Annotated in this window: 48 protein-coding genes and 3 pseudogenes (1 of these 51 running past the window's edge); 36 read left to right on the forward strand and 15 right to left on the reverse strand. The window is 71.9% G+C overall.

The features are described from left to right. The 3 genes from AC0ZLC_RS28805 to AC0ZLC_RS28815 form a co-directional block, all read right to left on the reverse strand. Nucleotides 1-621 carry the 5' portion of an acyl-ACP desaturase gene (locus tag AC0ZLC_RS28805; RefSeq protein WP_476754880.1) on the reverse strand. Its footprint begins 357 nt before the window's first position, so only the first 621 of its 978 coding nucleotides appear in the window; its start codon is at nt 619-621; its stop codon lies off the left edge, out of view. A 188-nt stretch (nt 622-809) separates the two neighbouring features. Beyond that, entirely contained in the window at nt 810-1586 is a 777-nt protein-coding gene (gene ddaH / locus AC0ZLC_RS28810) for a dimethylargininase (RefSeq protein ID WP_476754881.1), read from the reverse strand. A gap of 132 nt (nt 1587-1718) precedes the next feature. Further along, nucleotides 1719-3353, reverse strand: coding sequence for an ABC-F family ATP-binding cassette domain-containing protein (locus AC0ZLC_RS28815; RefSeq protein WP_476754882.1), 1635 nt, complete (start codon nt 3351-3353; stop codon nt 1719-1721). 355 nt (nt 3354-3708) lie between these two features. Between AC0ZLC_RS28815 and AC0ZLC_RS28820 the strand changes: the two genes are divergently transcribed. Next, nucleotides 3709-4389, forward strand: coding sequence for a GOLPH3/VPS74 family protein (locus AC0ZLC_RS28820; protein WP_476754883.1), 681 nt, complete (start codon nt 3709-3711; stop codon nt 4387-4389). 155 nt (nt 4390-4544) lie between these two features. Beyond that, nucleotides 4545-5213: pseudogene (locus AC0ZLC_RS28825) on the forward strand (isocitrate lyase/PEP mutase family protein); the annotation flags it as partial. Nucleotides 5214-5300: 87 nt separating this feature from the next. On the opposite strand, the gene ssgD reads toward AC0ZLC_RS28825, so the two are convergent. Further along, a complete protein-coding gene (gene ssgD / locus AC0ZLC_RS28830) occupies nt 5301-5717 on the reverse strand; it encodes a spore wall synthesis regulator SsgD (RefSeq protein WP_476754921.1) in 417 nt (138 codons plus the stop codon). A gap of 264 nt (nt 5718-5981) precedes the next feature. On the opposite strand from ssgD, the gene AC0ZLC_RS28835 reads away from it, so the two are divergent. From AC0ZLC_RS28835 to mmpA, 4 genes are all read left to right on the forward strand, one after another. Continuing rightward, nucleotides 5982-7091, forward strand: a complete 1110-nt coding sequence (locus AC0ZLC_RS28835; protein WP_476754884.1) for a WD40/YVTN/BNR-like repeat-containing protein — start codon at nt 5982-5984, stop codon at nt 7089-7091. Nucleotides 7092-7200: 109 nt separating this feature from the next. Further along, complete coding sequence (locus AC0ZLC_RS28840) at nt 7201-7524, forward strand: plasmid stabilization protein (RefSeq protein WP_476754885.1); 324 nt, start codon at nt 7201-7203, stop codon at nt 7522-7524. A gap of 186 nt (nt 7525-7710) precedes the next feature. Next, nucleotides 7711-8403: an endonuclease V gene (locus tag AC0ZLC_RS28845; RefSeq protein ID WP_476754886.1), complete on the forward strand. Its 693-nt coding sequence runs from the start codon at nt 7711-7713 to the stop codon at nt 8401-8403. A gap of 129 nt (nt 8404-8532) precedes the next feature. Next, nucleotides 8533-8688: a morphogenic membrane protein MmpA gene (gene mmpA / locus AC0ZLC_RS28850; protein ID WP_476754887.1), complete on the forward strand. Its 156-nt coding sequence runs from the start codon at nt 8533-8535 to the stop codon at nt 8686-8688. Between the two features lie 16 nt (nt 8689-8704). Here mmpA and AC0ZLC_RS28855 read toward each other — a convergent pair whose 3' ends face one another. Next, complete coding sequence (locus AC0ZLC_RS28855; protein ID WP_476754888.1) at nt 8705-9883, reverse strand: saccharopine dehydrogenase family protein; 1179 nt, start codon at nt 9881-9883, stop codon at nt 8705-8707. Between the two features lie 194 nt (nt 9884-10077). Here AC0ZLC_RS28855 and AC0ZLC_RS28860 point away from each other — a divergent pair, with 194 nt between their 5' ends. From AC0ZLC_RS28860 to AC0ZLC_RS28880, 5 genes are read left to right on the forward strand one after another with little or no spacing between them, the layout of a single operon-like run. Next, a complete protein-coding gene (locus AC0ZLC_RS28860; RefSeq protein ID WP_476754889.1) occupies nt 10078-11244 on the forward strand; it encodes a CaiB/BaiF CoA transferase family protein in 1167 nt (388 codons plus the stop codon). Further along, the gene (locus tag AC0ZLC_RS28865; RefSeq protein ID WP_476754890.1) at nt 11244-12257 is read left to right on the forward strand and encodes an LLM class F420-dependent oxidoreductase; all 1014 of its coding nucleotides are present in this window, start codon (nt 11244-11246) and stop codon (nt 12255-12257) included. The genes AC0ZLC_RS28860 and AC0ZLC_RS28865 overlap by 1 nt, the downstream gene beginning before the upstream one ends. A 12-nt stretch (nt 12258-12269) precedes the next feature. Further along, a complete protein-coding gene (locus AC0ZLC_RS28870) occupies nt 12270-13412 on the forward strand; it encodes an acyl-CoA dehydrogenase family protein (protein ID WP_476754891.1) in 1143 nt (380 codons plus the stop codon). A 29-nt stretch (nt 13413-13441) separates the two neighbouring features. Next, entirely contained in the window at nt 13442-14656 is a 1215-nt protein-coding gene (locus tag AC0ZLC_RS28875; protein ID WP_476754892.1) for an acetyl-CoA C-acetyltransferase, read from the forward strand. A gap of 40 nt (nt 14657-14696) precedes the next feature. Further along, entirely contained in the window at nt 14697-16871 is a 2175-nt protein-coding gene (locus AC0ZLC_RS28880; RefSeq protein WP_476754893.1) for a 3-hydroxyacyl-CoA dehydrogenase NAD-binding domain-containing protein, read from the forward strand. Nucleotides 16872-17006: 135 nt separating this feature from the next. On the opposite strand, the pseudogene AC0ZLC_RS28885 reads toward AC0ZLC_RS28880, so the two are convergent. Next, a pseudogene (locus AC0ZLC_RS28885) lies at nt 17007-17859 on the reverse strand (MerR family transcriptional regulator). 158 nt (nt 17860-18017) lie between these two features. Here AC0ZLC_RS28885 and AC0ZLC_RS28890 point away from each other — a divergent pair. Together AC0ZLC_RS28890 and AC0ZLC_RS28895 are read left to right on the forward strand one after the other, a co-directional pair. Then, nucleotides 18018-19484: an amino acid permease gene (locus AC0ZLC_RS28890; protein ID WP_476754894.1), complete on the forward strand. Its 1467-nt coding sequence runs from the start codon at nt 18018-18020 to the stop codon at nt 19482-19484. A gap of 121 nt (nt 19485-19605) precedes the next feature. Further along, nucleotides 19606-20214 carry a hypothetical protein gene (locus AC0ZLC_RS28895; protein ID WP_476754895.1) on the forward strand — a complete coding sequence of 203 codons (609 nt, stop codon included), beginning with the start codon at nt 19606-19608 and terminating at the stop codon, nt 20212-20214. Between the two features lie 78 nt (nt 20215-20292). Here the strand turns inward: AC0ZLC_RS28895 and AC0ZLC_RS28900 are convergent, their stop codons facing one another. Further along, entirely contained in the window at nt 20293-21795 is a 1503-nt protein-coding gene (locus tag AC0ZLC_RS28900) for a M1 family metallopeptidase (RefSeq protein WP_476754896.1), read from the reverse strand. A 180-nt stretch (nt 21796-21975) separates the two neighbouring features. Here AC0ZLC_RS28900 and AC0ZLC_RS28905 point away from each other — a divergent pair, with 180 nt between their 5' ends. The 3 genes from AC0ZLC_RS28905 (at nt 21976) to AC0ZLC_RS28915 (ending at nt 27913) form a co-directional block, all read left to right on the forward strand. Next, entirely contained in the window at nt 21976-23940 is a 1965-nt protein-coding gene (locus AC0ZLC_RS28905) for a Xaa-Pro dipeptidyl-peptidase (protein WP_476754897.1), read from the forward strand. Between the two features lie 485 nt (nt 23941-24425). Beyond that, nucleotides 24426-25970, forward strand: a complete 1545-nt coding sequence (locus AC0ZLC_RS28910; RefSeq protein ID WP_476754898.1) for a pectate lyase family protein — start codon at nt 24426-24428, stop codon at nt 25968-25970. Nucleotides 25971-26203: 233 nt separating this feature from the next. Then, entirely contained in the window at nt 26204-27913 is a 1710-nt protein-coding gene (locus tag AC0ZLC_RS28915; RefSeq protein WP_476754899.1) for a BCCT family transporter, read from the forward strand. 4 nt (nt 27914-27917) lie between these two features. On the opposite strand, the gene AC0ZLC_RS28920 is transcribed toward AC0ZLC_RS28915, so the two are convergent. Continuing rightward, nucleotides 27918-28868 (reverse strand): FAD-dependent oxidoreductase, encoded by a 951-nt coding sequence (locus AC0ZLC_RS28920; protein WP_476754900.1) that lies wholly within the window; start codon nt 28866-28868, stop codon nt 27918-27920. A gap of 140 nt (nt 28869-29008) precedes the next feature. On the opposite strand from AC0ZLC_RS28920, the pseudogene AC0ZLC_RS28925 reads away from it, so the two are divergent. Beyond that, nucleotides 29009-29424 (forward strand): annotated as a pseudogene (locus tag AC0ZLC_RS28925) (hypothetical protein); the annotation flags it as partial. A 115-nt stretch (nt 29425-29539) separates the two neighbouring features. After that, nucleotides 29540-31183, forward strand: a complete 1644-nt coding sequence (locus AC0ZLC_RS28930) for an ABC-F family ATP-binding cassette domain-containing protein (protein WP_476754901.1) — start codon at nt 29540-29542, stop codon at nt 31181-31183. Between the two features lie 280 nt (nt 31184-31463). Here AC0ZLC_RS28930 and AC0ZLC_RS28935 read toward each other — a convergent pair whose 3' ends face one another. The 3 genes from AC0ZLC_RS28935 to AC0ZLC_RS28945 form a co-directional block, all read right to left on the reverse strand. Continuing rightward, a complete protein-coding gene (locus tag AC0ZLC_RS28935; RefSeq protein WP_476754902.1) occupies nt 31464-33851 on the reverse strand; it encodes a Tex family protein in 2388 nt (795 codons plus the stop codon). 165 nt (nt 33852-34016) lie between these two features. Continuing rightward, complete coding sequence (locus AC0ZLC_RS28940) at nt 34017-34142, reverse strand: LPFR motif small protein (protein WP_358851902.1); 126 nt, start codon at nt 34140-34142, stop codon at nt 34017-34019. A gap of 71 nt (nt 34143-34213) precedes the next feature. Continuing rightward, nucleotides 34214-35080 carry an SCO6745 family protein gene (locus AC0ZLC_RS28945; RefSeq protein ID WP_476754903.1) on the reverse strand — a complete coding sequence of 289 codons (867 nt, stop codon included), beginning with the start codon at nt 35078-35080 and terminating at the stop codon, nt 34214-34216. Nucleotides 35081-35192: 112 nt separating this feature from the next. Between AC0ZLC_RS28945 and AC0ZLC_RS28950 the strand changes: the two genes are divergently transcribed. Then, on the forward strand, nt 35193-36134 hold the full coding sequence (locus tag AC0ZLC_RS28950; RefSeq protein WP_476754904.1) for a GlxA family transcriptional regulator: 942 nt from the start codon (nt 35193-35195) through the stop codon (nt 36132-36134). Nucleotides 36135-36169: 35 nt separating this feature from the next. Here AC0ZLC_RS28950 and AC0ZLC_RS28955 read toward each other — a convergent pair whose 3' ends face one another. After that, nucleotides 36170-36940, reverse strand: a complete 771-nt coding sequence (locus AC0ZLC_RS28955) for an enoyl-CoA hydratase/isomerase family protein (protein WP_476754905.1) — start codon at nt 36938-36940, stop codon at nt 36170-36172. Between the two features lie 281 nt (nt 36941-37221). On the opposite strand from AC0ZLC_RS28955, the gene AC0ZLC_RS28960 reads away from it, so the two are divergent. After that, on the forward strand, nt 37222-37728 hold the full coding sequence (locus AC0ZLC_RS28960) for an ATP-binding protein (protein WP_476754922.1): 507 nt from the start codon (nt 37222-37224) through the stop codon (nt 37726-37728). Between the two features lie 6 nt (nt 37729-37734). On the opposite strand, the gene idi is transcribed toward AC0ZLC_RS28960, so the two are convergent. The 3 genes from idi to galE all read right to left on the reverse strand — a co-directional run bounded on the left by idi (nt 37735) and on the right by galE (nt 40531). Then, nucleotides 37735-38328: an isopentenyl-diphosphate Delta-isomerase gene (gene idi / locus AC0ZLC_RS28965; protein ID WP_476754906.1), complete on the reverse strand. Its 594-nt coding sequence runs from the start codon at nt 38326-38328 to the stop codon at nt 37735-37737. Between the two features lie 149 nt (nt 38329-38477). Next, entirely contained in the window at nt 38478-39416 is a 939-nt protein-coding gene (locus AC0ZLC_RS28970; RefSeq protein ID WP_476754907.1) for a cation diffusion facilitator family transporter, read from the reverse strand. Between the two features lie 134 nt (nt 39417-39550). Beyond that, nucleotides 39551-40531: a UDP-glucose 4-epimerase GalE gene (galE, locus tag AC0ZLC_RS28975; RefSeq protein ID WP_476754908.1), complete on the reverse strand. Its 981-nt coding sequence runs from the start codon at nt 40529-40531 to the stop codon at nt 39551-39553. Nucleotides 40532-40871: 340 nt separating this feature from the next. Between galE and AC0ZLC_RS28980 the strand changes: the two genes are divergently transcribed. The 16 genes from AC0ZLC_RS28980 to AC0ZLC_RS29055 all read left to right on the forward strand — a co-directional run. After that, complete coding sequence (locus tag AC0ZLC_RS28980) at nt 40872-42671, forward strand: DUF5941 domain-containing protein (RefSeq protein WP_476754923.1); 1800 nt, start codon at nt 40872-40874, stop codon at nt 42669-42671. Further along, nucleotides 42668-43420, forward strand: a complete 753-nt coding sequence (locus AC0ZLC_RS28985; RefSeq protein WP_046913553.1) for a phosphocholine cytidylyltransferase family protein — start codon at nt 42668-42670, stop codon at nt 43418-43420. Before AC0ZLC_RS28980 ends, AC0ZLC_RS28985 begins: the two co-directional genes overlap by 4 nt. Continuing rightward, a complete protein-coding gene (locus tag AC0ZLC_RS28990; RefSeq protein WP_358851894.1) occupies nt 43408-44469 on the forward strand; it encodes an iron-containing alcohol dehydrogenase family protein in 1062 nt (353 codons plus the stop codon). The genes AC0ZLC_RS28985 and AC0ZLC_RS28990 overlap by 13 nt, the downstream gene beginning before the upstream one ends. After that, complete coding sequence (locus AC0ZLC_RS28995) at nt 44447-45226, forward strand: CDP-alcohol phosphatidyltransferase family protein (RefSeq protein ID WP_476754909.1); 780 nt, start codon at nt 44447-44449, stop codon at nt 45224-45226. Before AC0ZLC_RS28990 ends, AC0ZLC_RS28995 begins: the two co-directional genes overlap by 23 nt. Then, nucleotides 45223-46107, forward strand: coding sequence for a glycosyltransferase family 2 protein (locus AC0ZLC_RS29000; protein ID WP_476754910.1), 885 nt, complete (start codon nt 45223-45225; stop codon nt 46105-46107). Before AC0ZLC_RS28995 ends, AC0ZLC_RS29000 begins: the two co-directional genes overlap by 4 nt. A gap of 102 nt (nt 46108-46209) precedes the next feature. Next, nucleotides 46210-47139 carry an ABC transporter permease gene (locus AC0ZLC_RS29005; protein ID WP_358851891.1) on the forward strand — a complete coding sequence of 310 codons (930 nt, stop codon included), beginning with the start codon at nt 46210-46212 and terminating at the stop codon, nt 47137-47139. Continuing rightward, entirely contained in the window at nt 47132-47914 is a 783-nt protein-coding gene (locus tag AC0ZLC_RS29010) for an ABC transporter ATP-binding protein (protein ID WP_358851890.1), read from the forward strand. Before AC0ZLC_RS29005 ends, AC0ZLC_RS29010 begins: the two co-directional genes overlap by 8 nt. Nucleotides 47915-48336: 422 nt before the next feature. Then, a complete protein-coding gene (gene hpnC / locus AC0ZLC_RS29015; protein ID WP_476754911.1) occupies nt 48337-49269 on the forward strand; it encodes a squalene synthase HpnC in 933 nt (310 codons plus the stop codon). Further along, nucleotides 49266-50216, forward strand: a complete 951-nt coding sequence (gene hpnD / locus AC0ZLC_RS29020; RefSeq protein ID WP_476754912.1) for a presqualene diphosphate synthase HpnD — start codon at nt 49266-49268, stop codon at nt 50214-50216. Before hpnC ends, hpnD begins: the two co-directional genes overlap by 4 nt. Beyond that, complete coding sequence (locus AC0ZLC_RS29025; protein WP_476754913.1) at nt 50216-50356, forward strand: DUF6380 family protein; 141 nt, start codon at nt 50216-50218, stop codon at nt 50354-50356. Before hpnD ends, AC0ZLC_RS29025 begins: the two co-directional genes overlap by 1 nt. Beyond that, a complete protein-coding gene (gene hpnE, locus AC0ZLC_RS29030; RefSeq protein WP_476754914.1) occupies nt 50353-51783 on the forward strand; it encodes a hydroxysqualene dehydroxylase HpnE in 1431 nt (476 codons plus the stop codon). Before AC0ZLC_RS29025 ends, hpnE begins: the two co-directional genes overlap by 4 nt. Next, nucleotides 51780-52910, forward strand: coding sequence for a polyprenyl synthetase family protein (locus AC0ZLC_RS29035; RefSeq protein ID WP_476754915.1), 1131 nt, complete (start codon nt 51780-51782; stop codon nt 52908-52910). The genes hpnE and AC0ZLC_RS29035 overlap by 4 nt, the downstream gene beginning before the upstream one ends. 112 nt (nt 52911-53022) lie before the next feature. Beyond that, complete coding sequence (gene shc, locus AC0ZLC_RS29040; RefSeq protein ID WP_476754916.1) at nt 53023-55017, forward strand: squalene--hopene cyclase; 1995 nt, start codon at nt 53023-53025, stop codon at nt 55015-55017. After that, nucleotides 55014-55655 carry a phosphorylase family protein gene (locus AC0ZLC_RS29045; protein WP_476754917.1) on the forward strand — a complete coding sequence of 214 codons (642 nt, stop codon included), beginning with the start codon at nt 55014-55016 and terminating at the stop codon, nt 55653-55655. Before shc ends, AC0ZLC_RS29045 begins: the two co-directional genes overlap by 4 nt. A gap of 6 nt (nt 55656-55661) precedes the next feature. Then, nucleotides 55662-56684 carry an adenosyl-hopene transferase HpnH gene (hpnH, locus tag AC0ZLC_RS29050; RefSeq protein WP_476754918.1) on the forward strand — a complete coding sequence of 341 codons (1023 nt, stop codon included), beginning with the start codon at nt 55662-55664 and terminating at the stop codon, nt 56682-56684. A gap of 4 nt (nt 56685-56688) precedes the next feature. Then, on the forward strand, nt 56689-56919 hold a 231-nt coding region (locus AC0ZLC_RS29055), incomplete at its 3' end, for a flavodoxin-dependent (E)-4-hydroxy-3-methylbut-2-enyl-diphosphate synthase (protein ID WP_476754919.1).

Below are 56919 nucleotides of genomic sequence, written 5' to 3' on the forward strand. Positions count from 1 at the left end.
GACCATGTGCAGGTTCTCGTCGGTGGCGATGCGCGCCAGCATGCGGTCGCAGACCGGGTCGCCCGACTGGTGGCCGGTGTTGCGGTGGGAGATGCGGGTGGCCAGCTCCTGGAACGCGACGTACGCCACCGAGTGGAGCATCGAGTGGCGGTTGTCCGACTCGAAGCCCTCGCTCATGTGGGCCATGCGGAAGGCTTCCAGCTTGTCCGGGTCCACGGCGCGCGACGCCAGCAGGTAGTCGCGCATCACGATGCCGTGCCGGCCCTCCTCCGCGGTCCAGCGGTGCACCCAGGTGCCCCACGCGCCGTCACGTCCGAAGAGGGAGGCGATCTCGTGGTGGTAGCTGGGGAGGTTGTCCTCGGTCAGCAGGTTCACGACGAGCGCGATCCGGCCGATCTCGGTGACCTTGGACTGCTCCTTGTCCCAGGCCTCGCCGTCCTCGAACTGACCGGGGAAGTTGCGGCCGTCGCTCCACGGCACGTACTCGTGGGGCATCCAGTCCTTCGCCACCTTGAGGTGGCGGTTGAGTTCCGTCTCGACCACTTCCTCCAGGGCGTACAGCAGTCGAGCGTCGGTCCAGACGGTGGACGGGCTGCCGAGAGAGGGAGTGGTGGTCGTCACAAGAACTCCAGGGGGACGTACGAGCGAAGAGCGGGGATAACCTACGGCATCGTAGGCTACGTACCCGTAGGTTACGAGACCGTAGGTTAAGAATGCCGTAAGGGACGCAGTTCAGCGGGTTCCCATTGTGGGCATGATCACGCACGGACTGGCAGTCGGGCAGGGTGCACGGGCGGCTTCCGGCCGGTTCAGACGTACAGCTCCCGCAGTCGCACCGAGAGGCACGTCACACAGCCTTCCAATTTCTCGAACTCACTGATGTCGACGACCACCGGCTCGTGCCCGAGGTCCGCGAGCAGCTCGGCGGTCCGCGGCGCGCTCGCCGCCATCAGCAGCTTCCCGCCGCCGAGCAGGACCACGTGGGCCCCGGACTCCTCCGGCACCGGCAGGAAGCGCGGGAAGAGCGACGGCGCGTCGACCTGCGGGAGGTGGCCGAGGACCGTCCCGTCGGGCAGCGCGGTGACCGCCGACTTCAGATGCAGCACCCTGGCCACGGGAACGGCGACGACACGGGCCCCCAGCGGCTCGAACACGGCGCGCAGCTGCTGGACGCCCGCCGCGTCGGTCCGCCCGCCCCGACCGACGTAGAGGGTGTCGCCGACCTTGAGGACGTCTCCGCCTTCGAGGGTGCCCGGCTCCCGGATCCGGTTCACCGAGCAGCCGAGGCGGGCCACGGCCTCCTCCACGCCTGCGGTCTCCCCGCGCCGGGACTCGGCCCCGGGGCGGGTGATCAGCGCGACGTTGCGGAAGACGACCACGGTGTCCTCGACGAACACCGCGTCGGGGAAGTCGTCGGCGCGGTCCACCTCCACGGTGTCCCAGCCGTGCGTGCGCAGCGCCTCCGTGTACGCCTCCCACTGCTCGACGGCCAGGCCGACGTCGACCGCCGTGCGTCCGATGTGGGTGACCAGCCCCTCCGCGAGGCGAGGGCCTGGGCGGCGGACGAGGGCCTTCTTGGTGGGCACGTGCGGGTCTCCGAATCGGCAGGGGTCTGGGCCCACATCATGCAGGGTGGTCCGCGCGGACAGAAGCCCCCCACGACCGCACGCGCGGTCGTGGGGGCCCCGGCGCTCCCGGCAGGTGCGGACGAGCAGGGCCTAGGCGGGGCCGCCGACCGCCTCCGCCGTGGTCTCGGTGAGTTCGCCCCCTTCCAGCAGCAGCCAGCGCGTGATGCCGACGGACTCCAGGAACGGCACGTCGTGGGAGGCCACGACCAGTGCCCCCTCGTACGACTCCAGGGCCGCGGTGAGCTGCCGGACGCTCGCCGTGTCGAGGTTGTTCGTGGGTTCGTCGAGCAGCAGGAGCTGGGGCGCGGGCTCCGCCAGCATCAGGGCGGCGAGCGCGGCCCGGAAGCGTTCGCCGCCGGACAGCGTGTCCGCGCGCTGGTCGGCCCGCGCGCCCCTGAACAGGAAGCGGGCCAGCCGCGCGCGGATCCGGTTGTTCGTGGCGCCGGGCGCGAAGCGGGCCACGTTCTCGGCGACCGTCAGCCGGCCGTCGAGGACGTCGAGCCGCTGCGGCAGGAAACGCATCGGCACCTGGGCGCGCGCCTCGCCGGACACCGGCGCCAGCTCCCCGGCGATCGTGCGCAGCAGCGTCGTCTTGCCCGCGCCGTTGCGCCCGATCAGCGCGACCCGCTCCGGCCCCCGCAGTTCGAACGTGCCGTCCACCCGGGCGCCGTACCTCAGCTCCAGGTCCTCCAGGCCGAGAACCGTGCGGCCCGGTGGTACGGCCGTGTGCGGCAGGTCGACGCGGATCTCGTCGTCGTCCCGCACGGCCGTCGCCGCCTCGTCGAGGCGCTCCCTGGCCTCGGCGAGTCTCTCCTCGTGCATGATGCGGTGTTTGCCGGCGGACTCCTGCGCCGCCCGCCTGCGCGCGCCCATGACGATCTTCGGCTCGCGCTTCTGCTCGTACATCTTCTGCCCGTACCGCTTGCGGCGGGCCAGCTTGACCTGGGCGTCGGCCAGTTCACGCTTCTGTTTGCGCAGGTCGGACTCGGCGACGCGCATCATGCGCTCCGCCGCCTCCTGTTCGACGGCGAGTGCCTCCTCGTACGCGGAGAAGTTGCCGCCGTACCAGGAGACCTCCCCGGAGTGGAGCTCGGCGATCTGGTCGACGAGGTCGAGGAGTTCACGGTCGTGGCTGACCACCACCATGACACCGGACCAGGCCTCGACGGCCGCGTACAGCCGGCGGCGGGCGTACAGGTCGAGGTTGTTCGTCGGTTCGTCGAGCAGCAGGACGCCGGGGCGTCGCAGCAGCAGTGCGGCCAGCCGCAGCAGGACCGACTCGCCGCCCGACAGCTCGCCGGCGGTGCGGTCCAGGCCGATGTGGCCGAGCCCGAGTTCGCCGAGCATCGCCTCGGCCCGCTCCTCGACGTCCCAGTCGTCGCCGACGGCCGTGAAGTGCTCCTCGGCCACGTCGCCCGCCTCGATGGCGTGCAGCGCGGCGCGGACCGACGCGATGCCGAGCGCCTCGTCGACGCGCAGCGTGGTGTCGAGCGTGACGTTCTGCGGGAGGTGGCCGACCTCGCCCGCGACGCGGACGGTCCCGTCGGCCGGGGTGAGGTCACCCGCGATCAGCCTCAGCAGAGTGGATTTTCCCGTGCCGTTGGCACCGACGAGCCCGGTCCTGCCCGGGCCGAAGGCGGCCTGGAGGTCGTCGAACACGGTGGTGCCGTCGGGCCAGGCGAAGGACAGGGCGGTACAGGTGACGGACGTGGGGAAGGCGGACATGAAACCTCGCGGTTGCCTGGTGCGGTCGGGGGAACGCGTTCGGGACACCGCGAGGTGACGACAGTCCGGAAGGGGGCAGGAGAAGAAGGGCCCGTGCCGGAAGGACGGCTCAGATGCCGAGGTCGCACGCTGCGCACCCGGGGGCCGGACAGGCCGGCTGCGAGTGACGCGGTGTCTCAGGACCTCAGACGAGCAACGTCCTTCTCCATTCGACGACAACAGGACCCCTCCACCGTAGGAAGGGGCCCAGGGACTGTCAACGGAATAACGAGGGGCCCGCCGGGCCTGGCCGACGCGGCGCGCGTGCCCCGCCGCCTACGGTGGGCTCCGCCCCCGACCACGTGAAGGAGACTCCGTGCCCGACGGCTCGCTCTCGCTGCCCGCCCGGCTCTATCTGCTGGCCTGGGACACCACGAAACTCAAGGTCAGCGGCGCGACCCACCTCCATCACCTGGTCCGGGCCGGCGCCCTCACGGAACTGGCCCAGCGTGGAATCCTCACCGATGTGGACGGCATCGCCTGCCCCGCCGACACGGACCGCCGCACCGGTGACCTCGTCCTCGACGGCCTGCTGGAACTCGTCGAGGAGTCCCGTCCGCGCAAGTGGAAGACGTGGGTGACGCTGCGGGCCCGGGTCACCCTGGACGCCCTGCGCGCGCAACTCGCCGCCGAGGGGTACCTGCTGGCGAGGAAGAAGCGGGTGCTCGGACTCTTCCCGTCCGTGGAGTACGAGCTCGCGCGGGTGCCGGTCGTGACGGCCCTGCGCGAGGAGGCGCGGCAGGTGCTGGAGGGACCCCGGCCCGTGGCCGAGATCTCCGACCGGGACGCGGCCCTCGTCGCGCTGGCCGCGGCGGCCGAGTTGCGCACGTTCGTGCCGGGCAAGGACCGCAAGCAGCACAAGGCCCGCATCGACGAACTCACCGAGCGCAGCGGCGCGGCGGCGCCCGCCCTGAAGAAGGTCATCCAGGAGGTGCGGACGGCGATGATCGTCGCGGTCACGGCCGCGTCGACCGCGGGGGCGGGAGCGGGGAGCTGACCGACGGCGCCCCGCGCCGACCGACGTGCCCCGCAGTGGACGTACGCCGGCTACGTCGTTTTGACCGGCGCCGGCCCACTCCAGGCCCCGCCCCCTCGCACGTACACGTCGGGTTTCCGCCAGCCAGGCCTCGGGCCCGGTGGTTGGCTCGCCCCATGACCGGTCCCAGTCCCCTCCGCGCATCCGCCGTCGCCTTCCGGGCCCCGCACGTACCCGGCCGCCCGCTCGTCCTGCCCAACGCCTGGGACACGGTGAGCGCCCTGCTCATCCGAGGAGGCCGGCGCCGCCGCGCTGGCGACCACGAGCGCGGTGCTCGCCGCAGGAGCCGTGGGCGTGAACATCGAGGACGCGCTGCACGACGGCAGTGGGGTGCTTCGTCCCGTCGAGGAGCAGGCCGAGCGCATCACCGCGGCCCGCGCGGCGGCCGACGCGGCCGGAGTGCCGCTGTTCGTCAACGCCCGCATCGACACGTTTCTCATGGGTGGCGGGTCGGTCGGGGAGATCCTGGAGCGGGCTGCCGCCTTCGTCGCCGCCGGTGCGACGGCGTCTTCGTCCCCGGAGCCGCGGATCCGGGCGTCGTCAGGGCGCTCGCCGACGGCACCGACGCTCCGCTGAACGTGATGGTCGGCCACGGGACACCGGCCACCGTCCCTGAACTGGCCGCGCTGGGTGTCGCCCGGATCAGCGTCGGCTCGGGCCTCGCGCAGGCGGCACACGCCCTGGTCCGCCGGGCGGCGCGGGAGCTGCTGGACGGGGGAACGTACGGCGCGCCGGCCGACGGCCTCGACCGCGGCGAGCTGAACGGCCTGCTCGGCACGGGGCGCCAGGAGCGGACCCCGTCCTGGGGCCGCCGGTCGATGCCAGGCCCGGCCCGGAAGGTCACGGGTGCGGCGGGCCGCCGCCAGGGACGCTCAGCACGCGTCCCGTATCAGCTCCGCCAGATCGTGGTCCAGGTCGAGCTGGAGGTGTTCGAGACCGAAGGGCACCAGCTCCGTCGTACGCTCCAGGAAGCCGCGCACCTCGCCCGAACGGACGTGCACCACGGCGGTGCCCTCCGGGGCGTGGAACTCCAGCACGGTGCGGTCGTACCCGTAGGGCCGCACCCGTACGTCGCCGTGCCCCTCCGGGCCCTCGAGGCCGGACACGAGCAGCTCGCGGGCGAAGGTCCAGCACACCTCCACGCCTTCGAGCGTGGCCGGGGCCGGGAAGGTCATCCGGACGGCGAAGGGGTCGCGCCGGTCGTAGTGGAGCGTGGCGGGAATGCTCGGCATCCGCGGCGCGGCGGCGACGAGGCGGGCCTCTACGGGCTGCTCGATGACGGTGGACAACGCCTTGCTCCCTTGTGACGGCTGGACGGACTCCGGACGGACGAGATCTGGCACTTGAGGAGACGATGGAATGAGCCAATCCGTGCACATGAAACTCAAGTGACCTCTGTCACCGAGTTCATTCGGAGGGGCGGACGTTCCGTAAGGTGATCCATTTCTCACCCTGTCGGCTGCGGACGTCCTGGAGAACACCCGGACGCGGCTCCGGGGTTCCGCCGGACGCCATCTGGACGGCACCGGGGGAGTGGGCTAGCTTCGCCCGCCATGAGGCGCTTGGGAAAGACGCGACGCACGAGCCGGACGGTCACCGTGGGACTCTGCGCGGCGGCGCTCGCCGCCGCGCTGGCGGCACCGGCGCAGGCACGGCAGGCTCCGGCGCGACAGGCGCAGGGACGCGGCCCCCAGCCGCACTGGGCCCTCAAGGACAGCGGCACGGACGTGCGCTTCCGCGGGCTGTCCGCCGTGGGCCGGGACACCGCCTGGGTGGCCGGGTCCAAGGGCACCGTGCTGCGTACCACCGACGGGGGCGCGCACTGGCGGAACGTCTCGCCGCCGGGCGCGGCCGGCCTGGAACTGCGTGACGTCGAGGCGTTCGACGCGCGCCGCGCCGTGGTCCTGGCGATCGGCGAGGGCGAGGCGTCCCGGGTACTGCGCACCGACGACGGGGGCGCGACCTGGACCGAGTCCTTCCGCAACACCGACGCCAAGGCGTTCTACGACTGCGTCACGTTCTTCGACCGCCGCCACGGTCTGGCGATGAGTGACCCCGTGGACGGAAGGTTCCGCATCCTGTCGACCGCCGACGGCGGCCGCTCCTGGAAAGTGCTGCTCAGCGCGGGAATGCCCCCGGCGCTGGAGGGCGAGGCGGGGTTCGCGGCCGGCGGACAGTGCCTGGTGGCCTCGGGCCCGCGTGACGTGTGGCTGGCCACCGGCGGGGCCGCACACGCGCGCGTGCTGCACTCCGCCGACCGCGGACTGACCTGGACGGCCGCGGACAGCCCGGTCCCGGCCGGCGACCCCGCGCGCGGCGTCTTCGCCCTCGCCTTCCGGGACCGCACCCACGGTCTCGCCGTCGGCGGCGACTACCGCGCCGACCAGCCGTCACCGCGCGCGGCGGCGGTCACCCGCGACGCCGGACGCAGCTGGACACCCGCCGCCCAGCCCCCGCCCGCCTACCGCTCCGGAGTCACCTGGCTCCCGCACAGCCGCTCCGCCGCGCTCGCGGTCGGTCCCACGGGCACCGACCTGACCACGGACGGCGGCCGCACCTGGCGCACCGTCGACGCGGGCTCGTACGACACCGTGGACTGCGCACCGGACCGGGGCTGCTGGGCCTCGGGCGAGAAGGGCCGCGTGGCACGGCTGGAGGGCTGATCCCCGCTCGCCCCGCGGCAGGGGGCGGCCGTGTGTGCGTGGGCACCCGGGGTACCCGCCCGGTCGGCGAGGGCGGTACCCGTCCCACGACGAAAGGAAGTGAGCCGGCATGCCCCGTGGCTCCAGTCCCAAGCGGGAACGCCAGTACGAGCACATCAAGGAGAGCGCCCGCGACCGCGGCGAGAGCGAGGACCGCGCCGAGGAGATCGCCGCACGCACCGTCAACAAGGAACGCGCCCGCTCCGGCGAGTCGAAGACCGCGAGCCGCACGTCCACGAAGGACATGTCGTCCGGCGAGCGCGGCGGCCGGCGCTCGCACCAGGGCGCCCAGGGCCCCACGTACGACCAGCTGTACGAGGAGGCCAAGCGGCGCGGCATCCACGGCCGCTCGGACATGAACAAGCAGCAGTTGCAGCGCGCACTCGACAAGTAGCGGCCCCCGCCGGCGGATTCGCGCGCGCAACCCGCCGCACCCGGGCACGGTCCCGCGCGACGGCGGGACGGTGTCGCCGTCGCGGCCGCGGGGACCTTCCGTGCGGTACGCGATCGGCGCCCGTACCGGGGCGACGACGCCGGCCGGCGAAGGCGGTCCCGGAGGCCCCGTACCCTCGGCACCACCATGACGACGACCGTAGGAATTCCGGCGGGCTGGCCCGCCACCGAGGCGCAGGCGCGCGCCGTGCAGGACGAGTTGCGGGCGCGGGTGGTGCTCGACGAGCCCGGACCGCAGCCCGGGAACGGCCACGTGACCGGCGTCGACGTGGCGTACGACGACGAGCGGGACGTCGTCGTGGCCGCGGCCGTCGTGCTGGACGCGGCGACCCTCGGCGTCGTCGCGGAGGCCACCGCCGTCGGACAGGTCTCCTTCCCGTATGTGCCAGGTCTGCTCGCCTTCCGCGAGATCCCGACGGTCCTGGCCGCGCTCGACGCCCTGCCCTGCGCCCCCGGCCTCGTCGTCTGCGACGGCTACGGACTCGCCCACCCGCGCCGCTTCGGTCTCGCCAGTCACCTCGGCGTCCTCACCGGGCTGCCCACCATCGGCGTCGCCAAGAACCCGTTCACCTTCTCCTACGAGGAGCCGGGCCCCCGGCGCGGCAGCGCGTCCCCGCTGCTCGCGGACGAGGAGGAGGTGGGCCGCGCCCTGCGCACCCGCGACGGCACGAAGCCGGTGTTCGTCTCCGTCGGCCACCGGGTCGGCCTGGACACCGCGTGCGCGCACACGCTCGCGCTCACGCCGAAGTACCGGCTCCCGGAATCGACCCGCGCGGCGGACGCCCTGTGCCGGCGTGCACTGAAGGAGGCGACGGGCTGACACGCCGGCCCGTCGCCGCCGCCCGCCGAATGAGCCTGCGGGTGTCCACTCCCGGCCCGGTCCTTGAGTACGTGCTCTGAGTAGCTGTACGGATGCGGTGGCCGCCGTGTCATCGGCAGGCTGTACCCCATGACGACGCACCGGTCCCACAGAGCCCCCGTCCCCCCGGTCCACCCCGCCCGGCCCGCCGAGCGCGCCATGACCGCAGCCCTCGTCCTCGCCGTGATCGCCGGACTGGGCTGGATCGGCGGCATGCTCTGCACGGTCCTGGGATGGCCGCTGTAGGTCCGGTGCCACGCGGTCACCTGGTGGCCGCCACCCGGAAGACGATCCCCGCCCGGCGGAGGCGCTCCGTCAGGGCGTCACCCATGGCCGTCACCGTCGTGACCTGCCCGGCGGTCTTCGGGAGTTCGTCGAACGCGAGGGACAGCGCCCCCTCGGCGAGGATCTTCGCGGTCTCACCGTAGCCCGGGTCGCCGCCCGCGACCTCCGTGAAGACCCGGCGCCCGCCACCCTCACCGACGAACCGCACCGAGAACCAGCTCTTCGCCCGCCTGGCCTCGCTCGGCCCCTCGCCGGGCCTGACCCGGCCCGACAACCAGCGCCGGGCGGGCGGCAGTTGGGCCGCCGCGAAGAGTGCGCTCAACGCGGCGACCCCGCCCACGGCGACCGGCAGGTGCTCGACGGCCGCGTAGTGCCGGTAGCGGAAGTCGGGTCCGTACCGTTCCACGGCCCGGGCGGAGCGCTGGACCACCTGGGGGTCGATCGTGGGCAGCGGGAGCGCCCACGCCCCGACCTCCTTGGCGAACCGCGGTGCGCCCTGCGGCGCGTACGCCCGCCGTCCCACCAGACGCGGCTCGTGCCGCCTGCGGTCCCGCGCCGCGGCCAGCACCTGCCGGCCGCGCGCGAACTGGTTGAGCGCCGAGGCGAACGTGCCGCCGGAGAACATCCCCTGGGCGCGGACGAACCCGTCGACGGTCAACGGCACGCCCTCGGGAAGCTGTCGCACCGTGAAGTAGGCGCCCAGGTCGTGCGGGACCGAGTCGAAACCGCAGGCGTGCACGAGCCGCGCCCCGGTCTCCCTGGCGCGCGCGTCGTACCGGACGTACATCAGGTCCACGAACTCCGGCTCACCGGTGAGATCGACGTAGTCGGTGCCGGCGTCCGCGCAGGCGGCCACCAGTTCCTCGCCGTAGGTGAGGTACGGGCCCACCGTCGTGGCGACCACGCGGGCGCTGCGGGCGAGTTCGCGCAGCGACGCCGGATCGGACACGTCGGCCCGCAGCACCCCGATCTCCGAGGTGCCCGCCAGCCGCTTCCGCAGCCGCTCCAGTCTCTCCGTGCTGCGCCCCGCGATCGCCCACCGCAGCCCGTCGGGCGCGTGCGCCGCGAGGTACTCCGCGGTGAGCGCGCCCACGAAGCCGGTCGCTCCGAAGAGCACGATGTCGTACGCCCGATCCGCCCTGTCCTGCATGGTCATGACACCTTTCGTCGCACGTCCCGCGCCGTTCCCGGTGGCTGAGGCTAGCGTGAGGTGCGGTGGGCCGAACGCGGCGGGCTCACAACGGCCGGAATTTGACTAAGCGCTTGCTCGTTCAGGTCTTGTCCGAAGTGGAACGCGTTCTTTAACATCGCCGATGTCACATCGGTGGTGTCACAGTGCTGGGAGCCCGGATGGCAGCGGCAGGAACGGCAGGGCACGGTCCGCTCGCCGGGGTGCGCGTGGTCGAGCTGGCGGGCATCGGGCCCGGCCCGTTCGCCGGGATGCTCCTCGCCGACCTCGGGGCCGATGTCGTCCGCGTCGACCGGCCGCACGGTACGGGCCTCGCGATCGACCCCGCGTACGACGTCACCAACCGGAACAAGCGCTCCGTGGTCGTCGACCTGAAGGCCCAGGACGGGCCGGACCGCGTCCTCGACCTCGTGGAGCGCGCCGACGTGCTCATCGAGGGGTACCGCCCCGGCGTCGCCGAACGGCTGGGCGTGGGCCCCGACATCTGCCACGCCCGCAACCGCAGGCTCGTCTACGGACGCATGACCGGCTGGGGCCAGGAAGGACCGCTCGCCCCGCGCGCCGGGCACGACATCGCCTACATCGCCCTGACCGGCACTCTTGGCATGATCGGCAGCCCGGAGAAGGCGCCCGTGGTCCCCGCGAACCTCCTCGGGGACTACGCGGGCGGCTCGCTCTATCTCGTCGTCGGCATCCTCGCCGCCCTGCACCACGCGCGCGAGAGCGGCAGCGGCCAGGTCGTGGACGCGGCCGTCGTCGACGGCACCGCGCATCTGTCCGCGATGATCCACGGCATGCTGGCCGCCGGCCGCTGGCAGGACCGGCGCGGCGCCAACCTGCTCGACGGGGGCGCTCCCTTCTACGGGACGTACGAGACGGCCGACGGGCGGTACATGGCCGTCGGTGCTCTGGAGGAACGGTTCTACGACGAGTTCGTGGAGCTGCTCGGCATCGCGGACGACGCCCCCGCCCGCACGGACCCGGCGCGCTGGGACGACCTGCGCGCGGCGGTCGCGGCCCGCTTCAGGGCCCGTACCAGGGACGAGTGGACCGCGGTCTTCGAAGGCTCCGACGCGTGCGTGGCGCCGGTCCTGTCGCTGCGCGAGGCCCCCGCCCACCCGCACCTCGCCGCCCGCGGCACCTTCACCGACCACGGCGGCATCACCCAGCCCGCCCCCGCCCCCCGCTTCTCCGCCACCCCCACCTCCGTGCGCCGTGGGCCCGCCCGGCCCGGCGCCGACACCGCAGAGGTGGCCCGCGACTGGGACCTGCCCCAATTGATGGAGGACGGCGACATGCCGCGCCGCGACAGCAAGGACCGCACCTGATGGAGCTCTCCCTCCCGCTCGACTACGCGGGCGACCCCCGCCAGGCCGCCGACGACGTGGCCGCCCTCGAATCCGCCGGGCTGGACGCCGTCTGGGTCGCCGAGGCCTACGGCTTCGACTCGCCCACGGTCATGGGCTACCTGGCCGCCCGCACCGAGCGCGTCAAGATCGGCGCCGCGATCCTGAACGTCTACTCCCGCACGCCCGCCCTCATCGCCCAGACCGCCGCGGGACTCGACGCGGTCTCCGGCGGCCGCGCGCTCATCGGCCTCGGCGCCTCCGGCCCGCAGGTCGTCGAGGGCTGGCACGGAAAGGCGTACGACAAGCCGCTCGGCCGTACCCGCGAGGCCGTCGAACTGACCCGCCGCATCCTGCGCCGCGAGATCATCGACCACCACGGCATCACGGACATGCCCCGCCCCGGCGGCCTCGGCAAGCCCCTGAAGATCCTCACCAGGCCCGTGCGCCCCGAAGTGCCCCTGTACGTGGCCTCCCTGGGCCCCGCCAACGTGCGCATGACCGCCGAGATCGCCGACGGCTGGCTGCCCACCCTCTTCATCCCGGAGAAGGCGCACCAGGTGTGGGGCACGCCCCTCGCGGAGGGCGCCGCACGCCGGGACCCGTCCCTCGGTCCGTTGCAGATCGCCGCCGGCGGACCGCTCGCCATCGGGGAGGACGCGTCGGCGCTGCGCGACCTCGCGCGTCCCAGGATCGCCCTGTATGTCGGCGGGATGGGCGCGCCCGGCAAGAACTTCTACAACGACCTCGCCGTGGCCTACGGCTACGAGCAGGAGGCAGCCCTCATCCAGGAGCTGTACCTCTCCGGGAAGAAGCGGGAAGCCGAGGCGGCCGTACCGGAAGAGTTCTGCGAGCTCATGTCGCTCTGCGGACCGGAGAGTTACGTCCGCGAGCGTGTCGAGGCCTTCCGCGAGGCCGGCGTCACAATGCTGAACGTGACACCCGTCGGCGAGGACCCGGCGAAGTTGGTCGAGACCGTCAAGAACTGGCTCTAGGGGGCTTGGGCAATGAAGCGGCAGATCTTCTCCGCCGAGCACGACGCGTTCCGCGAGACCGTCCGCACGTTCCTCGCCAAGGAGGTCCTGCCGCACTACGAGCAGTGGGAGCAGGACGGCATCGTCTCGCGCGAGGCCTGGCGAGCGGCCGGGAAGCAGGGACTTCTCGGCCTCGCCGTCCCGCAGGAGTACGGGGGCGGCGGCACCGCCGACTTCCGCTACAGCGCCGTACTGGCCGAGGAGTTCACGCGCGCCGGGGCCGCCGGACTCGCCCTCGGCCTGCACAACGACATCATCGGGCCGTATCTGACGGACCTGGCCACCGAGGAGCAGAAGCGGCGCTGGCTGCCCGGGTTCTGCGACGGCTCGCTGATCACGGCCATCGCCATGACCGAACCGGGCGCGGGCTCCGACCTCCAGGGCATCAGGACGCACGCCGAGGACCGGGGCGACCACTGGCTGCTCAACGGCTCCAAGACCTTCATCTCGAACGGCATCCTCGCCGACCTGGTGATCGTGGTCGCGAGGACGACTCCCGAGGGCGGTGCCAAGGGCCTGTCCCTGCTGGTCGTCGAGCGCGGCACGGAAGGATTCGAGCGCGGCCGCAACCTGGACAAGATCGGCCAGAAGGCGCAGGACACCGCCGAGCTGTTCTTCCACGACGTCCGCGTGCCCAAGGAGAACCTGCTCGGCGAGCCGAACGGCGCCTTCCTGCACCTGATGACGAACCTCGCGCAGGAGCGCATGGGCATCGCCGTCGCCGGGATCGCCGCGGCCGAGCACCTGCTGGAGATCACCACCGCGTACGTCAAGGAGCGCGAGGCGTTCGGACGGCCGCTGTCCAAGCTCCAGCACATCCGCTTCGAGATAGCCGAGATGGCGACCGAGTGCGCCGTCACCCGCACGTTCCTCGACCGCTGCATCGTCGACCACGCGAACGGCGAACTCGACGCCGTGCACGCCTCGATGGCCAAGTGGTGGGCCACCGAACTCCAGAAGCGGGTCGCCGACCGATGCCTCCAACTGCACGGAGGCTACGGCTACATGACGGAGTACCGCGTCGCCAGGGCCTTCACCGACGGACGCATCCAGACCATCTACGGCGGAACCACCGAGATCATGAAGGAGATCATCGGCCGTTCCCTGCTCGGCTAACCCCCTGGCCCTCCCCGAAAGGCTTTTCAGTGAGCACCGAAGCGTACGTGTACGACGCGATCCGCACCCCGCGCGGCCGCGGCAAGGCGAACGGCGCCCTGCACGGCACCAAGCCCATCGACCTCGTCGTCGGGCTCATCCACGAGATCCGCGACCGCTTCCCGGGCCTCGACCCGGCCGCGATCGACGACATCGTGCTCGGCGTGGTGGGCCCGGTCGGCGACCAGGGCTCCGACATCGCGCGCATCGCCGCGATCGCCGCGGGACTGCCCGACACCGTCGCCGGCGTCCAGGAGAACCGCTTCTGTGCCTCCGGTCTCGAAGCCGTCAACCTGGCCGCCATGAAGGTCCGTTCGGGCTGGGAGGACCTGGTCCTCGCGGGCGGCGTCGAGTCGATGTCGCGGGTGCCGATGGCCTCGGACGGCGGCGCCTGGTTCGCCGACCCGATGACGAACCTGGACACCAACTTCGTGCCGCAGGGCATCGGCGCCGACCTCATCGCCACCATCGAGGGCTTCACGCGCCGCGACGTCGACGAGTACGCCGCCCTCTCCCAGGAACGCGCCGCCGCGGCCTGGAAGGACGGCCGCTTCGGCCGGTCCGTCGTGCCGGTCAGGGACCGCAGCGGCCTTATCGTCCTCGACCACGACGAGCACCTGCGCCCGGGCACCACCGCCGACTCGCTCGCCGGGCTCAAGCCCTCCTTCGCCGACATCGGCGAACTGGGCGGTTTCGACGCCGTGGCCCTGCAGAAGTACCACTGGGTCGAGGAGATCGACCACGTCCACCACGCCGGCAACTCGTCCGGCATCGTCGACGGCGCCTCCCTCGTGGCGGTCGGCTCGCGCGAGGTCGGCGAGCGCTACGGCCTCACCCCGCGCGCCCGCATCGTCTCCGCCGCCGTCTCCGGTTCCGAGCCGACCATCATGCTCACCGGCCCCGCGCCCGCCACCCGCAAGGCACTCGCCAAGGCCGGTCTGACCATCGACGACATCGACCTCGTCGAGATCAACGAGGCCTTCGCCGCGGTCGTGCTGCGCTTCGTCAAGGACATGGGCCTGTCCCTGGACAAGGTCAACGTCAACGGCGGCGCCATCGCACTCGGCCACCCGCTCGGCGCGACCGGCGCGATGATCCTCGGCACCCTCGTCGACGAACTGGAGCGCCAGGACAAGCGCTACGGCCTCGCCACCCTCTGCGTCGGCGGCGGCATGGGCATCGCCACGATCATCGAGCGCCTGTAACTCCCCAGCGGCCCACGAGACCTACACGGAGACCCTCCTCATGACCGAGAGCACCACCATCCGCTGGGAACAGGACGAGACCGGCGTCGTCACCCTCGTCCTCGACGACCCGAACCAGTCCGCCAACACGATGAACCAGGCCTTCAGGACCTCGATCGCGGCGGTCGCCGAACGCGCCGAGGCGGAGAAGGACTCCATCCGCGGCATCATCTACACCTCCGCCAAGAAGACCTTCTTCGCGGGCGGCGACCTCAAGGACATGATGAAGGCCGGACCCGAGGACGCCCAGCGCGTGTTCGAGGCCGGCGTCGCCCTCAAGTCCTCCCTGCGCCGCATCGAGACACTGGGCAAGCCCGTCGTCGCCGCCGTCAACGGCGCGGCACTCGGCGGCGGTTACGAGATCGCCCTCGCCTCCCACCACCGCATCGCCCTGGACGCCCCCGGCTCCAGGATCGGCCTGCCCGAGGTCACCCTCGGCCTGCTGCCCGGGAGCGGCGGAGTCACCCGCACCGTACGCCTCATGGGCATCGCGGACGCGCTGCTGAAGGTGCTGCTCCAGGGCACCCAGTACTCCCCGCGGCGCGCCCTGGAGAACGGCCTCGTCCACGAAGTGGCCACCACCCACGAGGAGATGCTCGCCAAGGCGCGCGCCTTCATCGACGCCAACCCCGAGTCGCAGCAGCCCTGGGACGAGCCGGGACACAAGATCCCCGGCGGCACGCCGTCGAACCCCAGGTTCGCCGCGAACCTGCCCGCCTTCCCGGCGAGCCTGAAGAAGCAGCTGAACGGCGCCCCCTACCCGGCCCCGCGCAACATCCTCGCGGCCGCCGTCGAGGGCTCCCAGGTCGACTTCGAGACGGCGCTGACCATCGAGGCGCGCTACTTCACCGAGCTGGTCACCGGGCAGACCGCCAAGAACATGATCCAGGCGTTCTTCTTCGACCTCCAGGCCGTCAACTCCGGTGCCAGCCGGCCCGACGGCATCGCACCGCGCCAGGTCCGCCGGGTCGCCGTGCTCGGCGCCGGCATGATGGGCGCGGGCATCGCCTACTCGTGCGCCCGCGCCGGCATCGACGTCGTCCTCAAGGACGTCTCGGCCGAGGCCGCGGCGAGGGGGAAGGACTACTCCGGGAAGCTGTGCGCCAAGGCCGTCTCGCGGGGCCGTACCACCCAGGAGAAGGCGGACGCGCTGCTCGCCCGCATCACGCCCACGGCGGACCCGCAGGACCTCGCCGGCTGCGACGCCGTGATCGAGGCCGTCTTCGAGGACCCGGCACTCAAGCACAAGGTGTTCCAGGAGATCCAGCACGTCGTCGAGCCCGACGCCCTGCTCTGCTCCAACACCTCCACCCTGCCCATCACCGTCCTCGCCGAGGGCGTGGAGCGGCAGGGCGACTTCATCGGGCTGCACTTCTTCTCGCCGGTCGACAAGATGCCGCTCGTCGAGATCATCAGGGGCGAGCGCACCGGTGACGAGGCGCTGGCCCGCGCCTTCGACCTGGTCCGCCAGATCAACAAGACCCCGATCGTCGTGAACGACTCGCGCGGCTTCTTCACCTCGCGCGTCATCGGGCACTTCATCAACGAGGGCGTCGCGATGGTCGGCGAGGGCATCGAGCCCGCGTCCGTCGAGCAGGCGGCGGCCCAGGCTGGTTACCCGGCGAAGGTGCTCTCGCTCATGGACGAGCTGACCCTCACCCTGCCGCGCAGGATCCGCGAGGAGTCCCGGCGCGCCGTCGAGGAGGCGGGGGGCACCTGGGCGACCCACCCGGCAGAGGCGGTCATCGACCGCATGGTCGACGAGTTCGGCCGCACGGGACGCAGCGGGGGAGCGGGCTTCTACGAGTACGGGGAGGACGGCAGCCGCGGCAGGCTGTGGCCGGGACTGCGCGAGCACTTCACGAAGCCGGGGCACCGCATCCCGTTCGAGGACATGCGGGAGCGCATGCTCTTCTCCGAGGCGCTCGACACGGTCCGGCTCCTCGAAGAAGGGGTCCTGACGTCCGTGGCCGACGCCAACATCGGATCCGTCCTCGGGATCGGCTTCCCGGGCTGGACGGGCGGCGTGCTCCAGTACATCAACGGGTACGAGGGCGGACCGGCCGGCTTCGTGACGCGCGCACGCGCACTCGCCGAGCGCTACGGCGAGCGGTTCACGCCGCCCGCGCTCCTCGTCGAGAAGGCGGAGAACGGCGAGACGTTCAGCGACAAGTAGCAGCGGCAGCCGGCACGCGTGGCGCACGGCACGCATCGCGCAGCCGCATCGCAACGCGTAGCCGGCATGCGTCGCGCAGCCGCCACACATCGCGCAGCCGCCGCGCGTGGCGGCTGCGCGTGGCGGCAAGGTGGCTCAGGACTCCCTGAGCCACTCCCGCAGTTCCTCCTTGAGGGAGCGCTGGAAGGTCGTCAGCAGGGCCTGCACCACGAGCGGCTGCATGTGCGCGGACAGGGACTTCACGGCGGCCACGGACTCCCGTCCGCCCACCGCTTCCCGCAGCAGGGTGGACAGCTCGTGCGCGGCCGCCCGCGAGTGCTCCAGCAGGACGGTCCGCGCCGCGAGGATCGCCTCGGGCGCGATCGGCACGTCGAGGAGCTGGACGCCGAGCCGCAGCAGTCCCGGATCCGCACGGAACCCGCCGGGGACGGGGACGATCAGGTCCATCGCGGTGAGCCGGTCCAGGTCCGCCGCGTCGAGCGGCCGGCCCGCCCGCCGCTCCAGTTCCTCCCGCGACATCTCCTCCGCCGTGTCCGGCGCCCACGAGGCGACCACGGCGCGGTGGACGGCGAGGTCCTCGGCGCTCAGGCCCGGCGGCAGCCGCTGGAGGTGACGCTCGATCGCGGCCAGCGTCATGCCCTGGTGCCGCAACTCCTCGATGAGCGCGAGCCGGCCCAGGTGCTCCCCGCTGTAGTGGCCCACGCGGCGGGGGCCGATCACGGGCGGCGGCAGCAGACCCCTGGTGCTGTAGAAGCGGACCGTACGGACCGTGACGCCGGCCCGCGCGGCCAGTTCGTCGACCGTGAGCGTCGGCTCCCCGGTGTCCGTCGTCATGGCAGCCCCTCGCCTCTTCGGGTGGTGCGGTGGTCCGGTGCAACAGTATTGCTGTCTCACCAGAGTGGTGAAAGCACGCCGGAGCCGGCCGGCACCCGGACCGGAGGGTGCCGGATGCACGTCCCGGGACATCTGTACAGGCCCTGATCAGCATGTGAGATGTGCCGCTATGTGACATCGGCCACCGCATGCGGGGTGATCTCTGAGGGAAGGTGGCGCCTTGGTCTGTGCCAGGAGTGGGACGGTGCGGGCCGGACACATCCCGACACCCGCGTACGCCGTGCGCCGGGGCATTAGAGAGTTGATCCACCCGTGAGCAAGGACGCCGTAGACACGGCCAGGGCCGTATCCCGCCCGGAAGCCGCCGGTACCCCCGCGGACGCGGGCGACGCCGGGTACAGCAAGGACCTCAAGGCCCGCCACGTCAACATGATCGCCATCGGCGGAGCGATCGGCACCGGACTCTTCCTGGGTGCCGGCGGCCGGCTCCACGACGCGGGCCCCGCGCTGGCCCTGGCCTATCTCGTCTGCGGCGTCTTCGCCTTCTTCGTCGTGCGGGCCCTGGGCGAGCTGGTCCTCTACCGGCCCTCCTCCGGGTCCTTCGTGTCGTACGCGCGCGAGTTCCTCGGCGAGAAGGGCGCCTACGTCGCCGGCTGGATGTACTTCCTCAACTGGTCCACGACCGGCATCGCGGACATCACCGCGATCGCGCTCTACACGCACTACTGGAGCCTGTTCACCGACATCCCGCAGTGGGTGCTCGCCCTCGTCGCGCTCGCGGTGGTCCTGGCCGTCAACCTGATCTCCGTCAAGATCTTCGGCGAGATGGAGTTCTGGTTCGCGATCGTGAAGGTCGCCACCCTCGTCGCGTTCATGCTGGTCGGCATCTTCCTGCTGGCGACGCGGCACGAGGTCGGCGGCACCACCCCGGGCGTGGGCGTCATCACCGACCACGGCGGCATCCTGCCGCACGGAGCCATGCCCGTCGTCCTGGTGATGCAGGGCGTGATCTTCGCGTACGCCGCCCTGGAACTGGTCGGTGTCGCCGCGGGCGAGACCGCCGAGCCGGAGAAGGTCGTCCCGCGCGCGGTGAACTCGATCATGTGGCGGGTCGCGCTCTTCTACGTCGGCTCGGTCGTCCTCCTCGCCCTGCTGCTGCCCGGCTCGGTCTACTCGGCCGGCCAGAGCCCCTTCGTCACGGTGCTGTCGAAGATCGGCGTCCCGGCGGCCGGTGACGTGATGAACCTGGTGGTCCTCACCGCGGCCATGTCCTCGCTGAACTCCGGCCTGTACTCCACCGGCCGCATCCTGCGCTCCATGGCCATGGCGGGCTCCGCGCCGAAGTTCACCGCGAGGATGAACCGCAGCCAGGTCCCCTACGGCGGCATCCTGCTGACCTGCGCGGTGTGCGTGCTCGGTGTCGTCCTGAACTACCTCGTGCCGAGCCAGGCCTTCGAGATCGTCCTGAACGTGGCGTCCCTGGGCATCATCAGCACCTGGGTGATCATCATGATCTGCCACCTGGTGTTCGTCCGCCGCGCCAAGGAGGGCCTGCTGACCCGCCCCTCGTTCCGCCTGTGGGGCAGCCCGGTCACCGAGATCGTCACGATCGCCTTCCTCGTCGCCGTGCTGGGCCTGATGGGCAAGGACCCGGAGGTCGGCCGCAAGACGCTGCTCCTCATCCCGCTCGTCGCGGTGCTGCTGGCCGGCGGCTGGTTCGCCGTCCGGCGCCGCGTCGCGCAGTCCGCGGACCAGGAGCTGACCCGGATCGCCGGGTAGGTTGCTCGAGGCACGGGTGCGGCGGCATCCCGCGGTCCGGTACGGCCACAACGGTGAATTTCGGTCAACTATGGCGCAGATGCGCGTTGGTTTCGCACATGTGAGCGGGTAGGTCCCGGACATGGATTTCCTTCCGCACCCGGCGCGTCCGGCCGGCCCGAGGGCCGCAGACCTCCTCCTCGCGCTGCCGCTGTTCGCCGTGGTGTACCTGTGCCTCGCCCGCGCGCTGCCGCCGCTGCACCGGACCCTCGGGACCCGGCGCGAGGCGGCCGGGGGCGCCGCGGAGCGGGCGGACGCGGTGCGGGCCGCCGCCGCGGCCGAACGGTCCCGGACGCACAGGCTCCTGGCCGCCGCGGAGCACGACGCGGCCCGCACCGGGCGGCGGGCTGACGACGCGGCCCGCATCCGGCTTCGCGCTGACGACGCTGCCCGCACTCGGCTTCGGGCTGACGACGCCGCCGGCACCGGGCTTCGGATTGACTACGCGGCCCGCACCGGGCGGCGGGCCCCCGAGGAGGGTGCCGTACCGCTCGCCGTGCCGCCAGCCGCGTCCCGCGAGGACGGCCGCCGCGAGCGGGACGCCCGCGCCGCGCGGGCACGGGCCCGCGGCGCGGCCGAGCGGCGCGCCGCCGACACCGAGCTCCGGATGTCGGTGTCCGAGCTGGCCTCGGAGCTGGCGGGCCGCATCGCGGGCGGGCCGGGACCCGTCCGGGCCGAACCCGGGCGCTGACCGGCGGCGCCACGCAGAGAACCGTCCGCCCGCCCGGAAGAGGGCGGACGGACGGGGGAAACCCTGGCCGGGGCGGTGTCAGTGCACGGAGTCGGTCGCGGCGATCTTCTTCCAGGACCTGGGCCGTGCGGGCGCACCTTCCGCGCCCTTCGTTCCCGCGTCCCGCGCGATCGCCGCGTCCCGCGCCGCGGGCGCGCCCGGCTTCGACGGCTGGTACAGCCAGGCGTCGAAGAGCGAGCCGAGCGAGGTGCCGGACACCTTCTCCGCGTACTTCCGGAAGTCGTCGACGGACGCGTTCCCGTACGCGTGCTCCTTCGGCCAGCCCTTCAGAACGGCGAAGAACGCGTCGTCCCCCACCTCGTTGCGCAGCGCCTGCACCGCCAGCGCGCCCCGGTCGTAGACCGCGATGTCGAACTGGTGCTCAGGACCCGGGTCACCGGGCGCCACCGTCCAGAACGCGTCGCCCGCCGGGTGCGACGCGTACACGTAGTCCGCGAGTTCCTGCGCCGTGCCCTCGCCCTCGTGCTCCGACCACAGCCACTGCGCGTACCGCGCGAAGCCCTCGTTGATCCAGATGTCCTTCCAGCCGGCGAGGGACACGCTGTCGCCGTACCACTGGTGGGCCAGCTCGTGCACGACGACGGACGTGTTCGACCCGCCCGCGAACTGGCGGGGGCTGTAGAACACCCGGGTCTGGGTCTCCAGCGCGTACCCGGTGGTGGTGTTCGGGACGTACCCGCCGACCGAGTTGAAGGGGTACGGGCCGAAGTAGCCGGTCAGCCAGTCGGTGATCTCCGCGGTCCGTTCGACGCTCGCCCGGGCGGCCCCGTCGTTGTCCCCGAGGTCCTTGCTGTACGCGTTGACGACGGGCACGCCGTCGGACGTCGTCCCCGTGGTGAGGTCGAACCTCCCGACCGCGAGCGTGGTCAGGTAGGTGGCCTGCGGCTTGTTGGAGCGCCAGTTGTAGCGGGTCCAGCCGAGCCGTGAACTCGTCGACTGCAGCGTTCCGTTGGAGATCGCCTGCGTCCCGTCGGGCACCGACACGGAGACGTCGTACGTCGCCTTGTCCCGCGGGTGGTCGTTGCTCGGGTACCACCACCAGGCCGCCTCCGGCTCGTCCGCCGCGACGGCGCCGTCCGGGGTGCGGTGCCAGGTCGAGAAGCCGTACGCGGTCTTCGTGGACGGCACTGAGCTGTAGCGGACGACGACCGTGACCGGCGTGCCCTTGGCGAGGGGCCGGGCCGGCGTGATCTCCAGCTCGTGCTGTCCCGACGTGGCGAACGACGCCTTCGCGCCGTTGACCCGCACCTCGCTGACGTCGAGCAGGAAGTCCAGGTCGAACCGCGACAGGTCCTGCGTCGTCGTCGCCAGGAGGGTCGCCGTGCCTTCCAGCTCGTCCGTCTTCGGCTGGTACTTCAGCCGCAGGTCGTAGTGCGAGACGTCGTACCCGCCGTTGCCGTAGGCCGGGTAGTAGGGGTCGCCGATACCCGGGGCGCCGGGGGAGGCGCCGGCCGCCGATGCCGGGATCGCCAGCAGGAGGGAGGCCGCGAGCGCGCCCGGGGCGATGAGTCTGCGGTGCACAGGAGCTCCAAGTCGTAGGGTCACGGAGTCTGTTCGGAGACTATTCAGCCGCCGCGGCCACGGTCATGTCCACGGCCCCACCCGTCACACGATCGCCATTCGGCCGACATGAGCCATCACGCCGTACGCACCCGCAAGAGTCCCCTTTTGCACGGGAGTTGACCGGGGTACCTTCCGCGCATGCCGATACGTGCGCGCCATTGGCGCCTCACCACCTGGAGATCGCTCGCGACGGCGGCCACCACCGCCCTGCTGGCCGCCTTCGTGTCCCCCGCCGTCGCCCACAGCGCGCCCCGGGAGAGCACACCGGTCTACTCCTACGAGAACGCCATCCGCGAATCCGTATGGGTCGACACCGGACTGGACGGCGACGGCGACGGGAAGCGGGACCGCGTCGCCGTCGACATCGTCCGCCCCCGCGAACCCGCCCAGCGGGGCCGCAAAGTGCCCGTGATCATGGATGCCAGCCCGTACTACTCCTGCTGCGGGCGCGGCAACGAGAGCCAGAAGAAGACGTACGACGCGAACGGCCATGTCGTCCGGATGCCGCTGTTCTACGACAACTACTTCGTGCCGCGCGGGTACGCCTTCGTCGGTGTCGACCTGGCCGGCACCAACCGCTCCGACGGCTGCGTCGACGTCGGCGGCCGCTCCGACGTCCAGTCGGCGAAGGCCGTCGTCGACTGGCTGAACGGCCGGGCCAGGGGCTACACGACCCGCACCGGAGCCGACCGGGCAGGGGCCGGCTGGACCAACGGCAGAACCGGCATGATCGGCAAGAGCTACGACGGCACGATCGCCAACGGCGTGGCCGCCACCGGGGTCGAGGGCCTGAAGACGATCGTCCCCATCAGCGCCATCTCCTCCTGGTACGACTACTACTTCGCCAAGGGCGCCCCCCTCTACGACTCCGGCCCCGAGTGGCTGTCCGACTACGTGGAGAGCCCGGACGCCCGCGCCCGGTGCGCCGCCGTCCAGCGGAAACTCGTCGACGAGGCACCGCGCACCGGCGACCGGACCTCGCTGTGGACCGAGCGCGACTACGTGCGCCACGCCGACCGGGTGCGGGCCAGCGTCTTCCTCGTCCACGGCATGCAGGACCTCAACGTCCGCACCCAGCACGTCGGACGGTGGTGGAGCGCCCTGGCCAGGAACGGCGTCGAGCGCAAGATCTGGCTCTCCCAGACCGGCCACGTCGACCCCTTCGACTTCCGCCGCGCCGCCTGGGTCGACACGCTGCACCGCTGGTTCGACCACGAACTCCTCGGCTACGACAACGGCATCGACGACGAGCCGGTGGCCGACATCGAGCGCGCCCCCGACACCTGGGTCACCTCCGGCGTCTGGCCGCCGCGGGGGACCGACGGGGTGCGCCTGCATCCCGGGAAGGGTGCCAGGCCGGGCGTCGGCACCCTCGGACTCCGTACGAGGTCCGGGACCGAGACCTTCACCGACGACCCGCGACTGAGCGAGAGCGACTGGGCCGCCCACATCGACGGCCCGACCCCCGAGAAGGCCGGGTTCACCACCCCGACGCTGACCCGCGAACTGCGACTGTCCGGCTCGTCCCAGGTCATCGTCACCGCCACCCCGACCACGTCGACCGCGCACCTCTCCGCGGTCCTGGTCGACCTCGGCCCGGACACCATCCGTGACTACGCCGCCGCCGGGGAGGGCATCACGACGCTCACGGAACGCACCTGCTGGGGCCCGAGCACCGCTGGGGACAGCTCCTGCTTCAAGGAGACCGCGGCGAAGAACGCGGACGTCGACTACACGGTGGTCAGCCGCGGCTGGGCCGACCTCGGCAACCACGCGTCCGCCGCGAAGGGAGTCCCGCTCACCCCGGGCAAGGCCTACACCATCACCCTGGACCTGGCCGCCACCGACCACGTCGTGCCGGAGGGTCACCGCCTCGCGCTCATCGTCGCCGGCACCGACAAGGACCTCATCGACCCGCCGTCGAGCACGCCCACGCTGACGCTCGACCTGTCCCGCACCTCGGCCCGGATACCGCTGGTCGGCGGTGCCGGCGCCTTCCGCTCCGCGACGGTGGACTCCACGGTCACGCCGCGTCCGTCGGTCCTCGACGGCGTACGCGACCCGAGCGCCCCCCGCCGCGTCCCGGGCGACGGCGCCCGGTAACGCCCCTCCCTCGTGCCCCGGCCGTGGCGGTCACCGCCACGGCCGGGGCCGTCCTGCGAGCTGATGCACTGCGTGGCGGGTCGGCTCCGCAGAGTTCATGAATGTGAACTTCGTTCAGTGTTCAGGTTCTCCACGAGCCGCGGACCGTGACGGCGCACCCTTCGTCACGTGCCGGTATGCCCCCCGCATCCCCGTGTCAGCGGCACTGAGGCGTCACCTGGCGGCGAGGGTGACGTCTTGCCGGTGACCCATCGCTCGCGGAGCGATGTTCGAGCATGTGAATCCGATTCGGTCAGGACCCTTGCCACTCCATGGGGGCCCACTTATCGTCTGCGGCTGGAGAAAGCGCTTTCCAAGGTAGGGGGAAAGCTGGAAGGCGGCCTTCGCGGAGGCCGCCGCACGCGTCGGTCCTCGGTCAACCGCACCGGCTCCAACTGTTCGCAGGGCACGACGAATGAGCAGACCACGGTGAACCAGGAGTGAGAATGAGACGACCACTCGCACTGAGACTCTCCGCCGCGTCGGCCGCCATGGCCGCAGCGGCCGCGGTCGGTGTGGCGCTGACGATGCCCGAGGCGTCGGCGGCGACCGGCAGCGCCACCGGCTACGCGACCCAGAACGGCGGCACCACCGGCGGGGCGGGCGGGCAGACCGTGCGGGCCACCACCGGAACCGCTATCAACGCGGCTCTGTGCGCCCGCGCCGGCAGCAGCACGCCCATCACCATCCAGGTCGAGGGGACCATCAACCACGCCAACACCGCGAAGGTGTCCGGCGACAGCTGCAACACGGCCGCCGGAGTGATCGAGCTGAAGCAGGTCAGCAACGTCACCATCGTCGGCGCCGGCGGCGGAGCCGTCTTCGACCAGCTCGGCATCCACATCCGGGAAGCGAGCAACATCATCATCCAGGACGTGACGGTCCGGAACGTGAAGAAGTCCGGCTCGCCCACCTCCAACGGCGGGGACGCCATCGGCATGGAGGGCAATGTCCGCAACGTCTGGGTCGATCACACCACCCTCGAAGCGTCCGGAGGAGAGGACGAAGGATTCGACGGCCTCTTCGACATGAAGGACAACACCCAGTACGTGACCCTGTCGTACAGCATCCTGCGCAACTCCGGGCGGGGCGGCCTCGTCGGATCGAGTGAGAGCGACCTCTCCAACGGCTTCATCACCTACCACCACAACCTCTACGAGAACATCGACTCCCGCACCCCTCTGCTGCGCGGTGGCACGGCACACATCTACAACAACCACTACGTGGGCCTCGGCAAGTCGGGCATCAACTCCCGCGCCGGCGCCAAGGCCAAGGTGGACAACAACTACTTCCAGGACTCCCGGGACGTCCTCGGCACCTTCTACACCGACGCGACCGGCTACTGGCAGGTCAGCGGCAACATCTTCGACAACGTGACCTGGTCCGGCCCCGGCACCGACAACCACCCCGCCGGCCCGGATCCGCAGTCGAACACCACGGTCGGCATCCCGTACGCCCACACCCTCGACGCCGCCGCCTGCGTGCCCGACATCGTGCGCCGGACGGCGGGTGCCGGCACCGGTCTGCAGGTGTCGAACGGCAGCTGCGGGGCCCAGACGCCGACGCCGACCGCGACTCCCACCTCGCCGACCCCCACCCCCACGGCGACGCCGACACAGCCCGGCGGGACCAATCTCAGCCTCGGTGCCGGCTCCGACGGTTCGAGCAAGGCCGACGGCACGAGCTACGGCAACGTCCGGGACGGCAACCTGAGCACCTACTGGTCACCGGCCGGCGCGACCGGCTCCGTCTCCATCAAGTGGGGCTCCGCCACCACCGTCTCCAGCATCAACATCCGTGAGACATCCGGATCCGCAGGAAGCATCGGCTCCTGGAGGGTCCGCAACGCCGACAGCGGCGCCGTCCTCGCCTCGGGCAGCGGCGCGGGCCTCATCAGCTTCCCGCGGGCCTCCCTCAGCAAGATCACTTTCGAGATCACCGGTTCGACGGGAGCGCCGAAGGTGGCCGAGTTCGAGACCTACGGGTCGTAACAGCGCACTCTTCGAGACCCGAGGGCGGGTGGCGTCACGAGGCCCCGCGCCACCCGCCCTCCTCGTCGGCACGGCCGCGTTCCAGCGGCTGTCGCTGGAACGGGGCCCGCCCTCCTCCGGACCGGACGTCGGCACCGACTGCGCCACCCCTCGCGCGCGGCGGTGCGTGCGGCGGGTCGTATGGGTGTTATGAGGCAATAATGCCCATACGGCTTCCAGGGGAAGGTGCGGCGATGACAAAGGACCTGAAAGAACGGGGCGGCCGGGGAGATCCGTCCGACGTCCCCGGCGGCACCGGGCACCGGACGGACCGGGTGGTGTTCGGCGTCACCGCCGCGCTGACCCTGGCCTTCGTGATCTGGGGCGCGGTCGCGACGGACTCCCTGGAGAGCGTCTCCACGAAGATGCTCAACGGCCTGATCCACAACGGCGGCTGGGCCTTCATGCTGGCCGCCTCGTGCTTCGTGGTCTTCGCGCTCTGGCTCGCGGTCAGCCGCTACGGCAGGATCCACCTCGGCGCCGAGGGCGAGAAACCCGAGTTCCGCACCGTGTCCTGGGTCGCGATGATGTTCAGCGCCGGCATGGGCATCGGCCTGATGTTCTACGGCGTGAGTGAACCGCTGTCGCACTACACCACACCTCCGCCCGGCACCTCGCCCGCCGACTCCGGTGAACGCATGGAGACGGCAATGGCCACCACCCTCTTCCACTGGACGCTGCACCCCTGGGCGATCTACGCGGTGGTCGGCCTCGGCATCGCCTACAGCACCTTCCGCAAGCGCAGGCGCCAGACCATCAGCGCGGTCTTCACCCCGCTCATCGGCGAGAAGCACGCCAACGGCACCGCGGGCCGGGTCATCGACATCCTGGCGATCATCGCCACCGTCTTCGGCTCCGCCGCCTCCCTCGGCCTCGGAGCGCTGCAGATCGGCTCCGGATTCAAGGAGCTGGACTGGATGGACAAGGTGAGCACGGGACTGCTCGTCGCCATCATCGCGGTCCTGACCGTCGCGTTCGTCGCCTCGGCGGTCTCCGGCGTGGAGAAGGGCATCCAGTGGCTGTCCAACATCAACATGGTCCTGGCGCTGGTGCTCGTCGTCTTCGTGTTCGTCGCGGGCCCCACCATCATCGTCCTCGACCTGCTGCCCACCTCGATCTTCGCCTACCTCGGCGACCTGCCCCAGCTCGCCGGGCGCACCGAGGCGGCCGGCGGGGAGGGCGTCGCCGACTGGCTGGGGAGCTGGACGGTCTTCTACTGGGCGTGGTGGATCTCCTGGACGCCGTTCGTCGGCATGTTCATCGCCCGGATCAGCCGCGGCCGCACCATCCGGCAGTTCGTCGGCGGTGTCATCCTCGTCCCCAGCAGCGTCAGCCTGGTCTGGTTCGCCGTCTTCGGTGGTACGGCGATGAAGCTGAAGGAGGGCGGCGCGCTCCGCGGTGAGTCGACCCCCGAGGGTCAACTGTTCGGCGTGCTCCAGGAGTTCCCGGTCGCGACGGCGTCCAGTCTGCTCGTGATGATCCTCGTCGGGATCTTCTTCGTGTCGGGCGCCGACGCCGCGTCCATCGTGATGGGCACGCTCTCCCAGCGGGGCGCGCTCGAACCGGCACGTCTCGTCGTCGTGTTCTGGGGTGTCGTGACCGGCGCCGTCGCCGCCATCATGCTGCTCGTCGGAAGCGGCCAGGGCGACGCGCTCACCGGCCTGCAGAACCTCACGATCCTCGCCGCCGCGCCCTTCGTCCTCGTCATGATCGGCATGTGTGTCTCCCTCATGCGGGACCTGCGCAGGGATCCGCTCGTCGTGCGCGGCGAGATGGCCTCGGAGGCCGTCGAACTCGCCGTGATCGAGGGGCACAGGAGATACGACGGCGACTTCGAGATCAGGGTCGGCCCGGGGGCCGGCACGGACACGGAGGGAGACCCGCTCGGGCACGACCACGGCTGAGGCGTCAGCGGCAGGCGAGCCCGGCCGCCTCCCGCGCACATCCCCAGGCCACGGTGACACCCGCACCCCCGTGACCGTAGTTGTGCACCAACAGCCGTCCTTCGGGCAGCACTTCGCGTTCCAGACGCACCGAGTCGCGCACCGGGCGCAGCCCCACCCGGTGGCCGAGGACACGGGCTCCGGCGATCTCCGGTCGCAGCGCAGTGCAGCGCTCGACGATCCGCGCGGCCGCCGCGGGGTCGGGCGTCAGGGACCAGTCGTCCTCGTCGGTCGTGCCGCCGAGGATCAGCCGGTCCGGCTGCGGGAACAGATACGTGGTCGTCCCGGCGGGCGCGTCGGTCGAGACCACGTACGTGCGCAGGCCGGGGTTCTCCACGATCACCAGCTGCCCGCGCACCGGCCGCACCGCGGGATCCGGGACGAGGTCGCGGGCGCCGAGCCCCGTGCAGTTGACGACGACCGGCGCCGCCGCCTCCGCCAGGTCCGCCACCGTGCGCGCCTCGACCGTCCCGCCGGCCTGGAGGAGGCGCTCGCGGAGCCACCGCAGATGCACCGGCATGTCGATCAGCGGCAGCCGCGCCCACAGTGCCGTCCCCGCGTACTCCTCGGCCGTCGCCGCCCGTACTCCCGGCACCTGACTGATCCACGGGTCCCGAGCGTCCAGCCGGGTCTCGCCCTGTACGCCCTCGACCATGCGTACGCCGGTCTCCGCGGGGCGCTCCGCCAGTTCCGTGTACACCGACAGCGAGTGCAGGGCCCACGCGCGGGCCGACTCCGCCGGCTCGATGCGGTACGGCCACCACAGGGCGCCCGCAACGGCCGAGGTGGTCAGCTCGGCGGGCTCCCGCGTCCACACCCGGACCCGTAGGCCGCTCTCCGCCAGCACCACGGCCGTCGTCAGTCCTATGACGCCGCTGCCGACCACGATCACGTCACCGCTCACAGCTTTCTCCACGCGGGGACGGTAGCGGAACATGTCCTCGCGTGCTCCCCTCACCGCCGGCCCGGGAGTACTCGCGGCATGTCTGCCGAGTACGCGACCTTCGGCCTGGCACCGGCGATGCGTGCCGGTGGAGTCCTCGCCGACGGTGACCTGCCGCCGTACGCCGGTCCTTCGAGCGTGCGCGCGCCGACGTCGCGTACGTGGACGGCCTCGCGCCGATCGTCCCGCTCCTGGTCGCCCGGATCGAGAACGCACTGGACCGCAGCCCCCCGGGAGCGCCGCCGCCTCACCGGCCTGGTCGCCGCCGGCGGCGGTGCGGACGTCGAGGTCACCTCCGCGTGCCGTGTCCGTCTCACCGCCTACCGGCTGGACCGCCTGTACTGCACGCGCGCAAGAGATCTTCGACGGCGTCCCCTGGCGGCCGGCCACCACCGGGCTCCCGCTGGATGCCGGAACGGTGAAGGACCGGTCCTTCCTCGTGGCACGCACCTCCGGGAGCGTGCTGGTGGCGGCGACGGCCCGCTCAGCACGGACGTGCTTCCGCGGACTGTGCCGGTCGAGGCGATGACCCGCGGAAGGCGGAGGCGCCGCTGCCGCGGCTGAGGCCGGTGCGGGGCCGTGTCCGTCCGGCCGGAAAACCGGGGCGGGAGCGGGCGGGCCGGGCCGTTAGGATCGGCGTTCTGATGACTGCCACTCTCGTCGCCAAGAATCTCGCCGCCGGACACGGCGACCGCTCACTCTTCTCCGGGCTCGACCTCGTCGTCGCGCCCGGCGACGTGATCGGGCTCGTCGGTGCCAACGGCGCCGGCAAATCCACCCTGCTGCGGCTGCTCGCCGGGCTCCTCACCCCGGAGGAGGGCGAGCTGCGGCTGTCCCCGCCCGGCGCGTCCGTCGGGCACCTGCCGCAGGAGCCGGAGCGCCGGCCGGGCGAGACCGTACGGGACTTCCTGGCCCGCCGTACGGGCGTGGCCGAGGCGCAGCGGGCGATGGACGAGGCCACCCAGGCCCTGGTGGACGGGGCACCGGGCGCCGACGACGCGTACGGCACCAGCCTGGAGCAGTGGCTGGGCCTCGGCGGCGCCGACCTCGACGAGCGGGCCGAGGAGGTCGCCGACTCCCTCGGGCTCGGCGTCGGACTCGACCAGCCGATGACGTCCCTGTCCGGCGGCCAGGCCGCCCGCGCGGGCCTCGCCTCGCTGCTCCTGTCCCGCTACGACGTGTTCCTGCTCGACGAGCCCACGAACGACCTGGACCTGGACGGCCTGGAACGGCTCGAACGCTTCGTGAGCGGCCTGCGCGCCGGCACCGTCGTCGTCAGCCACGACCGCGAGTTCCTCAGCCGCACCGTCACCAAGGTGCTCGAACTCGACCTCGCGCAGCAGGAGATCACCCTGTACGGCGGAGGCTACGAGGCCTACCTCGAAGAGCGTGAGACCGCCCGCCGGCACGCCCGCGAGGACTACGACGAGTACGCCGACAAGAGGTCGGCGCTCGAAGGGCGCGCCCAGATGCAGCGCTCCTGGATGGACAAGGGCGTCAAGAACGCCCGGCGCAAGGCGAACAACGACAACGACAAGATCGGCCGCAAGTTCCGCAGCGAGGCCAGCGAGAAGCAGGCCGCGAAGGCCCGGCAGACCCAGCGCATGATCGAGCGGCTGGACACCGTCGACGAGCCCCGCAAGGAGTGGGAGCTGCGCATGGAGATCGCGGCGGCGCCCCGGTCGGGCGCGGTCGTCGCCACGCTGCGGGACGCCGAAGTGCGGCGCGGCGACTTCACGTTCGGGCCCGCGACGCTCCAGATCGACTGGGCGGACCGGGTCGCCGTCACCGGAGCGAACGGCGCGGGCAAGTCGACGCTGCTCGGCGCCCTGCTGGGCCGGGTCCCGCTGGACGCGGGGCACGCGGCCCTCGGCTCCGGCGTGGTCGTCGGGGAAGTCGACCAGGCCCGCAAACTGTTCCACGGCTCCGAGTCCCTGCTCGATGCCTTCAGCGCGGCCGTCCCGGACACCGAACCTGCCGAAGTGCGCACCCTGCTCGCCAAGTTCGGCCTCAAGTCGCACCACGTCCTGCGCCCCGCGGCCTCCCTCTCACCGGGCGAGCGCACCCGCTCGGCGCTGGCGCTGCTCCAGGGCCGCGGCGTGAACCTCCTGGTCCTGGACGAGCCGACCAACCACCTCGACCTGCCGGCCATCGAGCAGCTCGAGTCGGCCCTGGAGTCGTACGAGGGCACGCTGCTCCTGGTCACCCACGACCGCCGGATGCTGGACGCGGTCAGCACGACCCGTCGTGTCGAAGTGGCCGACGGCAAGGTCACCGAAAAGCGCTGACCGGCCCCCTCCCCGGGAGTACCCGGGAGAGGGCCGTGAGTCCCGACCCGGTGCCGGCCCGCCCGCCCCGGACGGCGCCCGGCAACCGTGCCGGCCCGCCCACCCCGGACGGCGCCCGGCAACCGTGCCGGCCCGCCCACCCCGGACGGCGCCCGGCAACCGTGCCGGCCCGCCCGCCCCGGACGGCGCCCGGCAACCGTGCCGGCCCGCCCGCCCCGGACGGCGCCCGGCACCGGTGCCGGTCCGCCCGCCTCCGGACGGCTCGGCCCGGCTCCGGAGGTCAGCGGCCCCGCTCGGGGTCCGTCAGACCCGCTCGCCGCAGGGCGTCCGCCATCGCGCTGTTGCCGGGTGCGGGCGCCTGGCGGGACCCGCCGCCCGCCCCGCCCCCGCGGCCCTGACGCGACGGCTGCTGCTGCCGCTGCCGGGGCGGCCGGCCCGCACGCTGGGGACGCCCGCCCTCCTGCGGCTGGTCCTGGGGCGCCGCCTCGTCGTCCAGCCGCAGCGTCAGCGCGATGCGCTTGCGCGGGAGGTCGACGTCGAGCACCTTCACCTTGACGATGTCTCCCGGCTTCACCACGTCCCGCGGGTCCTTGACGAACGTCCTCGACATCGCCGAGACGTGCACCAGACCGTCCTGGTGGACGCCCACGTCCACGAAGGCACCGAAGGCCGCGACATTGGTGACGACGCCCTCCAGCACCATGCCCGACGACAGGTCGGTGAGCTTCTCGACACCCTCCTTGAAGGTCGCCGTCCTGAAGGCGGGCCGCGGGTCGCGCCCCGGCTTCTCCAGTTCCCCGAGGATGTCCGTCACGGTCGGCAGACCGAACTTGTCGTCCACGAAGTCGGCCGGCTTCAGCGAACGCAGCACGCCCGTGTTGCCGATCAGCGACGCGACGCCGTTCCCCGCGGTCTTCCCCATGCGCCGGACCACCGGATAGGCCTCGGGGTGCACGCTGGACGCGTCCAGCGGGTCGTCCCCGCCGCGGATCCGCAGGAAGCCCGCGCACTGCTCGTACGCCTTGGGACCCAGCCGGGCCACGTCCTTCAGCGCCGTACGGGACCGGAAGGGGCCGTTCGCGTCGCGGTGGGCCACGATGTTCTCGGCGAGGCCCGAGGAGATGCCGGAGACCCGCGCGAGCAGCGGCGCCGAGGCCGTGTTCACGTCGACGCCCACGCCGTTCACGCAGTCCTCGACCACCGCGTCGAGCGAGCGCGACAGCTTCACCTCGGACAGGTCGTGCTGGTACTGCCCGACGCCGATCGACTTCGGGTCGATCTTCACCAGCTCGGCCAGCGGGTCCTGGAGCCGGCGGGCGATGGAGACGGCCCCGCGCAGCGACACGTCCATGCCGGGCAGCTCCTGGGAGGCGAACGCGGACGCCGAGTACACGGACGCGCCCGCCTCGGAGACCATCACCTTGGTGAGGTTCAGCTCGGGGTGCTTCGCGATGAGGTCACCGGCGAGCTTGTCCGTCTCGCGGGAGGCCGTGCCGTTGCCGATGGAGATCAGCTCGACAGCGTGCTCCCGGGCCAGCCGGGCCAGTTTGGCGACGGCCTCGTCCCACCGGTTCGCCGGGACGTGCGGGTGGATGACATCCGTGGCGACGACCTTGCCGGTCGCGTCGACCACGGCCACCTTGACGCCCGTACGGAACCCGGGGTCGAGCCCCAGGGTCGCGCGCGTGCCCGCCGGGGCGGCGAGCAGCAGGTCCCGCAGGTTCGCCGCGAACACGTTGACCGCCTCGTCCTCGGCGGCCGTCCGCAGCCGCAGCCGCAGGTCGATGCCGAGGTGGACGAGAAGACGAGTGCGCCAGGCCCAGCGGACCGTGTCCGTCAGCCACTTGTCACCGGGGCGGCCCCGGTCGGCGATCCCGAAGCGCCGGGCGACGATCCCCTCGTACGTGGACGGTCCTGGCTGCTCGGACGGCTCCTCCGGTTCCAGGACGAGGTCCAGCACCTCCTCCTTCTCGCCGCGCAGCATGGCGAGGACGCGGTGCGAGGGCAGCTTCGTGAAGGGCTCGGCGAAGTCGAAGTAGTCGGCGAACTTGGCGCCGGCCTCCTCCCTGCCCTCCCGGACCCGGGCGACCAGCCGGCCGCGCACCCACATGCGCTCGCGCAGCTCGCCGATCAGGTCGGCGTCCTCCGAGAACCGCTCGGTGAGGATGGCGCGCGCGCCGTCCAGCGCGGCCTGCGCGTCGGCGACGCCCCTGCCGGCGTCGACGAAGGCCGCGGCGGCGGCGAGCGGCTCGGCCGAGGGGTCCTTGAGCAGGCCCTCGGCCAGCGGCTCGAGCCCCGCCTCGCGGGCGGTCTGCGCCTTGGTGCGCCGCTTCGGCTTGAAGGGCAGGTAGATGTCCTCGAGGCGTGCCTTGGTCTCGGCGCCGCGGATCCGCGCCTCCAGTTCCTCCGTGAGTCTGCCCTGCTCGCGCACCGATTCGAGGATCGCCGTGCGGCGCTCCTCCAGCTCCCGCAGATAGCGCAGCCGCTCCTCGAGCGTGCGCAGCTGCGCATCGTCGAGCATCTCGGTCGCTTCCTTGCGGTAGCGGGCGATGAAGGGCACCGTCGAACCGCCGTCGAGCAAGTCGACCGCGGCCTTGACCTGCCGCTCCCGTACGCCGAGTTCCTCGGCGATCCTGCCTTCGATGGACCCTACGAGGGGTGTCGTCACGATCCCGTACCGCCTTCTCCACTGGGGTTGCGCGGCAATTGTGGCAGGTGACACCGACAACAGGGGATCAGGGCGGCCCCGCAACGCGCCGGGAGCCGGACGCGTGCGACGCGTCCGGCTCCCGAGCCGGTTCGGATGGACGGGCCGTGCGGCCCGGGGCCGCGCTCAGGCCTTGCGGGCGGAGTGCGAGGCGCCGCCGAACAACCGGGCCACCGCCCGGAACGGCAGGGTCACCACTGTGGCGACGGCTCCACCGATCTGGCGCAACACGTCTGCGATCGCCTTGAACACGCGCTTCCCCTTTCGTCTCCCGGCACTTGGACCCCCGTCGGTTCGACGGGGCCGGGTGACATACGTGTACCTCAGTCCTTGCCGATCATGCCTTCGGGGAACGCGCCGTTGCCCAGGGCCGTGATCAGCAGTCCCTTCGCCAGCTCCGTGAGCCGCTCGACGCCCGACGCCCCCAGGTGGGTGTACGGGGCCAGGTCCAGCCGGTCCGTGTCGGCTTCGACCGACTGCCGCAGGGCCGTGCCTGCGTCGGTCAACTCGCCCTTCGCGTCCAGCAGTCCGCGCTCCCGCAGCCGGGTGGCCGCCGCCTCCCAGTCCTCCCGCGACCAGCCCCGGGTGCCCAGCGCCCACCTGGGGGCCATGCCCTTGCCGGTGGCGGTGTGGCTCACCAGCGCCTCGACGGGGTCGAGTTCCGCTGCGAGCAGCACGGCGAGGTGACCGTCGCCGCGGTGCTCGCGCAGCAGTGTGGCCGCGTGCCAGAGCGCCAGGTGCGGTTCCTCGGGTACGGGCAGGTCGGCGTGCGCGGCGTACAGGGGGCGTGCCGTCCTCGTGCACGCCTCGGTGGCCCGCAGCGCCAGTTCCGCCGCCTCGGCCACTTCCTCGGAGGCGATCAGCTCCTCGCCGAGCAGCCGTCGCAGCGTCGCGTCGACGGCACGCGTGCGTGCCGCGAGGACGGCGTCCGGGGACGCGGTCCGCCACACCCCGGGCACGTGCTCGGCCACGAGTCCGTGTCGGAAGTTGTAGAACGTCGCCGTGACCGTCCCCGCACCGACCGCGCCCATGGCGGCGGAGCGCGCGGCGAAGTAGGCGCCCCTCTCGTTGCCGAGTCCGATCGCGGCCATCTCCCGGCCGAGGTCCGGGGAGAAGTAGTGCGTCGAGTGCAGTGGGTTCAGGACGTTGTGGCAGCGCCGCCCGGCGCGCTCCGGCAGGGGAGAGGTCATGCCCGGCACCTTACCGACTGGTCGGTACGCAAGGAACCGCCGGATCTGCGATGGCAGGAAAGGTGGGGTGCTCGTCATTGCGGACGTCCCGCCGCGTGCCGACACTCGACGCATGCGCACCGTTCTGGTCGTTCTCTTCGACGACGTGCAGAGCCTGGACGTCAGCGGCCCCGTGGAAGTGTTCGCGGCGGCCGGGGGCACGTACCGCATCACCACCGCCTCCCTGGACGGCGCCCCTGTGCGCACCTCCAGCGGTCTGACCCTCGTGCCGGACCGGGCCCTGCGCGGCGCCCCCGCCCCGCACACCCTGCTCGTCCCCGGCGGCCGGGGCACCAGGAGCCCGGCGCCCGCGCTCGTCGACTGGCTGCGCGAGCACGGACCGCGCGCCGAGCGCCTGGTCTCGGTGTGCACGGGCGCCCTGCTGCTGGCCGGCGCCGGGCTGCTGGACGGCCGCCGCGCCACCACCCACTGGGCGTTCTGCGACAAGCTCGCCCGCGAGCACCCGGCCGTCGAGGTCGAGCCCGACCCCGTGTACGTCCGCGACGGACACATCGCGACCTCGGCCGGTGTCACGGCGGGCATCGACCTGGCACTGGCGCTGGTGGAGGAGGACCTCGGCCGGGAGACCGCGCTGGCCATCGCCCGCGGCCTGGTCGTGTTCCTGCGCCGCCCGGGCAACCAGGCCCAGTTCAGCGCCCAGCTCGCCGCGCAGACCGCCCAGCGCGCACCCCTGCGCGAGGTCCAGCAGTGGATCACCGAGCACCCCGGGGGCGACCTGGGCGTGGAGGCACTCGCCGCCCGTGCCCGTCTCTCGCCCCGGCACTTCGCCCGTGCCTTCCGGGCCGAGACCGGCGTGACACCCGGCCGGTTCGTCGAGCGGACCAGGCTCGAACACGCCAGGCGCCTGTTGGAGGACACCGCCGACGGGATCGAGGAGATCTCCCGCACCTGCGGCTACGGCACTCCGGAGGCGATGCGCCGCTCCTTCGTCAAGGCCCTCGGTGCGGCACCCGCCGAGTACCGGCGCCGCTTCCGTCCCGCACCCGCCCCCTGACGGTGAATCCCGGTCGGTCCGGCCGGGGCGCGCCTTCAGTCGGCGCTGTGAGGGACCTCCTCGGCGACGGTCCAGGTGAAACGCGGCTGCCTGCGCTCCAGGAAGGCGGCGACCCCTTCCCCGGTGTCGCCGCTGCCGCGCGCCCGGCCGGCCCAGTACGCGTCCCGGTCCGTGCGCCCGTCCGCGAACTCCTTGGCCGCGGCCTGCGTCAGCTGCGAGCGCGCGGCCAGGACCCGGGTGAACTCCGCGACCCGCTTGTCGAGTCCGCCCTCCGGCAGCACCTCGTCCAGCAGTCCCGTGCGCAGCGCCCGCTCCGTGTCGATCAACTCACCTGAGAACAGCAGGTACTTGGCGGTGGCGGGCCCCACCAGGGAAACCAGCCGCCGGGTGGACGAGGCCGGATAGACGATCCCCAGCTTCGCCGGTGTCACCCCGAACAGCGAGCCCTCCTCCGCGAACCGCAGATCGCACGCCGCCGCGAGCTGGGAGCCGCCGCCCACGCAGTACCCGCGCACCGCAGCCAGCGTCGGCTTGGGGAACGCCGCGAGCGCCTCCTCGGCGCGCACGGCGAGCCCCTGCGGCTCGTCGGGCGAAACGCGCAGCGTCGAAATGTCGGCCCCGGCGCAGAACGTCCCGCCCTCGCCGGTCAGCACCAGCGCGTGCACGGCGGGGTCGGCGGCCAGCGCGTCGAGCAGCGGCGGCAGCGCCCGCCACATCCCCGATGTCATGGCGTTGCGCTTGGCCGGGTGGTGGATGACGACGGTGGCGACGCCGTCGGCGACGCCGTGCAGCAGCTGGGGCTCCATGCGGCGGATGCTATCGGGACCCTCATCCCGTCGACCGGGAAGGGGTACGCCCGGGCCGGAGGGACGAAGGGGACGAGCCCGGCGGCGAACCCGTACAACCCGAATAGTTCCCGAAGGCGGCACAGCCGCGACAGGAACAGTCCAACGGCCGACAAGACCGGACACAGCAAGTCAGATGACGTCGATACCCGCTGACTTGTGTGCAGTCATCCGGTACGAACCAGCGCGTTACCAACACTCGACGTGTGGTGACAATCGAGCGCAGGGGTGGCGACCGGACGATGGACGACGGCGGGCGGGGGTCCGGCTCACGCCCGGAAGGCGGCGAGGACGTGCCGGCCGACCGGAGACCCCCCGGCCCGCTGCCGTACGAGGGGGTGTGGCGGTTCACCGCCCCCTCCGTGGACGCCTCGGTCCCGCAGGCCCGTCACGCCGTCCGCGACCTGCTCGTCCGCCAGGGCGTGCCGGTCTCGGAGGACCTGGTCCAGGGACTGCTGCTGATCGTCTCCGAGCTGGTCACCAACGCGGTGCGGCACGCGGCGCTGCTCTCGCCGACCCTCGCCGTGGAGGTCGCGGTGGGCGCCGAGTGGGTGCGGGTCTCGGTGGAGGACAACCACCCCTACCGCCCGACCGCCCTGGAGGCCGACCACGGGCAGACCGGCGGCCGCGGTCTGCTGCTCGTGCGGGAGGTCACCAAAGGGGCGGGCGGGGTCTGCGACGTGGAGCACACGGCGAGCGGCGGCAAGGTGATCTGGGCCGCGCTGCCCCTCAAGCAGACCGCCGGGTGACGGACCTCACCAGCCGGCGGACGGGCCCGTGAGCTCGCGCACCGCCGGACGCGCCGCGTCCAGGACCGTCATGAACCACGCGGAGAACGGGTCCCTCGCGTGCCGCTCCGCCAGCTCGCCCGCGCTCACGTAGGCGGTCGAACCGACCTCCTTCGGGTCGGGACGCAGCGGGGACTGGACCAGCCCCACGAAGAGGTGGTTGTACTCCTGCTCCACCAGGCCCGACTCCGGGTCCGGGTGGTTGTAGCGGACCGTGCCCGCCTCGCCGAGCAGCGACGGGGACACCCCGAGCTCCTCATGCGTGCGCCGGGCCGCGGCCGCGAAGGGGGACTCGCCCGGATAGGGGTGACCGCAGCACGTGTTGGACCAGACCCCGGGGGAGTGGTACTTGCCGAGGGCACGCCGCTGGAGCAGCAGCCGGCCGCGCTCGTCGAAGAGGAAGACGGAGAACGCCCGGTGCAGCTGTCCGGGCGGCTGGTGCGCGGCGAGCTTCTCCGCCGTACCGATCGTCGCCCCGTCCTCGTCGACCAGCTCGAGCAAGATCGGTTCAGCGGTGCCGTTCGACGAACTGTGCGTCGCGGTGGCTGGTGTGATCGGCATACCCATCCTTCGCATCGGTCTTCGAAGCCCAAGTCTGCCGTACGAAACCGGCACTCCGGGCACTCACGGCGTCCCCGCATGTCCCCCCGGGGAACCGTCCGCGGCGGGGGGCATCATGTGTTCGACAGGTCCCCCCGCACCGCGACGCGTCAGTGGCAGAGCCGCGCCTCGTGCTCGGCGTGCCCGCTGGGCTCCAGCTGGAAGGTGCAGTGCTCCACGTCGAAGTGGACGCCCAGACAGCCCTGGAGTTCGTGGAGCATCTTCTCGTGGCCGATGGCGCTGAGGGTGTCGCCGCTGACGACGACATGGGCGGAGAGCACCGGCATGCCGGAGGTGATGGTCCAGGCGTGCAGGTCGTGGACGTCCTCGACCCCGGGCAGCGCCAGGATGTGCGCCCGCACCTCCGCCACGTCGACCCCCTTGGGCGCCGCCTCCAGCAGCACGTCGAGCGTTTCGCGCAGCAGCTTCCAGGTACGCGGGACGATCATCAGGCCGATGACGAGCGAGGCGATCGGGTCGGCGGCCTGCCAGCCCGTCGTCAGGATGACGACGGCCGAGATCAGCACGGCGAGCGAGCCCAGCGCGTCCGCGGCGACCTCCAGGAACGCGCCCCGCACGTTGAGGCTCTCCTTCTGGCCCCGCACCAGGAGCGTCAGCGAGATCATGTTCGCGACCAGGCCGATCAGACCGAACACGACGGTCAGCCCGCCCTCGGTGGCGGCGGGCGTCATGAAGCGCTGCACGGCCTCGTACAGGACGTAGCCGCCCACGCCGAGGAGCAGCAGGCAGTTGGCGAGCGCGGCGAGGATCTCGGCGCGCGCCAGCCCGTACGTGCGGTTCCCGCTCGGCGGCAGATTGGCGAAGTGGATGGCGAGCAGCGCCATGCCGAGCCCGAGCGCGTCCGTCGCCATGTGGGCCGCGTCCGCGATGAGCGCGAGCGAATCGGCGAGCGTCCCGCCGACGATCTCCACCACCATCACGGTGAGCGTGATCGACAACGCGACCCGGAGCCTGCCGCGGTACGCCGCCGCCGCCGTCCCGGTGGGCGGCGCGCCGTGCGCGTGTCCGTGGTCGTGCCCTGCCCCCATGAAAGCCGCCCTCCGATGTCTGCGCCGAAAGCCCAGTCAACTACGGGCAGGGGGTATGAGGCAACGCGGCACTGAACACCGTTGTCATACTCCCTGACCTGCGGAAACGTTCCGCAGGTCAGAGCGCCGGACGGTCAGCTCCCGGTGGTCGCCCCCTGGTGCAGCCGCCACCCCTGCCAGGCCGACTCGACCATCTCGCGCACCCCTCGGCGCGCGCTCCAGCCCAGCTCGCGGCCGGCCAGGGCCGCCGAGGCGACGGCGCGCGGGGCGTCGCCGGGCCGGCGCGGCTCCACGAGCGCGGGCCGGGTGTCACCGCTCACCTCGCCGATCAGCGTCAGGAGTTCGCGAACCGAAACACCCTCGCCGCGGCCGACGTTGACCGTCAGGTCTCCCGTGGCACCGCCGGCGAGCCGCCGGGCCGCCGCGAGATGCGCGTCCGCCAGGTCGGCGACGTGGATGTAGTCGCGCACGCACGTGCCGTCCGGTGTCGGGTAGTCGTCGCCGAAGATCCGGGGAGCCTCGCCACGGGTCAGCCGGTCGAAGACCATCGGGACCACGTTGAAGACACCGGTGTCCGCGAGCTCGGGAGTCACCGCCCCCGCCACGTTGAAGTAGCGCAGGCACACGGTCGCCATGCCGTGCGCCCGGCCCGCCGCCCGCACCAGCCATTCCCCGGCGAGTTTCGTCTCGCCGTACGGGCTCATCGGCGCACAGGGGGTGTCCTCGGTGATGAGGTCCACGTCCGGATTGCCGTACACGGCGGCGGACGAGGAGAAGACGAACCGCTCGACGCCCGCCCCGGCGACCGCCTCCAGCAGCGTCGCGAGACCGCCCACGTTCTCCTGGTAGTAGCGCGTCGGCTGCGCGACGGACTCACCGACCTGCTTGCGCGCCGCCAGATGCACCACACCGGTCACGGCGTGCTCGGCCAGCACCCGCTTCAGCAGCCCGCCGTCCAGCGACGATCCCTGCACCAGCCGGATGTCCCCGGGCAGCCGTCCCGGCACTCCCGCCGACAGGTCGTCCAGGACGACCACGCGCTCCCCGGCCTCCGTCATCGCCCGCGCCACGTGCGCCCCGATGTATCCAGCTCCGCCTGTGATCAGCCATGTCATGGACGCCCACCCTATGCCGGTCCCGGGCCGGCCGCCGGTGCTCCCCGTCCCGCTCGCCGTGATGCGCCCCGTTGCGCCCCGGTGCGCCGGGGACGGATCGCGATGCCGTGAATGCGCCGGTCTGGGGCCGCGGTTTGTGGCGCGGGCCCCGGATCACCGATGATGATCGCGGCGAGGCGGCCACCCCGACCGGGTGATCGGGCCGTGAACGGGCGGTGAACGCCCTCTTCCATCCATCCGATAGCCTCAGCCGACATGCCGCCCGCCGCCTCAGGCGCAGGGCCACCCCACCACGCACATGCCCGGCGCGGACGCGTCGGCACCCAGGGAGTGAGTTCGTCTGTCGACCGCCATCCTCACCGGCCAGCCGGTCCCCGGATCGTCGCTCGAGGGCGATCTGCGGACGCTCGGGTTCGACGTGCGGGTCGCCTCGGACGCCGGTGACACCGAGACGCTCCTCGCCCAAGTGCCCGCGAACCAGCGGGTGGCGATCGTCGACTCCCGCTTCGTGGGCCACCTGCACGCGCTGCGCCTCGGCCTCACCGACCCGCGCTTCCCGGCCGCCGCACTGCCCGGCGCCGTCACCGCGCAGCCCGGCGCCCGGCAGGCCCTGACCCGCGCGGTGGCCCGCGAGAGCTCGGCCGCGGGCGGCGGCGCCACCGTCGTCGTCGAGGACCTCGCCGACCGCATCACGGCATCCCTGGACGCGGACGGCGTCCCGCTGCACCGCCCCGAGCTCGGCACGCTCGTCGCCGCCGTCCCCGCCGACCCGCAGGCCCGCAACGAGGCACGGCAGGCCGTCTCCTGCGTCGACGACGAGGCCGTGCGCCTGCGCACCGCCGTGAAGTCCCGCGACGGGTTCTTCACCACCCACTTCATCAGCCCGTACTCGCGCTACATCGCCCGCTGGTGCGCCCGCCGCGGCCTGACCCCCAACCAGGTCACCACGGCCTCGCTCCTCACCGCGCTGATCGCGGCGGGCTGCGCCGCCACCGGCAGCCGCACCGGCTTCGTCGCAGCGGGCGTGCTCCTCCTCCTCTCCTTCGTCCTCGACTGCACGGACGGGCAGCTCGCCCGCTACTCCCTGCAGTACTCGACGCTCGGCGCCTGGCTCGACGCGACCTTCGACCGCGCCAAGGAGTACGCCTACTACGCGGGCCTCGCCCTCGGCGCGGCCCGCGGCGGGGACGACGTGTGGGCACTCGCCCTCGGCGCCATGGTGCTGCAGACCTGCCGGCACGTCGTCGACTTCTCGTTCAACGAGGCGAACCACGACGCCACCGCCAACACCAGCCCCACCGCCGCCCTCTCCGACAAGCTCGACAGCGTCGGCTGGACGGTGTGGCTGCGCCGGATGATCGTCCTGCCCATCGGCGAGCGCTGGGCCATGATCGCCGTGCTGACGGCACTGACCACCCCGCGCATCACGTTCTACGTCCTGCTCGCCGGCTGCGCGTTCGCGGCGACATACACCACGGCCGGCCGCGTCCTGCGGTCCCTCACGCGCAAGGCGCAGCGCACGGACCGCGCCGCCGGGGCGCTCGCCGACCTGACGGATTCCGGCCCGCTCGCCGAGCTGCTGACGCGGCTCACCCGCAGGGTCCAGCTCCGCGGTCCGGCGGCCGTCGCCCTCGTGGCCGGCGTCCTCGTCGTGCTCTGCGCCACACTCGCCCCGTACGGGAGCTGGTGGCCCGTCCTCGGCGCCGCCGGCTACGTACTGCTGTCGCCCGCGGCCCTTCAGCGACCCCTGAAAGGCGCTCTGGACTGGCTGGTTCCGCCGTTCTTCCGGGCGGCCGAATACGGCACCGTGCTGGTACTGGCGGTCAAGGCCGACGTGAACGGAGCCCTTCCGGCAGCTTTCGGGCTGGTGGCGGCGGTCGCCTACCATCACTACGACACGGTGTACCGCATCCGCGGCAACGCCGGCGCGCCCCCGCACTGGCTGGTGCGGGCGATCGGCGGGCACGAAGGCAGGACGCTGCTGGTCACCGTCCTGGCCGCGCTGCTCGCCGCCACTGATTTCAAGGTCGCGCTCACGGCTGTCGCCGTGGCCGTGGCACTCGTGGTGCTCTTCGAGAGCATCCGCTTCTGGGTGTCCTCCCATGCACCCGCCGTACACGATGAAGGAGAACCCGCATGATCGGCCTCGTGCTGGCGGCCGGCGCCGGACGCCGTCTTCGCCCCTACACCGACACCCTGCCCAAGGCCCTGGTGCCGGTCGGTCCCGAGGGGAACGAGGACAGCCTCACCGTCCTGGACCTGACCCTCGGCAACTTCGCCGAGATCGGCCTGACCGAGGTCGCGATCATCGTCGGGTACCGCAAGGAGGCCGTCTACGAGCGCCGCGAGGCGCTGGAGCAGAAGTACGGCGTCAAGATCACCCTCATCGACAACGACAAGGCCGAGGAGTGGAACAACGCCTACTCCCTCTGGTGCGGCCGTGACGCCATCAAGCACTCGGTGATCCTCGCCAACGGCGACACCGTGCACCCGGTCTCCGTCGAGAAGACGCTGCTCGCCGCCCGCGGCGACGGCAAGAAGATCATCCTGGCCCTCGACACGGTGAAGTCCCTCGCCGACGAGGAGATGAAGGTCGTCGTCGGCCCCGAGGGCGGCATGACGAAGATCACCAAGCTCATGGACCCGGCCGAGGCCACCGGTGAGTACATCGGCGTCACCCTGATCGAGGGCGAGGCCGCCGACGAGCTCGCGGACGCGCTGAAGACGGTCTTCGAGACGGACCCGCAGCAGTTCTACGAGCACGGCTACCAGGAGCTCGTGAACCGCGGCTTCCGCATCGACGTCGCGCCCATCGGTGACGTCAAGTGGGTCGAGATCGACAACCACGACGACCTCGCCAAGGGACGTGAGATCGCGTGCCAGTACTGACGAGGCTCATCCCCTCGCCGGTCGTCGTCGACATCCGTCCGGGCGCCCTGGACGACCTGGCGAGCGTCCTTGCCGACCAGCGGATCTCGCACTCCGGCAAGCTCGCCGTCGCGATCAGCGGCGGCTCCGGGGCGAAGCTGCGCGAGCGGCTCGCCCCGGCGCTCCCGGGCGCGACCTGGTACGAGGTCGGCGGCGGCACCCTGGACGACGCGATCAAGCTCGCGGACGCCATGAAGTCCGGGCACTACGACGCGGTCGTGGGCCTGGGCGGCGGCAAGATCATCGACTGTGCGAAGTTCGCCGCGGCCCGCATCGGCCTCCCGCTGGTCGCCGTCGCCACGAACCTCTCGCACGACGGTCTGTGCTCGCCGGTCGCGACCCTCGACAACGACGCGGGCCGTGGCTCCTACGGTGTGCCGAACCCGATCGCGGTCGTCATCGACCTCGACGTGATCCGTGAGGCCCCGGTCCGCTTCGTGCGCTCCGGCATCGGCGACGCCCTGTCCAACATCTCCGCGGTCGCGGACTGGGAGCTGGCCAACCGGGAGAAGGGCGAGCAGATCGACGGCCTCGCGGCCGCGATGGCCCGCCAGGCCGGCGAGGCCGTACTGCGGCACCCGGGCGGCGTCGGCGACGACGCCTTCCTCCAGGTGCTGGCGGAGGGACTCGTCCTCACCGGCATCTCCATGTCGGTCGCGGGCGACTCCCGCCCGGCCTCCGGCGCCTGCCACGAGATCAACCACGGCTTCGACCTCCTCTTCCCCAAGCGCGCGGCGAGCCACGGCGAGCAGTGCGGCCTTGGCGCGGCCTTCGCGATGCACCTGCGCGGTGCCCGCGACGAGTCCGCCTACATGGCCGAGGTGCTGCGCCGGCACGGACTGCCGGTGACGCCGGAGGAGATCGGCTTCACCGCGGACGAGTTCGTGCGGGTCGTGGAGTTCGCCCCGCAGACCCGGCCCGGCCGCTACACGATCCTCGAACACCTCGACCTGACCACCGACCAGATCAGGGACGCATACGCCGACTATGCAAAAGCCATCGGTAGCTGAGCTCCGCCCGGTCGTGCACCCCCCGGGTGTCAAGGACCGGCGGAGCGGCGAACACTGGGCCGGCCGGCTCTACATGCGCGAGATCTCGCTGCGCATCGACCGGCACCTGGTGAACACCCGGGTCACGCCCAACCAGCTGACCTATCTCATGACCGTCTTCGGCGTCCTCGCCGCCCCGGCCCTGCTGGTGCCGGGGATACCGGGCGCCGTCCTCGGCGTCCTGATGGTCCAGCTGTACCTGCTGTTCGACTGCGTCGACGGCGAGATCGCCCGCTGGCGCAAGCAGTTCTCGATCGCCGGGGTCTACGTGGACCGCGTCGGCGCCTACCTGTGCGACGCCGCGGTCCTGGTCGGCTTCGGTCTGCGCGCCGCCGACCTGTGGGGCTCCGGGCGGATCGACTGGCTGTGGGCCTTCCTCGGGACCCTGGCCGCCCTCGGCGCCATCCTGATCAAGGCCGAGACCGACCTCGTCGGCGTCGCCCGGCACCAGACGGGCAAGCCGCCCGTCCAGGAGTCGGCCTCCGAGCCGCGTTCCTCCGGCATGGCGCTGGCCCGCAGGGCCGCCGCGGCGCTGAAGTTCCACCGGCTCGTCCTCGGGGTCGAGGCCTCCTTGCTCATCCTGGCCCTGGCCGTCCTGGACACGGTCCGGGGCGACCTGTTCTTCTCGCGGCTCGGCGTCGCCGTGCTCGCGGGTATCGCGGTCCTGCAGACCCTGCTGCACCTGGTGTCCATCCTCGCCTCGAGCAGGCTGAAGTGAACACGCCCATGAAGGTCGGGGCGGTCATCATCACGATGGGCAACCGGCCCGACGAACTCCGCGCCCTCCTCGACTCGGTCGCCCAGCAGGACGGCGACCCGGTCGAGGTCGTCGTGGTCGGCAACGGCTCGCCCGTCCCGGACGTCCCCGCGGGCGTCCGCACCGTCGAGCTGCCCGAGAACCTCGGCATCCCCGGCGGCCGCAACGTCGGCATCGAGGCCTTCGGCCCCGGCGGCACCGACGTCGACATCCTGCTCTTCCTGGACGACGACGGCCTCCTGGCCCAGCACGACACCGCGGAGCTGTGCCGTCGTGCCTTCGAGGCCGACCCGCGGCTCGGCATCATCAGCTTCCGGATCGCCGACCCGGAGACCGGCGAGACCCAGCGCCGGCACGTGCCCCGGCTGCGCGCCGCCGACCCGATGCGCAGCTCCCGCGTCACCACCTTCCTCGGCGGCGCCAACGCCGTCCGCACCAAGGTCCTGGCCGAAGTCGGCGGGCTCCCGGAGGAGTTCTTCTACGCCCACGAGGAGACCGACCTGGCATGGCGGGCCCTCGACGCGGGCTGGATGATCGACTACCGGTCCGACATGGTGTTGTACCACCCCACGACCGCGCCCTCCCGGCACGCGGTCTACCACCGCATGGTGGCCCGCAACCGCGTCTGGCTGGCCCGCCGCAACCTCCCCGCCCTCCTCGTCCCGGTCTACCTCGGGGTCTGGATGCTCCTGATGCTGGTCCGGCGTCCCTCGGGACCGGCTCTGCGGGCGTGGTTCGGCGGTTTCAAGGAGGGCTGGACCAGTCCGTGCGGACCCCGCCGCCCCATGAAGTGGCGTACGGTGTGGCGGCTGACCCGACTGGGCCGACCTCCCGTCATCTGACAAGCTCGATATCTGAGAGCATTCGGCCGTACCCCGGTCCCTGGCTGGCTGGTGACTGGGCCCGACCAGGCTGCGCACTTTTGAGGACGAAAGTTTCCACTTGTGAGTGAGACAACGCATGACGGCACGGTCGCGGTGAGCGACCGTCCGTCACCCGATGACGGGCTCTCCGCGGGCGAGCTGGCCACCAAGTACGGGCTCGCGGTGAGCGGTGCCCGGCCCGGACTCGTCGAGTACGTCCGCCAGCTCTGGGGACGCCGTCACTTCATCCTCGCCTTCTCGCAGGCGAAGCTCACCGCCCAGTACAGCCAGGCCAAGCTCGGCCAGCTGTGGCAGGTGGCGACTCCGCTGCTGAACGCGCTCGTGTACTTCCTGATCTTCGGCCTGATCCTGGAGGCCGACCGCGGGATGTCCCGCGAGGTGTACATCCCGTTCCTGGTGACCGGTGTCTTCGTCTTCACCTTCACCCAGAGCTCGGTGATGGCCGGTGTCCGGGCCATCTCGGGCAACCTCGGCCTGGTGCGGGCGCTGCACTTCCCGCGCGCCGCGCTGCCCGTCTCGTTCTCGCTCCAGCAGCTCCAGCAGCTGCTCTTCTCGATGATCGTGCTGTTCCTGGTGGCGGTCGGCTTCGGCAGCTACCCGCGGCTTTCGTGGCTGCTGATCGTCCCGGTCCTCGTCCTGCAGTTCCTCTTCAACACCGGCCTCGCGATGATCATGGCGCGGATGGGGTCCAAGACCCCCGACCTCGCCCAGCTCATGCCGTTCGTCATGCGCACCTGGATGTACGCGTCCGGCGTCATGTTCTCCATTCCGGAGATGCTGAAGGACAAGCCCGCCTGGATCGCCGACGTCCTCCAGTGGAACCCGGCGGCCATCTACATGGACCTGATGCGCTTCGCGCTCATCGACGGCTACGGCTCCGAGAACCTGCCTCCGCACGTCTGGGCCGTCGCCTGCGGCTGGGCGGTCCTCGTCGCCCTCGGCGGCTTCGTGTACTTCTGGAAGGCGGAAGAGAGGTACGGCCGTGGCTGAGACGAGAACCGACTCCCACATCCCCACCGTCATCGCGGACGAGCTGCACATCGTCTACCGGGTGAACGGCGCCAAGACCGGCAAGGGCAGTGCCACGGCCGCGCTCAGCCGCATCGTCAAGCGCGGCGGTGAGGAGCGCGGGGTGCGCAAGGTGCACGCCGTCAAGGGCGTCTCCTTCACGGCGTACCGCGGCGAGGCGATCGGTCTGATCGGCTCCAACGGCTCCGGCAAGTCCACCCTGCTGCGCGCCATCGCCGGCCTGCTGCCCGCCGAGAAGGGCAAGGTCTACACCGACGGCCAGCCCTCGCTGCTCGGCGTGAACGCGGCGCTGATGAACGACCTGACGGGCGAGCGGAACGTCATCCTGGGCGGGCTCGCGATGGGCATGTCCCGTGAGCAGGTCCGTGAGCGCTATCAGGAGATCGTCGATTTCTCGGGCATCAACGAGAAGGGCGACTTCATCACGCTCCCGATGCGCACGTACTCCTCCGGCATGGCGGCACGGCTGCGCTTCTCCATCGCGGCCGCCAAGGACCACGACGTCCTGATGATCGACGAGGCGCTGGCCACCGGCGACCGCAAGTTCCAGAAGCGCTCCGAGGCGCGCATCCGGGAACTGCGCAAGCACGCGGGCACGGTCTTCCTCGTCAGCCACAACAACAAGTCGATCCGCGACACCTGCGACCGCGTGCTCTGGCTGGAGCGCGGTGAGCTGCGGATGGACGGACCGACCGAAGAGGTCCTCAAGGAGTACGAGAAGTTCACGGGGAAGTAGCCCGTCGCCCTCTCCCCGCGTACGCCTTCTCGTCCGCGTACGGCAGAACCCCGCCGGAGCGCTTCCGGCGGGGTTCTGCCGTGCAACCGAAGCGGCGCGGATGGTGTCCTGACGGGCAGGGGGCGCGCCGCGGGGGCCCACCGCGCAAAGAGGGGGCCAACTCTCGTTGTTCCAGGGAATCTTGACGCCAATCGGTGTGTTGTTGTGATGTGCGGGACACCCCGGCGAGGCACACCGCGTTGTACAACGTAAGCTGTACCGGTGCTGATTCGCGGCAAGTGGGGCGATACCGCGCGACAACCGACACCGGACGGACCGCGCGCCTGCCGGGCGGCGTGTCCGAAATAGGATGTATTGGGTCGGCAGTGTAGAACGGGAGATGTGACGGCAATGGCTACGGAAACGCGCCGGCTCCGCGATGCATGTGCCGTCCCCGCGCCGGGCGGCGAGCGGTGACCCACGCCGGGACGGCACGAGCCGGCCAGGCGGAGCGCGGCACCCTCGACAAGGCCACCGACGAGAACTTCCCGGTGGCCCCCTTCTTCCTGCCCAGGTCCTGGCGCGACGACCTGATGGCCGTGTACGGCTTCGCCCGTCTGGTCGACGACATCGGAGACGGCGATCTGGCCCCCGGCGGCGCCGACGCCCGCCTGCTCGGGGTTCCTCCCGAGGCGGCCGAGGACCGGCTGCTCATGCTGGACGCCGTCGAGGCCGACCTCCGCCGGGTCTTCGACGCGACGCCCCGTCACCCCCTGCTGCGCCGGCTCCGGCCCACCGTGCGCCGTGCCGGCCTCACCCCCGAGCCCTTCCTCGGGCTCATCGCGGCCAACCGCCAGGACCAGCAGGTCAAGCGGTACGAGACCTACGACGACCTGCTCGCCTACTGCGAGCTGTCCGCCAACCCGGTCGGCCGCCTCGTCCTGTCCGTCACGGGCACCTCGACCCCCGAGCGCGTCCGCCGTTCCGACGCCGTGTGCACGGCGCTGCAGATCATCGAGCACCTCCAGGACGTCGCCGAGGACCTGGGCCGCGACCGCGTCTACCTGCCCGCCGAGGACATGAGGCGTTTCCATGTCCGTGAGGCGGATCTCGCCACGCCCACAGCAGGCGCATCGGTGCGCGCACTGGTTGCATACGAAGCAGAACGCGCCCTGCACCTCCTGAATGAAGGCACCCCCCTCGTGGGTAGCGTCCACGGCAGGCTGAGGCTGCTGCTCGCGGGGTTCGTGGCGGGGGGAAGGGCGGCGGTCCGTGCGATCGCCGCCGCCGAATACGACGTACTTCCCGGCCCGCCCAAGCCCGGCAAGCTCCAGTTGCTGCGCGAGGTGGGAGTGACTCTGCGAGGAGAGGGGTGATCCGGAACGTGGAGTCCGAACAACACGCGTCCGCACCGGTACTCGCCGCATACAGCTACTGCGAGACAGTGACCGGACAGCAGGCCCGCAATTTCGCGTACGGCATCAGGCTTCTGCCGACGCCGAAGCGCCGTGCGATGTCGGCGCTCTACGCGTTCTCGCGGCGGGTGGACGACATCGGCGACGGCGCGCTGGCACCGGACGTCAAGGCGGCCCGTCTCAAGGACACCAGGGCGCTGCTCACGCGGGTGCGCGAGGGAGCGGTGGAGGAGGACGACACCGACCCCGTGGCGGTCGCCCTCAGCCACACGGCCCGTCACTTCCCGGTCCCGCTCGGCGGCCTCGACGAACTCATCGACGGAGTCCTGATGGACGTACGCGGCGAGACCTACGAGACCTGGGACGACCTGAAGGTCTACTGCCGCTGCGTGGCCGGGGCGATCGGCCGGCTCTCGCTCGGCGTGTTCGGCACCGAGCCGGGGGCGCGCGGCGCCGAGCGTGCGCCCGAGTACGCCGACACACTCGGGCTCGCGCTGCAACTCACGAACATCCTGCGGGACGTGCGCGAGGACGCCGAGGGCGGGCGCACCTATCTGCCGTCCGACGATCTCGCGAAATTCGGCTGCTCGGCCGGATTCGACGGGCCGACACCACCGGCCGGTTCCGACTTCGCGGGCCTCGTGCACTTCGAAGTGCGTCGGGCCCGCGCCCTTTTCGCCGAGGGCTACCGGCTGCTGCCGATGCTGGACCGGCGCAGCGGTGCCTGCGTCGCCGCCATGGCCGGCATCTACCGCCGCCTCCTCGACCGTATCGAGCGCGAGCCCGAGGCCGTGCTGCGCGGGCGCGTCTCGCTGCCCGGGCGCGAGAAGGCGTACGTCGCCGTGCGCGGCCTGTCCGGCCTCGACGCCCGGCACGTGTCCCGCCGTGCCGGCGGGAGACGCCCCTGATGGACATCCACGTCCAAGGCGACTCCTCCGGCGAGAAGCGGCACGCAACCCTGCGGCTGTGCGCCGCGTCCCTGACTGCGACGACCGGCGGTGCGGTGTTCGAGCACCGCGGCACGGTCGCGGGGGAGGGGACACGATGACCGACGGGACGCGATCCGAAGCACCGGACGCCGACGCCCCGGGGCTCACCGGGGGCGCGAGCGCCGTGGTGGTCGGCGGCGGGCTCGCCGGGATCACGGCCGCGCTGGCGCTCGCCGACGCCGGGGTGCGGGTGACCGTGCTCGAAGGCCGGCCGCGCCTGGGCGGACTGGCCTTCTCCTTCCAGCGCGGCGCACTGACCGTCGACAACGGCCAGCACGTGTACCTGCGCTGCTGCACCGCCTACCGCTGGTTCCTCGACCGCATCGACGCCACCGCTCTTGCACCCGTGCAGAACCGTCTCGACGTGCCCGTCCTCGACGCCGGGGGCCGGCCGGGACGACGGCTGGGCAGGATCGGGCGCACGGCCCTGCCCGTGCCGCTGCATCTCGCGAGGAGCCTCGCCACCTACCCCCACCTCTCGCTCGCCGAGCGGGCCAAGGTCGGACGGGCCGCGCTGGCACTCAACGGGCTCGACCCGGCCGACCCCGCCCTCGACGCGCAGGACTTCGGCACCTGGCTGACCCGGCACGGCCAGTCGGCGCGCGCCGTCGAAGCGCTGTGGGACCTCGTGGGCGTCGCCACCCTCAACGCCGTGGCCGGCGACGCCTCGCTCCAGCTCGCCGCGATGGTGTTCAAGACCGGCCTGCTGTCCGATCCGGGCGCGGCGGACATCGGCTGGGCGCGCGTCCCGCTGGGCGAACTGCACGACCGGCTCGCCCGCAAGGCACTCGAGTCCGCCGGCGTGCGCACCGAGGTCCGTACCCGCGTCTCCGCCATCTCCCGCAACGCGGACGGGCGTTGGAGCGTCCAGCTGCCCGGCGAGAGCGTCGAGACGGACGCGGTCGTCCTCGCCGTGCCGCAGCGCGAGGCCCATGACCTGCTGCCGGAGGGCGCGCTGGACGAGCCCGGGCGGCTGCTCGAGATCGGCACCGCGCCGATCCTCAACATCCACGTGGTCTACGACCGGAAGGTGCTCCGCCGGCCCTTCTTCGCGGCGATCGGCTCCCCGGTGCAGTGGGTCTTCGACCGCACCGAGGCGTCCGGCCTCGCCGACGGTCAGTACCTGGCCCTCTCGCAGTCCGCCGCCCAGGACGAGATCGACGAGCCCGTCGCCGCCCTGCGCGCCCGGTACCTGCCGGAGCTGGAGCGGCTGCTGCCCGGTACCCGCGGCGCCGGGGTGCAGGACTTCTTCGTGACCCGGGAGCGCACCGCGACGTTCGCTCCCGGCCCCGGTGTCGGGCGCCTGCGGCCCGGCGCCCGCACCAAGGCCCCCGGCCTGTACCTGGCCGGAGCGTGGACCGCCACCGGGTGGCCCGCGACGATGGAGAGCGCGGTCCGCAGCGGCGTCAGTGCGGCGGGCGCCGCGCTGGGCGCCCTGGGCCGACCCCGCGATCACCTCTTCGAACTCTTCGAGGAGGCGGCGTGACGCTCGATCTGCACGGGTCCGGGCCCCGCACCCCCGGTACCGCAACAAGAGGAGAGACTGTGCCCACTGTGCCCCCGGCCGAAGCGGCTGCCGAGGCGGTGGACGTGACCGCGCTGCTGGAGCGCGGCCGGACCCTGGCCACCCCGGTGCTGCGTGCGGCGGTCGACCGTCTGGCATCGCCCATGGACACCGTCGCCGCCTACCACTTCGGCTGGATCGACGCCGAGGGCAACCCCGCCGACGGCGACGGCGGCAAGGCCGTGCGCCCCGCCCTCGCCCTGCTGTCCGCCCAGGCCGCCGGTGCCGCGCCCGAGGTGGGCGTGCCGGGCGCCGTGGCCGTCGAGCTGGTGCACAACTTCTCGCTGCTGCACGACGACCTGATGGACGGCGACGAGCAGCGCCGGCACCGCGACACCGTCTGGAAGGTGCACGGGCCGGCCCAGGCCATCCTCGTCGGTGACGCACTGTTCGCCCTGGCCAACGAGATCCTGCTGGAGCTCGGCACCGTCGAGGCGGGCCGGGCCACCCGGCGCCTGACCTCGGCGACCCGTGCCCTGATCGACGGCCAGGCCCAGGACATCTCCTACGAGCACCGCGAGCGGGTCACCGTCGAGGAGTGCCTGGAGATGGAGGGCAACAAGACGGGCGCCCTGCTCGCCTGCGCCTGCTCCATCGGCGCGGTGCTCGGCGGCGCGGACGACCGTACCGCCGACACCCTGGAGAAGTACGGCTACCACCTCGGGCTCGCCTTCCAGGCCGTCGACGACCTCCTCGGCATCTGGGGCGATCCGGAGGCCACCGGCAAGCAGACCTGGAGCGACCTGCGCCAGCGCAAGAAGTCGCTGCCGGTGGTGGCCGCGCTCGCCGCGGGCGGCGACGCCTCCGAGCGGCTCGGGGAGCTGCTCGCGGCCGACGCCAAGAGCAGCGACTTCGAGAACTTCTCGGAGGAGGAGTTCGCCGCGCGCGCCGCGCTCATCGAGCAGGCCGGCGGCCGGGAGTGGACCGCCCAGGAGGCGCGTCGCCAGCACACCGTCGCCATCGGGGCCCTGGACACCGTCCGGATGCCGGACCAGGTGCGGGCCCAGCTCGTGGCGCTCGCCGACTTCGTCGTCGTACGGAAGAGATGATCACTATCGGTCGAATAAACCTCGCGTAGTCGCCGGCCGGTGCCGCGGGAGAAGGCGCACCGGCCGACGGCGGACCCACAGCAGAGACATGCCACTGCACGAAGGGGAAGCCATGACAGCGACGACCGACGGAAGCACCGGGGCACTGCCGCCCCGCGCTGCCTCGGCCAGCGAAACTAAGCTCGACGCCCCGGAGGCGGCAGGGGTTCAGGATGCCGCCGCGCGCGCGATGCAACGCGCCGCCGACCACCTGCTCTCGCGGCAGGACGCCCAGGGCTGGTGGAAGGGCGACCTCGAGACGAACGTCACGATGGATGCCGAGGACCTGCTGCTCCGCCAGTTCCTCGGCATCCTGGACGAGCGGACCGCGCACGCCGCCGCGCTGTTCGTCCGCGGCGAGCAGCGCGAGGACGGCACCTGGGCCACGTTCTACGGCGGCCCGGGCGAACTCTCCACCACCATCGAGGCGTACGTCGCCCTGCGCCTGGCCGGGGACAGCCCCGACGCACCGCACATGGCGCGGGCGTCCGCGTGGATCCGGGACAGGGGCGGGATGGCCTCGGCCCGGGTCTTCACCCGGATCTGGCTGGCCCTCTTCGGCTGGTGGAAGTGGGAGGACCTGCCCGAACTGCCGCCCGAGCTCATCTACTTCCCGAAGTGGATGCCGCTCAACATCTACGACTTCGGGTGCTGGGCACGGCAGACCATCGTGCCGCTCACCATCGTCTCGGCCAAGCGTCCGGTGCGGCCCGCGCCGTTCCCGCTAGACGAGCTGCACGTCGACCCGCGGAACCCCAGCCCCGTCAATCCCTCCGCTCCCGTGGCGAGTTGGGACGGTGTCTTTCAGCGCCTCGACCGGGCCCTGCACCTCTACCGCAGGGTCGCGCCGCGCCGGCTGCGCAGGGCCGCGATGAACACGGCCGCCCGCTGGATCATCGAGCGGCAGGAGAACGACGGCTGCTGGGGAGGCATCCAGCCGCCCGCCGTGTACTCGATCATCGCGCTGCACCTGCTCGGCTACGACCTCGAACACCCGGTCACGCGTGCGGGACTGGAGTCGCTGGACCGGTTCGCCGTCTGGCGCGAGGACGGGGCACGGATGGTCGAGGCCTGCCAGTCGCCGGTGTGGGACACCTGCCTCGCGACCATCGCGCTCGCCGACGCCGGCCTGCCCGCCGACCACCCCCAGCTGGTCAGGGCAGCGGACTGGATGCTCGGGGAGGAGATCGTCCGGCCCGGCGACTGGTCCGTGCAGCGTCCCCAACTGCCGCCCGGAGGCTGGGCGTTCGAGTTCCACAACGACAACTACCCCGACATCGACGACACCGCGGAGGTGGCCCTTGCGCTGCGCCGGGTCAGGCACCACGACCCGGAGCGGATCGAGAAGGCGATCGGGCGCGGGGTGCGCTGGACCCTCGGCATGCAGTCGAAGAACGGGGCCTGGGGCGCGTTCGACGTCGACAACACCAGCACCCTCCCCAACCGGCTGCCGTTCTGCGACTTCGGCGAGGTGATCGACCCGCCGTCCGCGGACGTCACCGCGCACGTGGTGGAGATGCTCGCCGCGGAAGGGCTCTCGCACGACCCGCGCACCCGCCGCGGCATCGAGTGGCTGCTCGCCGAACAGGAGCCGAACGGCGCCTGGTTCGGCCGCTGGGGCGTCAACTACGTCTACGGCACCGGGTCGGTGGTCCCGGCGCTCGTCGCCGCCGGACTGCCCGCCGCGCATCCGGCGATCCGCCGGGCCGTCGCCTGGCTGGAGACCGTCCAGAACGAGGACGGCGGCTGGGGCGAGGACCTGCGCTCCTACGACGACGCCGCCGAATGGGGCGGCCGCGGCGCCTCGACCGCCTCCCAGACCGGGTGGGCGCTGCTCGCGCTGCTCGCGGCGGGGGAGCGGGAGTCCACGACCGTCGAGCGGGCGGTCGAGTGGCTCGCGCGGACCCAGCGGGAGGACGGCTCCTGGGACGAGCCCTACTTCACCGGCACCGGATTCCCCTGGGACTTCTCGATCAACTACCACCTCTACCGGCAGGTGTTCCCGCTCACCGCGCTGGGCCGGTACGTGCACGGCGAGCCGTTCGGCAGGATCAAGGGGGGTGGATGAGCGCCCGGCCCACTCCGGCACCGCTGCTGATCGCCTGCGCGCTCGGCATCGAGCACCTGGCCCTGCGCAGCGGAGACCGGGCCGGCGCCGACGGGCCCGTCACCGTGCTGCGTACGGGCATGGGGCCGAAGGCCGCCGAGCGCGCGGTCGGCAGGGTGCTCGCGGACCCGGCGCTGCACGACGCGGCCGTCCTGGCCACCGGGTTCTGCGCCGGCCTCGCCCCCGGGATGCACCCCGGCGATCTGGTCGTCGCCGAGGAGACCCGGGACCCGCGCGGCGCCACCCCGTGCGTGGGCACCGACCTGCTCGTCAAGGAACTGGCGCGCACCCTGCCCGGGCGCACCGTCCACCGGGGCCCGCTCACCGGCTCCGACCACGTCGTCCGCGGCCCCGAACGGCCGGCCCTGCTCGCGACAGGCGCCCTCGCCGTCGACATGGAATCGGCGGCCACGCTGTACGGCGCCGTCCGTGCGGGCGAGCGCCCGGTTGCGGCCGTACGGGTGGTCGTGGACGCTCCGGAACATGAACTCGTCCGTATCGGCACGGTCCGCGGTGGAATATCGGCGTTCCGCGTTCTTCGTTCAGTACTTCCCGCTTTTTTCGAATGGCACCGTTCTTTGCTGCTCCCTCGGAGGTAGAGCCAGATGGCCATGCCGCTTCGCCAGTCCATGAAAGTCGCCGCATATCTCTTTGAACAGAAGCTCAGGAAGCGGGACAAGTTCGCGCTGCTGGTCGAATTGGAGCCGCTCTTCGCGTGCAATCTCGCCTGTGAGGGCTGCGGCAAGATCCAGCATCCGGCGGGCGTGCTCAAGCAGCGGATGCCCGTGGCCCAGGCGGTGGGCGCGGTGCTGGAGTCGGGCGCGCCCATGGTGTCCATCGCCGGCGGCGAACCGTTGATGCACCCGCAGATCGACGAGATCGTGCGGCAGTTGGTGGCCAGGAAGAAATTCGTCTTCCTCTGCACCAACGCGATGCTCATGCGCAAGAAGATGGACAAGTTCACGCCCTCGCCCTATTTCGCGTGGGCCGTGCACATCGACGGGCTGCGTGAGCGCCACGACGCTTCGGTGGCGAAGGAGGGGGTCTTCGACGAGGCGGTCGAGGCCATCAAGGAGGCCAAGCGCCGAGGTTTCCGTGTCACCACGAACTCGACGTTCTTCAACACGGACACCCCGCAGACGATCGTCGAGGTGCTGAACTTCCTCAACGACGACCTGAAGGTGGACGAGATGATGCTCTCGCCCGCCTACGCCTACGAGAAGGCTCCCGACCAGGAGCACTTCCTCGGGGTCCAGCAGACCCGGGAGCTGTTCAAGAAGGCATTCGCGGGCGGCAACCGGCGCCGGTGGCGGCTGAACCAGAGCCCGCTCTTCCTGGACTTCCTGGAGGGCAAGGTCGACTTCCCGTGCACCGCCTGGGCGATCCCGAGCTACTCGCTCTTCGGCTGGCAGCGGCCCTGCTACCTGATGAACGACGGGTACGTGCAGACGTACCGGCAGCTTCTGGAGGAGACCGACTGGGACTCCTACGGCCGCGGCAAGGACGACCGGTGCGCGAATTGCATGGCGCACTGCGGCTACGAGCCCACCGCCGTCCTCGCGACCATGGGATCGCTCAGGGAATCGATCCGCGCCGCCCGGGAGACCTTCACGGAAAGCCGCGGGTGATGCCATGACCGCCGTTTCCCTGGGCCTGCCCGAGGCGCCGGTCCGGCCGATCTCGCAACGCCGTGTCTCACGGCGGATCCAGGTCGGTCCGGTGGCGGTCGGCGGCGGCGCACCCGTGTCGGTGCAGTCGATGACGACGACGCGTACGTCGGATGTCGGGGCGACGTTGCAGCAGATCGCGGAGCTGACGGCGTCGGGGTGTCAGATCGTGCGGGTGGCGTGTCCGACGCAGGAC

This window comes from Streptomyces sp. GLSS-08, from assembly GCF_056387915.1.

Excerpts from the sequence above, each read along its gene's own strand:
- AC0ZLC_RS28815 (WP_476754882.1), bottom strand. The coding sequence starts at position 3,353 with ATGTCCGCCTTCCCCACGTCCGTCACCTGTACCGCCCTGTCCTTCGCC.
- AC0ZLC_RS28835 (WP_476754884.1), top strand. The coding sequence starts at position 5,982 with ATGAGGCGCTTGGGAAAGACGCGACGCACGAGCCGGACGGTCACCGTG.
- AC0ZLC_RS28840 (WP_476754885.1), top strand. The coding sequence starts at position 7,201 with ATGCCCCGTGGCTCCAGTCCCAAGCGGGAACGCCAGTACGAGCACATC.
- AC0ZLC_RS28845 (WP_476754886.1), top strand. The coding sequence starts at position 7,711 with ATGACGACGACCGTAGGAATTCCGGCGGGCTGGCCCGCCACCGAGGCG.
- mmpA (WP_476754887.1), top strand. The coding sequence starts at position 8,533 with ATGACGACGCACCGGTCCCACAGAGCCCCCGTCCCCCCGGTCCACCCC.
- AC0ZLC_RS28855 (WP_476754888.1), bottom strand. The coding sequence starts at position 9,883 with ATGACCATGCAGGACAGGGCGGATCGGGCGTACGACATCGTGCTCTTC.
- AC0ZLC_RS28860 (WP_476754889.1), top strand. The coding sequence starts at position 10,078 with ATGGCAGCGGCAGGAACGGCAGGGCACGGTCCGCTCGCCGGGGTGCGC.
- AC0ZLC_RS28865 (WP_476754890.1), top strand. The coding sequence starts at position 11,244 with ATGGAGCTCTCCCTCCCGCTCGACTACGCGGGCGACCCCCGCCAGGCC.
- AC0ZLC_RS28870 (WP_476754891.1), top strand. The coding sequence starts at position 12,270 with ATGAAGCGGCAGATCTTCTCCGCCGAGCACGACGCGTTCCGCGAGACC.
- AC0ZLC_RS28880 (WP_476754893.1), top strand. The coding sequence starts at position 14,697 with ATGACCGAGAGCACCACCATCCGCTGGGAACAGGACGAGACCGGCGTC.
- AC0ZLC_RS28895 (WP_476754895.1), top strand. The coding sequence starts at position 19,606 with ATGGATTTCCTTCCGCACCCGGCGCGTCCGGCCGGCCCGAGGGCCGCA.
- AC0ZLC_RS28905 (WP_476754897.1), top strand. The coding sequence starts at position 21,976 with ATGCCGATACGTGCGCGCCATTGGCGCCTCACCACCTGGAGATCGCTC.
- AC0ZLC_RS28910 (WP_476754898.1), top strand. The coding sequence starts at position 24,426 with ATGAGACGACCACTCGCACTGAGACTCTCCGCCGCGTCGGCCGCCATG.
- AC0ZLC_RS28915 (WP_476754899.1), top strand. The coding sequence starts at position 26,204 with ATGACAAAGGACCTGAAAGAACGGGGCGGCCGGGGAGATCCGTCCGAC.
- AC0ZLC_RS28930 (WP_476754901.1), top strand. The coding sequence starts at position 29,540 with ATGACTGCCACTCTCGTCGCCAAGAATCTCGCCGCCGGACACGGCGAC.
- AC0ZLC_RS28945 (WP_476754903.1), bottom strand. The coding sequence starts at position 35,080 with ATGACCTCTCCCCTGCCGGAGCGCGCCGGGCGGCGCTGCCACAACGTC.
- AC0ZLC_RS28950 (WP_476754904.1), top strand. The coding sequence starts at position 35,193 with ATGCGCACCGTTCTGGTCGTTCTCTTCGACGACGTGCAGAGCCTGGAC.
- AC0ZLC_RS28955 (WP_476754905.1), bottom strand. The coding sequence starts at position 36,940 with ATGGAGCCCCAGCTGCTGCACGGCGTCGCCGACGGCGTCGCCACCGTC.
- AC0ZLC_RS28960 (WP_476754922.1), top strand. The coding sequence starts at position 37,222 with ATGGACGACGGCGGGCGGGGGTCCGGCTCACGCCCGGAAGGCGGCGAG.
- idi (WP_476754906.1), bottom strand. The coding sequence starts at position 38,328 with ATGCCGATCACACCAGCCACCGCGACGCACAGTTCGTCGAACGGCACC.
- AC0ZLC_RS28970 (WP_476754907.1), bottom strand. The coding sequence starts at position 39,416 with ATGGGGGCAGGGCACGACCACGGACACGCGCACGGCGCGCCGCCCACC.
- galE (WP_476754908.1), bottom strand. The coding sequence starts at position 40,531 with ATGACATGGCTGATCACAGGCGGAGCTGGATACATCGGGGCGCACGTG.
- AC0ZLC_RS28985 (WP_046913553.1), top strand. The coding sequence starts at position 42,668 with ATGATCGGCCTCGTGCTGGCGGCCGGCGCCGGACGCCGTCTTCGCCCC.
- AC0ZLC_RS28995 (WP_476754909.1), top strand. The coding sequence starts at position 44,447 with ATGCAAAAGCCATCGGTAGCTGAGCTCCGCCCGGTCGTGCACCCCCCG.
- hpnC (WP_476754911.1), top strand. The coding sequence starts at position 48,337 with ATGTGCCGTCCCCGCGCCGGGCGGCGAGCGGTGACCCACGCCGGGACG.
- AC0ZLC_RS29025 (WP_476754913.1), top strand. The coding sequence starts at position 50,216 with ATGGACATCCACGTCCAAGGCGACTCCTCCGGCGAGAAGCGGCACGCA.
- hpnE (WP_476754914.1), top strand. The coding sequence starts at position 50,353 with ATGACCGACGGGACGCGATCCGAAGCACCGGACGCCGACGCCCCGGGG.
- shc (WP_476754916.1), top strand. The coding sequence starts at position 53,023 with ATGACAGCGACGACCGACGGAAGCACCGGGGCACTGCCGCCCCGCGCT.
- AC0ZLC_RS29045 (WP_476754917.1), top strand. The coding sequence starts at position 55,014 with ATGAGCGCCCGGCCCACTCCGGCACCGCTGCTGATCGCCTGCGCGCTC.
- hpnH (WP_476754918.1), top strand. The coding sequence starts at position 55,662 with ATGGCCATGCCGCTTCGCCAGTCCATGAAAGTCGCCGCATATCTCTTT.